Here is a 57,671-nt window from a genome sequence, read left to right on the forward strand (position 1 = left end):
AAGAATTTGTTCTCTCTGTCTCAGAAAAATTAGCTCCAGAAGGCGTTGCGCCGTTGCTCTGTGCGGGCATTACCACCTACTCACCCCTGAAAAACTGGAAAGTGGGTAAAGGGCACAAACTCGCCGTTGTAGGCCTCGGCGGGCTTGGCCATATGGCCGTTAAGTTTGGCATTGCCTTTGGCGCTGAAGTAACGGTGTTGAGTACCTCGGAATCTAAACGGAAAGACGCAAAGTTACTGGGCGCAAACCATTTTGTAGTGACAAAAGATGTGGAACAGATGAAAAATATCAAATCTTCTTTTGATTTTATACTCGATACCGTATCTGCAAAGCACGATATCAATCAATATTTATCCTTACTCAAAATTAACGGCGTGCATATTTGTGTAGGCATTCCACTGGAATCATTCGAAGTTTCGCCTTTTTCTCTTGTTGCGGGCAATAAGGCCTTGGCCGGATCCGGTGCAGGTGGGCTGGCACAGACCCAGGAAATGCTAGACTATTGTGCGGAACACAATATCGTGTCAGACGTGGAACTGATTGACATCAAGGATATTCACCATGCTTTCGAACGGATGGAAAAAGGAGATGTGCGCTACCGCTTTGTAATTGACATGGCCACAATAAAGAACTAAAAAAACTGCAGGTCCTTGTTTTTTCTCAAGGCTCTGCTTAATTTAACATGATGAAGCAAGAAAGAAAAACGCCCTACCGGATGGAAACCATTTCGGAACTGCACCACATTTTGGACCTTCCAAGACCCATGCATCCGTTAATCAGTGTGATCGATTTTAGTAAAATAAAATGTTATGATGACGATGCATTGGAAAGCGTGGCCTACAATTTCTATTGTATCGCACTCAAAAAAGGTTTTGTCGGCAAAATGAAATACGGCCAGAATGCTTACGATTTTGATGAAGGGGTAATGACGTTCTTCTCTCCAAACCAGGTCATCTCCACAGAGATTATTGCCGACCTTAAATTGTCTGGCTGGTGGCTGGTGGTCCATCCTGATTTTTTAAGGGGGTATACACTATCGCAAACGATTGGAAAATATGGTTTCTTTTCCTATGCGGCTAATGAGGCACTGCACCTCTCTGACGAAGAAGAGACATTGATAAATGGTCTGATGGAAAGTCTTAAGAAGGAATATAGCACCAGGATCGACCGTTTTAGCCAGGATGTAATGATTTCGCAGATCGACTTGCTCCTTCAGTATTGCAATAGATTTTATAACAGGCAGTTTATCACCCGTAAAAACATAAATAACGATTTGCTTAGCAAGATGGATGCAGTTTTAGCCAGATATTGGGAGGATGATAAGATGTTGTTGTTGGGGCAACCAACGGTTAAATACCTGGCCGATGAGCTCCATGTATCGGCTCACTATTTAAGCGATATGCTTCGGGAGCTTACCGGGCAAAGCGCCCAACAACATATCCATAATGAATTAATAGAACGGATAAAGATCTTATTAACGACTACCAACTTAAGCGTTAGTGAAATTGCCTACCAGTTGGGGTTCGAATATCCCCAATCGCTCAATAAACTATTTAAAAAGAAAACAGCGGTTTCGCCAACCGATTTTAGAAAATCATTTAATCCTAATTAATATGGAAATTAAAAATGCACGGATACTGTTAACTGGTGGAACAACTGGTATAGGTTATGAAACAGCTAAGTTATTGAGTGCGGAAGGTGCTAAGATTGTCATCTGCGGACGCAGTGAGGAAAGCGTAAATTCGGTAGTCACTGAGCTTGGCGTGTCTGGCATCAGGGCTGACGTAAGCCAGGAAGCAGACGTAGATCGGCTATTTGAGTTTGCTCTTGAAAACCTAGGGGGACTAGATGTGCTGATCAATAATGCAGGCCTGGGTTTTATGGGATCCCTGCTGGATACTACCAGCGAAGATTTTTTGAGAATCTGGGAAACGAATACCAAAAGTGCCTTTCTCTGTGGAAAACTGGCAGCTAAGCATTTTATTGGCCAGCAATCTGGTAATATCATCAACATTTCTTCCATGGGCGCTGTAAGGGGATTTGCCAATGGCTCGGCTTATGTGTCGAGCAAAGCCGCAATGTCCGGGCTCACCATGTGTTGGCAGGCAGAGCTCCGAAAGCATAATATCCGTGTAATGCAGATCAACCCAAGCGAAGTAATTACGCCGTTCGCAGAAAAGATAGGGCATCAATCTGTCGATACGGAGAAAAAGCTCAAAGGAATAGAGATTGCACAAGTCATCGTTTCTATGTTAGCTTTAAATAACATCGCTTTTATTCCTGAAGCCAACGTTTGGGCAACAAATCCCTAACACCAAACATTCTCATTCTATTTACTTTTTGATCTATTAACATGGAAATTTTATTAAAATACCATGGCCTTGATTGGCTTTCTATGCTCTTAAGTTTTGGGGCAATGTTGCTTTTGGGCAACAAGGTTAAATGGGGATTTGTCTTTTTTATATTGGCAAACATCACCATGATTGTTGTAAGCTACCTGATGATAGGAAGCATCGCACTTGTGGTGGGCAACGCGATTTTTCTAGTGACTAATATCCGTGGCTTTACAAAGTGGAATACCTCATTGAAAACAGAGAATAATTAGGCAGGTAGGATAATTGCCTTAAGAAGCTGAACTTGCTAAAAATGAAGTTATCATAGACCAACTCGGGTCAGTCCTTTAGAGGCGGCTGTGGGGTAAAGATATGCTGTGCATTCTTTATAAGTGGCCGTAACCACGAAGGTGGTTCGGTCGCATCACCTTGCTGTTCGCAATTGATATTGTCATGATTAAATTACGAGCTACCACAGTAAATACTTCGATTCATTTCCTAAACTCCTTTGTTTTTGGTAAGCAGCTCTATAAAGTTAACCAGGTTTTTGGATGCAATAAAAACGGAACTTGGAAAATGGATTCTACACTTCTTATACAGCAATGGAGATCAAGTAAATGCATATTCGGAGGCTGGCTCAGTGCGATTATATCTTCCGATACCAGGGTCTGCAAATCACCAATTTTAGAGGGGCACTAGGAGATTTCCTGTGTAGTTCAGTTAAATGCTTACCATATTCGTATGCGCTCATTTGGTGATAAGAAAAGTTTATTTTTTGGATCAATGGAAAAGGCCTTGTACCATGCATCAATATTCCTAACTACCCCATTTACGCGATACTCGGCAGGCGCATGATAGTCCCTAAGTGTCATACGGTACGCTTCTGGAGTGTAGATAGTACGGCTAACCTGTGCCAATGAAAGGAAAAAGCGCTGGTCGCCAGTATAGCCATCCATAACAGGAGAACTTCCGTGGTCCTTAATATAGAGCTGATAGGCATCATAGGCTACAGTTGCCCCAGTCAAATCGCCAATATTCTCTCCTAGTGTCTGCTTGCCATCAACGTAAAGACCATCTAATGGAGAAAAGGAGTTGTATTGATCAATTAGTCTGGCGGTATGTGCCTGGAAAGATATTCGAGTATTTGCCGTCCACCAGTCCCGCACCTTTCCATCACCATCAAACCTCGAGCCTTCGTCATCAAAGCAGTGACCAAGTTCATGCCCTATGATTGCGCCTATAGCTCCAAAGTTGACCGCAGCATCAGCATAAGGATCGAAAAATGGTGGTTGTAAGATGCCTGCTGGAAACTCAATTGAATTATAAAGTTTACTACTTGTTGCGTCTACTGTTTGCGGAACCTGATACCAGTCCTTACTGGTATAAACCCTTTCAAGCAATGAGCGTTCGTAGTCCCAATTTACCTGTGCAATTAAACGCTCGTTATGAATGGGATCATCTTTTTGAAAATCAATTGTTGAATAATCACGCCAATTATCAGGATATCCAATTCTTACAGTAACAGCATTAAGCTTAGCTATTGCCTCCCTTCTGCTACTTTCATCAAGCCAGTTTAGTGTTTCAAGTCTTAATTTAAATGCGCTGCGAACATATCCTACCAACTCTTGTATACGCTGTAGGTATTCATTGTTAAAATACCTTTCTACGTATAGCTTTCCTACAAGCTGGCCTACACGGTTATTGACATACAGAACTGCTTTTTGTTCCCTGGGAGTGTCCCTCGATATCCCGTTGAGTGTAGTCGAATAAAAATCAAATTGACTTTTCCGGAAACTAGCTGGCAATAGGGTTGAATGGTTGACTATCCAGTGAAATGCCAGATAAGATGCCCAGACTTCTACGGGAGTAGCAGCAAACAGAGCAGCTTTTGATTTAATGGCAAGGTCTGTTTGTAATACAACTTCACTCACATTCGCTACCTGTCTTTCTTCAAGGAATACTTTCCATGGAAAACCCGGGGCGTAGGAGCCTAGTGCTGTGGCTGGCATTTTATGAAAATTGATTTTGCTGTCGCGCATTTGTGCGGGGGTCCATTGTAATGAAGCGAGCTTTGTTTCTATCTCCATAATATCATTTGAACGTCGCTCTGCGTCGGTAATGCCAGCAAGATTTAATACATGCATGATGTATTCTTTATAGGCCTTACGGTGCCCAGGATATGGGCCATCTTCTTTTTGGTAGTAGACTGGTGCAGGCAGACCAATGCCACTTTCACTAAAAGTTACCAGGAATCTGCTCATATTGTTAATATCAGGTTCGGTATGAATAGTTACGATAGAAAATGATTTTGGATCGGCCATCCATTTCGCAATATTTGTATGGCTCTTGATGGAGAGTATGTGCTTTACTTCCTTCTCAATAGACCGAGTTCCAGAAATCTCGATTTGAGCGGTATCAACATAGCTTTTAAAAAGGTTGCTCACTTGCCGAAGTGGCTTAGAAGCATTCGGTTCATTCGCTTTTTTAGTAATCAAATCGGCTATACTCTCACTTACTCTTGTTTTAACCTCACTATAATTACTTAGCCCAGACAATCCTGAAGGAATGTTCATCGTGATCAACCAACCATCATTTACAAATCTGTAAAAGTCATCTCCAGGCAGTATATGACTACTTATGAACTTTGTTTCGACACCCCAATCGCCGAATTTAGCTTTCTTATTGACAGTTGTATTCGACTGTGCACTAACATAGCTGATGCCAAAGGCCAATAAATATGTAATCACTCCTAAAATAATTTTCTGGTGATAAATGCTATATTTCATTTTTACTTCGATAAGGTTACAAAGCTATAACTTAATAAAAAGGTATGATTGTAAAAATGCGAACTTTAGTCAGTAATTTGATCATGCAGAATGCCATCTTACTCATACAGCCAATAAAATATACTTCGCTGATGCGTAAGCTTATATATACCCTTCTGAGATCTGGCTTTGCTTTGAATCTTGGGACGCTCCGTAACTCGGTCTGTTCTTTGGAAGTGAATACAAATGGCCAATCTTTATTGTTTTTGTTAATAAGAAATCGCTAAGTTCAGAAAATTATATTTTATGTGAATTTTTCATTGAAACGTACACAAAGCTTCCAATCCTGTCCCTAATAGCAATTTTGTATTCGGGGTTGACCTTTTATTAAAGTTTTTTACTCTTAAAGTTCCAATCCCTTTTTCGTTATCGATGATCTCAAAATTCTCTTCCCTCAGGCCATTTAGTACTAAAATTGTTTCCTAAAGTCCGCATCTACCTCCAATTTCAACTCACCTATTTGTCCCTTGGCATTCTTGCCCTTTTTTGTTTTAATGCCTAAAGGTGCCATCTCCAATAAAGGGGACGAGGTACATAGTCCAGTATTACGGTTTCCCATATTTTAGATTGATATATGATTACTAATTTAGATACCTGACAATACTATATTAATCATCACAAAAATCAAATAAATCAATATTTAACTTAAATTGATATGAGCAAAGATTCTTACAAAAATATGATTGCGAACAAGAGAAAAGATATTGTTTCCCTAAGAGCAAAACTGGTCAAGATCAAAGATGATAAAAAACGAAGAATGGAAGCTTTATCTAAATATATAAAAAGTACAAGTTCTGCTTCAAGTAAAGAGTCATATCGAAAATTAAAAATATCTGGATCAGCAAGATATGACCGAGAAATTGAATCGTTAAAAATGAAAGTTGAAACTGCTAAAAGACAAATAGAACAAACAAAAAAAACATTAGCTAACTTGAAGTAGAAGGCTATCAATTTATAGACAATGGATTTTGGATAGAACTAATTTATAGGAAGATACCGGCTCGCAGATGTTTTGCAATTACTGAATAGTAGTTTAGGCTACAGGCAGTTAGCTATGTTTATTAGAATTCAAACTTTCTTGAATTTTTTAAAAAAAATCATTAGTCGCTTAATTAAAAAAAACTATAACATTTAAAAAATAAATTATGGCTAAGGTAAAAATCGAAGAAATTATCGACTATATAGACACAGATATTCGAAAAGCACTATCGGAAACAATTAAAAAGCATTTTCCAAATGAAGATTTTAATGACCGAGAGGTTTTTAGAACTTTCAAAAGAATGATTTCAAGAAAATGCTCCTCTTGGGAGAATGTTCCCGATGGATTTGTAGAGAAAGAATAACATTAAATAATAAGGTTAGAAAAAAAACATTTAAATATATATTGAAGCTTTATAGATTTATTATAAAAGAAGGCTTTATTAATTACAACACAAATGAGTAGACCAATAACAAAAAATCTTAGGACGTGGCCTAGAAATCTATCTACGCTTCAAAGCGAGAGCTTATCAACGTTGCAATATGGTGGCATGTCTTCTTTACAAAATGGGGGTATGTCGACATTGCAGTATGGTGGTTTGTCAACTTTAGTGTACGGTTGACTTTCTACTTTATAAGGGGGTGGCATGTCTACTTCTTCAACTGATGTATACAACACTAATATTCCACCTTGGCCTGTTTTCTTACGAGAACTTGAGAAGATGGTTATGCTTATCAAGCGAGTCTAATCCAAAAACATTTGCCAAAATTTCTTTGACCAGAAAAATTTTTTAATTAGAGCATTTAGATTTAGTGAAATTTACCAAGATGATTATAACAAATAGAGACGGTTCTTAGTGAACTGCCTCTGTTTGCATTTTATGAACTTAATAGAAACCTTACTGATTTTCCTTCTTCAATAATTCAGTTTTATCACGCTCACTTGCGAGTAGTCGCTCATATAAATCTTTATTTGCTTCTAAAGCTTCCATTAGTTTATCCAGAGGATTAAATGTGCAGCCATGGTAAGCATTGAATGAATGTGTTACTTCATCATTAAAAGTATTGAAATAGTTGACAATGCCCTCCTCACTAAAATTCTTTATTCCTTCAACAGTAACACCCAAGACAGTTGCAATTTTTTCCAGAGTCGAATCCTCTACCTCTTCGCTTTGCTCTATCTTAGAAATCGTCTGTTGACTTACGCCAAGTTCAACAGCAAGATAATCCTGCTTAATACCACGTATTTCCCTGATGCGGCTAATCTTTCTGCCGATGTGTATTTTGTTAGATTTTGTAGGCGTTTCCATAAAGCAAATATAATAAATTCCCTAGATAGTAATGAACCAATGAATTGTAGTAAGATACCAGTTTTGGTGGTAGCTTACGGCATTGCAGTGCTGCATTTTTGATCTCAGAAATCAAAAATATCACGATTATGGAACCCCAATTCTAGCAATCTGGTCAGTTTCAGGTATTTTTTTTTTACAATTTTTATTTTACTTCTTGATATATTTTAAGGAGTACTATTGTCTTAGGATGAAAAATATCGCTATCAATTCTTTTCCTGATCATAAATGCAATAGAACGGGGTTTAAGTCATTTTTTCCTTAGGGTTTTATAATTTTATCCGCGAGTGCAATCAATTCATTCTGTGCGCCTTGGTCTGCTTCGTTAGAAAGTAAAACAATTCCTGAATTCAAATCAGGGTAAAATACCATATAACTGCTAAATCCTAAACTGCCACCCGTATGAGAGATGTTTAGTTTACCTGTTGCTGTTTTTCTTACTTTCCAGTTCAATGCAATAGCACCATCGTCAACCCTTCCAAAAGTTGGCTGGTGACTTAACTTAGCAATAGCGTTTACTTCATTTAGCTGAAATGCCATATACTTTAACATATCTGAACTCGAAGAAGCTATACTTGCTGCAACTTGCAAATCCTCCCAATCAATAATAGGCATTAAACGCCCCTTACCATCGTAACCCTTCGCCATTTTTGCGGGCAGTTTTCCTTCTTTTAATAAAAATGTATTTTTCATTTTGAGCGGTTCAACGAAATATAGTTTAAGGAGGTTTTCATAGGAATTGTTATAAACGATTTCCATAATATAACCGAGTAACTGGGCAGCCGTATTACAGTGGCGAGTAATGGTTCCGGGCAATACCTTTAGCTTTACATGATGCAGATCTCGGTAAAAATCTTTTCTGCTATATTTTGTGTGAACTGAATCTAAAATATAGGGAATGGAGTCTGGATTTGCCTTTCCGAAGATATCTTTATCTGGCATCCAGTTGGGTAGTCCAGATGTGAGGTTAACCAAATGAAGTAAAGTGATAGGTTTTCCGTTGTAACTCAAATTAGGATAATCTTCTTTCAAGTACTTGCGTATATCATCATCAAGATTTACCTTTTTATCGAGAACAGCTTGTGCAAGCAAGGTTGCCCCAAATGTTTTTGTAATGGATGCAAGTTCGTAAACAGTATTGCCTGTTGGTAATTCTGATTTTTCCTTTGTACTGACCCATAATTATAGAGATATGGCTTTCCATCTTCAATTATTCCTATTGAGATGCCAACCCTAGAATTATTTTTCATAAATGCAGAAACTGATTGGTCTACCAGTGTATCTAATGAGATCTTTAATTTATTGTCGCTGGGTAATTTAAGTTGGTTTTTTTGCGCAAAGCAGAGCGATATGTGCATTAAAAAAATTAAAAATAGGAACGCCTTTTTCATATAATATTATTGGGTTTTAATAAGACGCTAAAAATTACGAATAGGTTGCACCGATCATGTCTCTTGAGATGGATTGAACATTGGCAATATCAATACAATTATAATTTTACTTAAATGTAGTGTATCATATATCAATCCTGTTTACTCTTATTATTCCTCTCCTCCATAGCTCTAATTAGATCACTGACTTGAATTTTCGGAAGGTTTAGTTTGATGTCATCAAATATTTTATTTGAAATAATCGATCCCGTCAGATTAAGCGTTTCGAGCTTCTCAATTTGAAGCAGGGTTTGACAAATATTTTTGATGTCAGACTTTGCATCTAATGGCAAGCTTACCTGCTTCAAGTTTGGTAGCCTCCTTAATTCGATTGGTAGTTCTGTAACAAAAACACCGTGCAGTGCTAATGTTTGTAGAGATTTAAAGTCACCTATAAATCCAGGCAAGGAATAATAGACGGCAGTTTGCGGCCTTTCATTATTTGGGGGGTATACGGTCCAGTTAGACTTGGCGATGACAATATGGTTCAGATTTAGTACTTCGGGATGATTTGTTACATAAGCTTTCGTAAAGTCATCCGTTGAAAATTCTCGATACATTATTTCATTAAATGACATACTTAGAAAGCTAAAAAATTGTGGTTACTAAAATAATTAATTTTGATTTCACTTATAAGTTTTTTTATCCGGTCACTTAAACTAACTCCAAATCCTGTAAATATATTACAGGAAATTTGAGGACGAAATTATACCTTTGAATGGTCTGAAAAACAGGGGAGCTTACACAACACTTACCCAGATAGCGGGGTTTCGTGTTCCTAAGATAGTAATGATGAAAAATCAGTACTAAATCATAAATTGCTTTCAATTAACCACGCTTTGTTAGAGCCTGTATAAACAGAAATTATATGTTATTTAAGTATAAGTCAGCCCTGCGTTACTTTATGCGTTACGATTTTAGAATACAGTACTCATATGCTCTTGAAAGAGGCTTATAGCCATAATAAAACAAAAAATGCTATGGTATTAATGAACGGATGGAATGCAACTATTGATAATGTAGTCAGTAAATTCCGAAGACTAAGTAGATGGCAATACTTTTTGAAAAAGGTATTCACATAAATTTATTATTTCAACATTATCACCTCCCAAAATTAATCTGATTATTGATACTATTTCAAAAATGAGCATAACAAAAATGAAAATTACTTTAATAGCATGTTTAACTTCGCTTGTCTTACTAAGCATTTTTTCATGTAATTGTAAACAGGTCAATTTGACTTTAGAAGAAAAAGCTTGGCTAAATCCATATAGAAAAGGTGATACGTTAGTTTTCGAAAGCAATCTAAAGAATATAGATACAATATTGGTTACTGAAAAAACGCATTTTTATACGAATGAAAATTGTAATTGGATAGAAATCGGAACAACTCAAGATGAAGGTATCAATATGACCTTAATACCAAAAACCTGTCACAATAAATTCTACTGTGAAGGAGAGATTTCAATTATAAAAAGTCCGAATTCTGAAACTGCACCATTTTTTAGAATATTTGGACTTGAACATTCAACAGCTTCAACTAGTGATAGTTTGATTGAATCAGAAATATCTCTCTCAACGAATGGTAAGAATTACAAGCATGCCTATGTAGTTGAAAGTGGGGTAAATGCAAATAACTATGGTAATAATTATCTGAAATCATTTCATTGGGATAAAAACGAGGGTTTAATTAGATACGAGGGTGCCGATGGTGAAGTATTCGAGTTAGTAAACTACTTAAAAACAGGCAATGAAGACAGACGTGATAATAGAAATCTGCATAGATAGCCAAGAAAGACTCTGCATTAAACCCTCAACAGCCCGATTGGTTCTAATTTACAGAACGGCTACAGAAGTACATTGGGATGCAAACGGACATTTCCTTTTTTCACCGAAGCCGAGAGAATGGACTTATCTTGATTGGTACATACACATAAATGAAGTAGTGAGTAATGAGTGCCATTATAAGCTCGTATTGAGCGATGAAACTATATGGACAAACATTCCTGAGAAACTAAAGAGGCAAATTATAGAAGTGAAATAAAGCTGTTACAAGAAAAACGGGAATGATCTCCGACCATTCCCGCTTAATCTAAATTAACGCTCTCAAGTATAAAGACGTTAACTATCAAGTAATATTGCCCTAGGGTCTCAAAAAGTCGCAAACTTCTTTTTAAGTAACGCCATATCTTCACTCACCTTAATATCCAAAACCTTCGCATAATGCTGTGTAGTCCTGATATTGGTATGCCCGAGCATCTTTGAAACACTTTCTATCGATACTCCGTTCAACAACGTAACCGTTGTAGCGAATGTGTGGCGTGCAATATGGGAGGTCAGCTTTTTCTCAATTCCGCAGAGTTCGGCAATTTCTTTAAGGTATTCATTCATCTTTTGGTTACTGGGAACTGGAAGAAGCAAGCCTTTATTGAGGCAAACTTTGTTGGTGGAATATCTATCGACAATTTCAACAGCTGTTGACAGTAGCGGAACCGATGACCTTGTTTTGGTTTTCTGCCTATTGGTAAAAATCCATCGGTCGCCATCAATTCCCTTTCTGATATTCTCCTGCTTCAGTTTGAAGACATCGACATAAGCCAAACCAGTAAAACAACAGAAAATAAAAACGTCTCTTACCTGCTTCAATCTATCCGATAAAAACTCTTTTCCCGCGATATGAGCCAATTCCTCTTTATTCAGATAAAAGCGGTCGACGTTCTTAGTTTTGCCTTTATAAGCGGTAAATGGGGATTTGTCTATCCATTCGTTCTCCATACAGATACGAAGGATCTTTCCAAGATTTTTAATGTTCTTTACCACATAATTGTTCGCACAGTTCTTATCAGACCTTAGGTAATGGTCAAATCCATTCAGAAATGCCTGGTCGATAGTTCTAATATCCATATCGGCTACACCATATTTTAAAGGGATAAAAACCTTAAGGTGTCTTTCCAGAACTTTATAACGGTTCAATGTGCCACGGACGTAATCTTTACCTACAAGCTGTTCCATCTTTAAATTATGGTCGGCAATGGCCTCCAATAGGGTATGGGAATTAGTAAGCGTACCTTGATAACTTGATTTGATGGCATCGGCAGTAATAGGCAACCCCATATCGAAAACACGTTGATGGGCATAATAAACCGCATTCTGCAAGTGGTCAAGATGGGTGTTCAACACCTTGATCTCTTCTTTTGAGCCGATGGCTCTGCCGCCCTTGGCGTTCCATCGTTTGGGGTCGCAATCCCGATTGGTGGCCATCTCCGCACGGTTTCCTTCTACGGTAATTCTCATGTAGATCGGCACATTTCCACTTACATAGTTCTTTTGCTTTTTCAAATAGAAAAGCAGGCTAAAATTGGTTTTCATAATCTCTCGATTTTAGTTAAACAAACATAGCTTTGCTTCTTAAAATACACAAGATGTTCAATTTATAACAACCTGTTCAATAGATGGTTATACGCCATTCGGTGAGTCAATTTAACCGTTTTGCCTTACTCACCGAATCACTCACCAAAGTTTTGTGAATTCGTGCGAAATTTGGCAATGCCCTAAAAGCAAAAACCCTGCTAATCGTGCGATTGCAGGGTTTTATACATTTTGATAGTCTTTGGTGTGATCCCGCTGGGATTCGAACCCAGGACCACTACATTAAAAGTGTAATGCTCTACCAGCTGAGCTACGGAATCATTATTGAGGTCGCAAAGATAGAAATATTTTATAAAAAACCACAAGCATTTAAACAAACTGTTACGCGCCTATCTAAAACCACTGATTCACAGCAAAATATTTTTCATTAAGACCTACTAAAGGTGCTTCCAACGAAATATTACTATTCAGATCGAGATGAAAAAACCAATTCAAACCGTTGAAAACTTTTGATAGCTAGCTTCATTAAAATTATAGATATTTGCCGGAATATTCCCTGAATAGGATTTAAACCAATAAAGCATCATTCAGAAATACAGCAGTGCATTGAGGATCAACAAGTGATCAATAACAGATTATAGAAAATAGCATGGATTTACGGCACTATTCCACCAGCAAAAAATATGGTGAAGTGAGGCTGGATACGATCAGGGTTTATCCCCTCCTATTTACAACAGATCTGATCTGGTTATATTGTTCGAACAGGGCGCTAACAAATTAAAATTTAAGTTTACATGGGTAACTTTTTATACGGAATCGATTTTGGAACCACCAATTCTGCACTTTCTATTTATGATGAGCAGAAAAAAGAGATCGTTGATACGATTTCCATTCCATCGTTAATTTATTTTACCGAGACAAAAAGTTTTGTAGACGGCGAAAGTCACATTGTTGGCGAAAAAGCAATTGATGCCTATCTAAGTGATGGCATGAAGGGTCGTTTCATTAAATCGATAAAGCAAATTCTATCCAGAACAACCTTTACCGAGACCAGAATCCATAATAAACGCTATACGGCATCAGATTTGGTGGCCTTAATTTTAAAGGATTTAAAAGCCAAAGCCGATGAAATTATTGGCGAAGAATGTGGGCGGGCGGTGATTGGGCGTCCGGTATTTTTTGATGACGACAACACCGCTAAAGATACCCTGGCGCAAACCAGGTTAAAAAAAGCCGCAGAAATGGCAGGTTTCACTGATGTGCGTTTCCAGTTCGAACCCATTGGTGCAGCGTTCGCTTATGAGAAGACCATCAAAAATAAAGAACGGGTATTAGTGGCCGATTTAGGAGGCGGTACCACAGACTTTACTTACCTGATTCTAGATCCGGAGAAGGTGGGCAGTACAGACCGGAAGAACGACATGATTGCTTCTGGCGGAATCTATATCGGAGGCGACAGTCTGGATTCGGCCATGATGTGGGATCGCGGAACCCCTTACTTTGGCAAAAACACCATGTATGAAGCCACACCCGGTAAGGTTTTAAATGTTCCAAAATCCCTCTTTGCAAATATTTGTACCTGGGATAAAATGAATTTCTTTAATGGCCTGAAAATCCAGAAGGAGATTGAAGATTATTACTATTACTCCGGCAACGACCCGAAGTTTAAGAACCTGATTACGCTGGTGGATAATAATTTAGGCTATTCGGTTTTCAGAGCAATAGAAAAAACAAAGATTGAACTCTCAGATCAGCCAGAGTCTGATTTTAGGTACCACAACATGGGCATCGAAATAGAAGAGAAAATCACCATCAATCAATACAATGATATCATCGAAAAGGATGTAAACAAAATTGAAACTTACCTAACGAGTTTCATGGAAACCAATCAAATAAAATCAGAAGAAATCGATTGCCTGTTTTTAACCGGCGGAACATCAATGGTGGCTGCGATACAAAATTTGTTTAAAAGCAAATTCCCACACATCCCATTAAATTCTGGCGATAACTTTAAAAGCGTAGCAAAAGGCTTGGCGTATAGTGGTTATCTTTTTGAGCGATAGTAAGTCGTTTTACGTTGGTCGCTTTCCTTTAATCGTTTAACGCTTTGGGGGCTTCAAGAATTGATCCCTTTTGGCGCTTTATTTGACTTTAGTATTCACACTTTGCTATCCGCTCCTTGCTATCTGATCTTTGCTCTTTGCTCCCGACTCTTTGTTCTTTAGTCTTTAATCTTTCCGCTCTCTGCAATTTGCTATCTGTTCTTTGTTCCTTGTTCTTTAGTCTCTCCGCTCCCTCTGCTCTTTGCTATCTGCTCTTTTGTCTTTGTTCTTTGTTCCTTATTCTTTATTCTTTCCGCTCTACCCATCCTAACCCTCTAACCCACCCTAACCCTCTACCCCTCCTCAAATCGACCCCCCTTCAATCAATCGCGATTCATCCACAATAGTTTGAGCAAAAGAACTGCCGGCAATGCAGCGCATCATGCGGTTAAGCGCCAGTTTTCCAAGCTTGAAACCACTTGTTTCCGCGTAGGTAATCTCCGGGTAAAAAAGCTTGGGAATCATGCCATCGCTAATACAGATGATGCCAACATCCTTTAGTACTTTTAAATTCTTCCGTTGAACAGCCTTCATCACACCAGCTAAAATTTCATCGCTCATGCAAAAAACAGCAAAATACTCCCCCTTAAAATCAGCAATGGCGGCTAATGCCACTTGCTCTGCTTCTTCAGAACTAATGGCATATACCGTTTTAAGCTGAACTTTCTGGTTTCCTGCTGCAAGCACTTCAGTAAACTTTTGAAAGCGCGCCTGTGTAATCGACATGTTTGGATCTCCAAATATTCCCAATACATTTTTAATTCCCTTTTTTAAAATTTCTGATGCCGCCAGGGAAGCTGCATGTGCATCGCCCACACAAATTTTATTACAAAGTTCGGAACTGGGCACCTTATCAAAAAAGATGACCGGAATACCGTATCCATCTAATTTGGTAAAAGGTGAAATATCTTTCGTTTCGGTGGTGATGGAAATGAAAACACCCGATACCCTTTTTAACCGGCAACTTTTTAGAATTTCCAGTTCTATCTGAGGGTCATTTGAAGAACGGTAGATAAAAACGGAATAACCCTGTTGCCTGGCATCCTCCTCAATAGAACTGATAAAAGAATGATAAAAGAAATTAGATAAACTCGGAACCACAATAGCAAACTCCTTATTGTTGTGGGTACGCAGGTTTACTGCATAAGGATTAGGATCGTATTCAATCAATGTTGCCAATTCATTTACCTTCTGCTTCGTTTCTGCAGAAATATCCGGATGATCTTTTAGCGCCCTGGAAACCGTTGAAATACTAACATTTAACTGTTCGGCAATTTTTTTAAGTGTTGGACTTAATCTCATATCTTTTACTTGGTTACCCAAATATAAGTTTTCCACAACAAACATTTGCGGAAATGTTACCGCAAACGTTTGCGGTCATAATTAGCGCATTTCCATCGTTTTAGTTAGAATTAAACCTATCTTCATACTAACAAAAAAAAACAAAGCAGCATCTTAAGCTCCCCCGCTTTTGTTGCTGCCTGTTACTAACCAAATATTATAATTAATGCTTCTGTAGCAATACGGCCGCAGCGTAAAACTTATATATGAAATTTCTATATCAGCTAACTGTTGTTTGTGTTTTTATCGTTGGGGTCGGCAAAACCAGCGCCCATGATAAAGTGATCAATTATTCTGAAAGGAATAGAAATACCACTATAGATCGCATCGGAAATTTAACACAAATCGGCATTAAAACAGATTACCTCCAAAGAAGGATTAAAACTGCTCCGCAACTGTTAAGAAGAATATGTCGCTTTCAGGTATCTCCCATCGGGAACGATCCCAATACTTATTGGCCGATCACACTGCATCGGTCTGTTACCGAACTTAAAATACCTTTTAACACCAAAAATCGAATTCAGTATTAACTCCCCGAAACAGGTAGAATAACCAGCTAAAACATTTAGACATGATTGTTGCACAACCAGAAAAAGCAGAGAAAATTTCTACTGCAATTAAACTAAACTTTGGTTCCATTATCGCCATGAATCTTGGCTTTTTTGGAATTCAGTATAGTTTCGGACTGCAGCAAACCAACATGACACCCATTTATACTTACCTCGGCGCAGTTCCGGATCAATTGCCTTTGCTCAACCTGGCCGGACCGATGACGGGCCTCATCATTCAGCCAATTATTGGTGCAATGAGCGATAAAACGACCAGTAAGTTTGGCAGAAGGCGACCATACTTTTTAATCGGTGCCATTATTTGCAGCATTTGTTTATTCGCCATGCCCTATAGCAGCTCACTTTGGATGGCCGCCAGTATCCTATGGATCTTGGATGCAGGAAACAACATCACCATGGAACCATACCGTGCATTCGTAAGCGATAAATTGCCAACACAACAGCACGCATTAGGTTTTCTAACTCAAAGTTTCTTTACAGGTTTAGGCATCACCCTCGCCAACCTTACCCCTGGCATCCTCATAGCTACAGGCTTAATCAGCATCCATTCCAGAAGTGGTAACAATATACCTTATACCACCTACGCAGCCTTCTTTATAGGTGGCGCCGTATCCATTGGCTCTATTATGTATAGTTGCTTTACCACGAAAGAAACACCTTTAACCGACGAGGAAATTAAAAAGATAAAAGCAACGCCAGGCGGCATCGGCAGCATCTTAAAAGACATTAGTGAAGCCTTTAAAACTATGCCACTTACCATGAAAAAGTTGGGTATCGTTTACCTTTTTAATTGGTACGCCATGTTTGTATACTGGCAGTTCATAACCCTTTGCCTTGCCAAAACGATTTATAACACCAGTGATGCCGCCTCCGAGGGCTTCGCATCTGCACAATTGCTCACCGGAACCGTAAATGGCGGCTACAATGTAGTTACTTTTTTAGTGGCTTTTCCACTCGCCTTTTTTGCCAGGAAAATTACGGCGCAAAAGGTTCACCTGGTGAGTTTAGTATTTGGCGGCATCTGCCTGATTTCTTTACCGATGATTCACCACGCTACACTGCTGTTCATTCCAATTATCGGCTTGGGCGTAGCCTGGGCCAGCATGATGGGAACGCCCTACGCCATGCTTGCAGGTAGTATCCCGAAAGAAAAAACCGGCATTTTTATGGGGATTCTGAACATGTTCATCGTAATGCCAATGCTGTTAGAAACCATCACCTTTAAATACGTATACAAATATTTACTGGGCCACAACCCTGAAAATGCGATCATATTTGCCGGCCTGCTCATTACCATTGCAGGCGGCTTTGTACTATTAATTAAAGGGAGGAAAACAGAAATTTAATTTTATGGTAAACAAAGAATCATATCAACAAGCGCTGAACCTTTTATCCGAAGCCTCTACACCATCTGGTTTTGTAGCCGCCGTACAGGAACAAGATAATTATAAACGCGTGTGGACCAGAGATGGCGTAATTACCAGTATCGCTGCGCTGCTAACTGGTGAAGAGGAATTGATTAAAACAGCCAGGGCCACCATTGATACCTTATTTAACAAACAGCATGCAAACGGTTTTATGCCCTCAAACGTATCGCCAAAAGATGGCACGGCCAGTTACGGCGGCACTTCCGGCAGGGCCGATAATCCTTCCTGGGCGGTAATTGGCTTAAGCACCTATACCATTTTAACTGAAGATTACAGCTTATGGGAAAAATATCAGCAACAGCTGGAAAAATGTTTCGCAGTAATGGAAACCTGGGAGTTTAATGGAAAACACCTGATTTATGTTCCTCAAAGCGGCGATTGGGCCGATGAATATATTCAACATGGCTATATTCTTTTTGACCAGCTCCTGCGTGTCTGGGCATTAAGATTAGCATTCAAACTTACAAAGAACACTGCTTACTTAACTAAAGCACAAAACATTACAGATACAATTACGAACAACTATTGGAAAACCGAAGAACAGAAAAATGCTTATGCACCGAATCTGGTTCATCAGTTAAAAGATACTTCCAGCGATTTCTGGCTGATGGGTTTTAACCCGGCAAGAATTTACCACTATTTCGACCTCCAGGCCAATGCCTTCAGCTTATTACTGGGCATTGGAAACCCGCAGCAGAATGAAGTTTTATTGAACTACCTCAAAAACATCTATGCAAAAAGGCAATCGCTAATTCCATCTTTCACACCAACCATAGAAGCAAATGATGCGGATATGAACGAGCTGAAAAACAACTATGCCTATTCATTTAGAAACCTGCCTAACTATTTTCACAACGGGGGTTTATGGCCGGTATGGAACGGCTGGATGGCGGCAGCTTTACATGCAACAGGCAATGCCACTATGGCCGCGCAATTAACAGCGAACATTCACGCAGCAAACAATCATAAAAACAGCTTTAACGAATGCCTACATGGACTAAACAATATGCCTTGTGGGGTAGAAAAATGTACCTGGAGCGCCGCTGGTGCCATCATCGCAGAGCAAGCCATGATTCATCCGGAATTTAAAAACTTATTTAACGCCTAGTGAGCGAGCAAAATGGAATTAACAAACAATACTTCACATAAAAAGGCGCTGGTAATCGGTGAATTACTGGCTGATATCATTTCTAAGGAAAATATTCCTTCACTGGCATCGCCATCATCATTTAAAATTAATCAAGGTGGAAGTGCGGCCAATTTTTGCTGCAACTTGAAATGGCTAGGCATAAAAGCCGATTTAGTGGCTACCGTGGGTGATGATAACCTGGGCGTTTTCTTGACCAATGAACTTAAAATGGCAGGAGTTTCAGATCAGTATTTGCTGCGTTCATCCAAGCATCAAACCACCATTGTGCTGGTGGGCAAAAATACAGAAACTCCAGACTTTATTGCGTATCGCAGTGCAGATGCTTACATCAGCCAAATAGAAGATCAACTGATCAAATCTGCAGATCTTTTGCATACCACTGCTTTTTCCCTGAGTTTAGCACCTGCACAAAAAAATATTCTTGCTGCTTTTTCAAAGGCGAACGATTTGAATAAACAAGTTTCCATCGACTGGAATTTTGCACCCGCTATCTGGGGAGATGATAATGGTAAGGCTGTTTTTGAACAAATCTGTCAGTTTAATCCCCTGTTAAAAATTAGTTTGGATGATCTGGAACGTTTCACCGGAAAACCTTTTAGCATTCAGGAATCAATAGAATGGCTAAACCAATTATCCATAAAGCTCATCTGCCTTACCTGTGGCAAAGATGGCGTATGGTACAAAATAAAAGAGCAGCAATGGCAACACCAACCCGCGCTTCCGGTAGCCGCTGTAACAGGTGTAACGGGAGCAGGAGATGCATTTTGGTCTGGCTTTATTGCAGGTTACCTTCAGGATCAACCCATCGAAAGCTGCATTAATTATGCCCTCGAAATTGCGCGTCAGAAAATAGAAAAACCACAACCATTATACAAATAACTAACACTAACTTAATTCAATATGAATCCCATTAAACCAGCACCACCTTAATAAATAAGCGCTCTATTTAACAATAAATTTTTTCTAACCAATTAATTAAAACAACTATGAACCTTACTTTACTTAGCAATTGGTCTGTTTTCCATAATAAACAGAAATTGCATTTTCTAGGGAAACTCGCGGCCATTATTTTTCTGATGATCTCGCTCAGTAGCACCGTCTTTGCCCAAACCGTGGTAAAAGGAATAATTTACGATAACGACAAACTTCCTTTAGTTGGTGCTACCATTCAGGTAGCTGGCGCCAATGTAAAAGCACAAACAGATGCCGAAGGAAAATACCAGATCGCTGTACCTTCCGCAACTTCCAAATTAATTGTGAGTTTCGTGGGCTTTGAATCACAAACGGTGAGCGTAAACAATCAAACTTTGGTCAACGTTACCCTTGCTTCCCTTAATAATCTGGAGGCCGTTGTGGTGGTAGGTTATGCTTCTGTAAAAAAAAGTGACCTAACAGGTGCCGCAACTACTGTTTCCGCAAAAGATTTTAATAAAGGTCCGCTAAATGCGCCTGACCAATTGATTCAGGGTAAAGTTGCCGGTGTGCAAATGATCAACAATAGCGGGCAGCCAGGTGGTGCCTCTACGGTAAGAATCAGGGGTAATTCGGCCATTACCGGATCAGGACAACCTTTATATGTGGTGGATGGGGTGGCTTTAGATGGCCGATCAGCAAGACCATCTACCAGTGCCGGGATTGGTATTGCACCAGATGGCAACCCACTAAACTTCATCAATCCGGCAGATATAGAATCCATGGAAATTTTGAAAGATGCATCAGCGACAGCCATTTATGGTTCCAGAGCAGCTTATGGGGTGGTTTTAATCACTACAAAACGTGGAAAATCCGGCGATGCTAAAATAGACGTTAGTGCCTCTGCAGGTGTTGGAACCATTTCTAGAAGAGTAGATGTTTTATCTGGAGATGAATACAGAGCCGCACTTCAGAAATACGGTTTAACTGCTGGTAATTTCGGCACCAGTGTTAATGCATTGGATGAAGTGCTGCGCACCGCTTACAATCAAAATTATTCAGTTGGTATTAGCGGCGGTACAAATGGCAACACTTTCCGGGCATCTTTAGGTTACCAGAATCAACAGGGAATTATTAAAGGCTCCGATTTCAAAAAATATAGTGCAGGTTTCAACGGAAACTTCAAATTCCTGGAAAGTAAAAAACTGGGTTTAGATGTAAACATGATCAGCAATCAATACTTAGAAAACATTGCTCCGATCACTACTGATGCTGGTTTTACAGGAAGTTTAATTAGCCAGGCTTTGGCATGGAACCCAACACAATCTTTCTATAACCCAGATGGAAGCCTGTTTATTGATTATGGTTCTACCACCATCAACCCACTGGCGGCATTGGCCGCAAACAGCGATAAAGCAAAAGTATCAACCATTTTAGGGAGCGTTTCGCCTTACTATAAAATTACACCATGGTTAGAATACAGAATGTTAGCCAGTGTAAATTATAGTACAGGGATTAGAAGAGCATCAACCAGAAGCACATTGAACCTTCAGGGAATTCAACCTTCCGGAGACTTTTTAGGCGGTTATGCCAGTTATTCCAATACCGAATTGATTACGCAGCAATTCACCAATACCTTAAACTTTAACAAGGAAATTGTTTCGAAACTGAATTTAAATGCCGTTATCGGTTATGAATATTCAAGTTTTGTAAATAAAGGAGCCGTAAATACGGCCACTGGTTTTGGAAATATTGCGGTAGATTATACCGATGCATTTGAGGCAACCTTACCAGCCAACCGTACACTGGTAACCAATAATGATCCCACAACCGAATTACAATCTTACTTCGGAAGGGCAATTTTTAATTATGATAACAAATATATCCTGACCGCTACTTTCAGAGCAGATGGTTCCACCAAATTTGGAACAAACAATAAGTATGGTTATTTCCCATCTTTTGCCGCCGCATGGGACATTAAAAAAGAAAGTTTCCTGAGTGATGTACAATGGATCAACCTACTAAAAATAAGAGCAGGATATGGTAAAACAGGTAACCAGGATTTCCCTTCCGGATCTTCTCAACAACGTTTCGTCATCAGGGGTGTAGATGGTTTGGTAGGCATCAACAATGCAAATCCGGATTTGAAATGGCAGGAAGATAAGCAAACCAACGTGGGAATCGATTTTGGTTTCTTAGGAAGCAGACTTACAGGATCGATCGATTATTTCAATAAGGTGACTACAGATTTGTTATTTCCTCAAAATGCCTTTTCACCAGCTGCACCAAATGGTGTAATTACCTGGTATAATTTAGATGGCGAAGTACAGAACAAAGGTTTAGAGTTAAGTTTAAATGGTAGCATCATAGAAAAAGACAACCTATCATGGTCTTTAGGCGGTAACGTTACCTTCATCAAAAACAATGTAAGCAACCTGACGGGATTAATCAGAACAGGATCTTTAAGTGGTCAGGGATTAAGTGGTGTGAATTTAGAAGTGATCCAGAACGGTCTTCCTCTATTTGCAATGGTAACCAGACAGTATAACGGTTTAGATGCCAATGGATTTTCAACCTACACTGATGATGGTTTTACGAGGTATTATCTTGGAAACCCTAACCCAAAAGTAATTCTTGGTCTTACCACAAACCTGAGGTACAAAAAATTCTCTTTCACCGCGAATCTAAACGGTTCTTTCGGACAGAGTATTTACAACAACACCGCCAATTCAGTGCTTGCGATTTCCAATTTAGGAACCAGAAACATATCTTCAGCACTGGTTAATTCCGGTATTCAGGAATCATTGGCCAATCCAATTGCAGCATCATCAAGATACATAGAAAAAGGAGATTACGTAAAGCTGGCCAACGCCACCATCAACTATAACTTAGGCAATATTGGCAAGGCGATTAAATCATTAAATATCTTTGTAAATGGTCAGAATCTTTTTGTAATCACCAACTATACCGGCTTCGATCCGGAGGTAAATGTGAACAAAAGCATTAATGGTGTACCATCAGCAGGTATCGATTATACTGCCTATCCAACGGCAAGAACATTCAACTTTGGTGTTAATTTCTCTCTTTAATCTTTCAACGATAATCACATGAAAAATAAATATATCTTCAGCTTCGTAGCCGCCACTTTAGCGCTATCAGGCTGTACCAAACTAGATGAAAACTTAAATGGTCAGGTAGGTTCAGGTTCATTAGGTGCTAATGATGTTCCGGGCCTAATCACCGCAAGTTATACCGCTATGCGTGGTCCTTACCAGGCACCCTGGAACTGGTCTGCTTTGCAGGAAGTAACCTCTGATGAAGCCATTGTACCTACACGTGCCGGAGATTGGGACGATAACGGTGCCTGGCGGGCGTTACACCTACATAAATGGGCTTCAGATGATGCCAGGATTTCGGATGTTTTCAGAGACCTGAACAGTATCAGCTACGTAAGTACAAATGTGTTGGGCTTCAATCCTACCCCTGCACAGGCAGCTACTGCTCGTTTTTTACGTGCATTTTCCCAGTTTTCTATATTAGATGGTTGGGGTCAGGTGCCATACCGGGAGCCGGGAGAAGGCGTTACCAAGCCATCGAAAGTAAGAAACGCAAGTGAGCAGATTACCTATTTAATTTCAGAGCTTACAGCCATCATCCCTACCCTACCGGATGGCCCGGCACACCAGGCCAATAAAAATGCTGCAAGAACACTGTTAATGAAAATTTACCTCAACAAAGGTGCCTTTTTAAACCGTACAGCACCAACGTTTGATCCGGCAGATATGGCAAGGGTAATCTCCCTGGCTGATGAAATTGCAACGGGCGGCTACACCCTAACCACCAATTATTTCGATAATTTCGCATCAACGAATGATGTTTTATCAAGAGAAAACATCTTTACCTCCCAAAACCTGGGTGGCGTTGCAGGAAGTGATTTAGACGGACAGTGGAAATGTACGTTGCACTATAATCAGAATCCGAATGGCTATAACGGTTTTGCAACTCTATCAGATTTCTATAACAAGTTCGAAGCAACAGATAAACGCAGAGGAGGCGCCTATACCGGTCAAACTAATGTTTCTGGTATCCGGGTTGGCTTTTTAGTGGGTCCGCAATTTGATCAGACCGGTGCAGCTCTGAAAGACAGAAAAGGAAATGCATTAGCCTTTACCCCGGAAGTAAGCATCATCGAAAGAGATCCCAATCACTTAGAGGTAGCCGGAATCAGGGTGATTAAATACCCTATCGATTATCCAAATTCGGGAACAAGAAGACCAGATAACGACTGGGTTTACTACCGTTATGCTGATGTTTTATTAATGAAAGCAGAAGCGTTGCTTAGAACTTCGCAAGCTGGCGCAGCATTAACGATCGTTAATTCGATCAGAACGGCTAGAGGTGCGTCAGCCTTCGCAAGTTTGAATTTAGATAATCTTTTAGACGAACGCGGACGTGAGTTATACTGGGAAAGTTTCAGAAGACAAGATTTAATCCGCTTCGGTAAATTCCTTGCTGCATGGCAGGAAAAACCAGCCAGTGAATCTAAATACATGTTGTTCCCCATTCCTGATAACCAGCTTGGCAATCCAAACCTGGTTCAGAATCCAGGTTTTTAACAGCATAAAAATATGTATTTAAAGGCTGAATCCTCAATTGCTGATTAACAACCAGTATTTGGGGTTCAGCCTTTGATGTATTAAAATAACCAGTATTAGTTTTAACCTGATGATCAAAATAATTCACACACTCCTGCTGCTGCTGTTTGTACAATGCTACGTCGCAGCACAAGATCCCTGGAAACTTAAAGTCGAACATATCGACCCGGGAAATTATTATGGTGTAACTGTAGCTAATGGCATAATCGGCATAGTATCATCTCCCGAACCTTTTAAAGTTAAAAATGTAATATTAGCAGGTGCTTACGATACCTACGGCCGCGGGCGGGTAAGCAATTTCTTAAATGGCTTTAACCTGCTGAACATGTATATGGAAGTTGATGGCCAACGACTTGGTGCAGGCAATACCCAAAACATGCAACAACAACTGGATATGCAACAGGCCGCCTTTACCACGCAACTGCAATACGGAAAGAAAGCGAACATCAAATATACTTATTATGCATTGAGGCATTTGCCCTTTACCGTTTTAATGGATGTAACCATTACCGCCAACGAAGATTTTAAACTTACTGCGGCCAGCGTGATGGAAACCCCTGATGCCCTTCGAGATGTAGAGAATTATTATAATGAAATAGACAGGCCGCATGTAACGCTAAGTTTGCTTACCTCCACAGCTAAAAGCCCTACCGGAAAATTACAACTTTGTGCCTCAAACAGTTTTATGTTTACCGAGCCACATGGTAGTGAGCCAAAAATTATCCACGAAATGTGGGATAACAACAGCCATTTAATGAAATTTAGCAAAACGTTAAAGGCTGGCGAAACCTATACCTATTCCATTATTGGTAACACCATTAGTTCGGCACAACATGCTGATCCATTAAATGAAGCAGAGCGAATGAGTATCTTCGCCAAGCTGGAAGGCAGAGACCGCTTAATTAAATTCCATAATAAAGCATGGGATGATCTATGGAAATCGGACATTATTATTGATGGGGATGCACAGGCTCAACAAGATATCCATAGCATGCTGTATCACCTTACGTCATTTTCACGGGCCGGTACATCCTATTCACTTTCGCCAATGGGTTTATCGGGTTTGGGTTACAATGGTCATGTATTTTGGGATACGGATATCTGGATGTTTCCGGCGTTACTGGTGCTCCACCCGGATATAGCAAAATCATTGATAGAATATCGTTTTGAAAGATTACAAGCTGCTAAACGAAATGCATTCTCTCACGGTTACAGAGGAGCCATGTTCCCTTGGGAAAGTGCCGATACTGGCGTAGAAGAAACGCCTGTTTGGGCTTTAAGTGGGCCTTTTGAACACCATATTTCTGCTGACGTTGCCCTTGCTGCCTGGAACTATTATAGCGTAACACAGGATAAAACCTGGCTAAAGGAAAAAGGCTGGCCAATACTTTCAGAAACTGCAGATTTTTGGGCAAGCCGCGTGGAGCGTAATGGAACGAATCAATTCGACATCAAAAACGTGGTTGCAGCAGATGAATGGGCAGAAAATGTAAATAACAATGCGTTTACCAACGCCGCAGCAAAACTCAACCTCAAAAATGCCAATGCCGCAGCTCTAATCTTAGGTTTACCTGAAAACAAAGATTGGACACTTGTAGAGAAAAATATTCCGATTTTGAAGTTTCCTGACGGCGTAACTAAAGAACATGAAACGTATAAGGGCGAAGGGATTAAACAAGCCGATGTAAACCTGCTGGCTTATCCGCTAAAAACCATTACGGATAAAAATCAGATCGAAAAGGATCTGGCTTATTATGAAACCAGGATCCCTGATGAAGGTACGCCAGCCATGACGCATGCCATTTTCGCATTACTTTACGCCAGAACAGGAAATGCAGATCAGGCCTATAAATACTTTAAGGAATCGTATCAGCCAAATCTAAACCCACCATTTAGGGTAATTGCAGAAACAAAGGGGGGCACCAATCCATACTTCGCCACCGGTGCTGGTGGCGTGTTGCAAAGTGTATTAATGGGCTTCGGCGGATTAGACATTACCAATAAAGGTATTGTTCAGGTGCCAAGTGTGTTACCCAACCACTGGAAATCAGTTAAAATCACAGGTGTTGGAATGGAAGGAAAAACTTTTACCGTGACGCAGAAAAAATAGAAATATCATCAGAATTATTATTCAATCAGGTGGAATAATAATTCTGATTTTAACTGGTTTCTATTTTTTTATAAGCTTCAGCAACACGCCATTAGTCCATCCGAAACCATCCTGAAGCGGATATTCTCCCCCGCCACCACCTTTACTGTTGGTTTCCACTACATTGTATTTTTCCATCAACTTTCCCGTTTCCTTAAAAACGGAAATATTGAGGTTTACCCACCTGTTTGATATGGTATCTGCCAGTTGATGGTAACCATATTCACGTAAACCAGCAATACTCACCCATTGCAAAGGTGCCCATGCATTTGGCGCATCCCACTGTTGTTTCGTTGTTGTTAAAGTAGTAATCAATCCGCCAGATTTTAAGAAATCTTTCTCCAAACGCTGCGACACAAGTTTAGCCTGAGCTGAAGTTGCCAGTTTAAAATAAAGAGGAAACGAAGCTGCCAGTGTGATTTGACTAGAGAAATTTCTGGTTTTCCAATTGTAATCAGTAAAAAAGTTCTGTTTAGCATTCCAGAAATACTTAGCAATAGCCGCTTTGCGTTTACTCGCCTTCGCAGAAAATAAAGCCGCTTTTTTTAAATCGCCAGCTTGTTTGTTTGCTTCAGCAATAGTGCTTTCAAGATTATACATCAAGGTATTTAAATCAACAGGCAAAAGATTAGTGGTAATAATCTGACTAAAACTTTTACCATCTGCAAACCATCGGCTACTAAAATCCCAACCTGATTCTGCTGCCGAACGCACATTTCGAAGGAAAACGGCTGGATTTTGTTTCGTTAACTTCGCCGCTTCGTAATCTTCCCGATAGGATTCTTCCCTTGGCTGATCGCCAGCATCGTAATATCGGTTTAAAACGGTTCCATCCGCTAGTTTTACCACATGGTTGATCGCCTTTCCTGGGGCAAGTTGTGCTGAACCTTTCATCCAGAAATTATATTCCTTTTCCAACACCTCTTTATATTCACTCAGTTTTACATCCGGATTATCCTTTGTAAGCAATTGCACCATCGCCGCAAAAAACGGGGGTTGAGAACGGGTAAGATAATAGCTTCGGTTTCCATTCGGAATAAAACCATAAGTGTTGATCAGGTAAGCAAAATTATCTACCATATCTTTCATCACTTTTGTTTTGCCAGCCTCTTTCAAACCCAGCATGGTAAAATAAGAATCCCAATAATATACTTCTCTAAATCGCCCACCCGGAACGATGTACGGGTTTGGCAGTGGAAGTAAAGAGGTTTGGATGGCAGAAACAGTATCAGGATTTCGCTGAAGAACAGTCCACAAAGTATCTAGATGTTTTTCTATTCCAGCTTTGATGTCTGATTCATAGAAAGCGGTATGACTTTCTGGTAAACTGAAATACGCATCGACAAAAGCCTTCAAATTAAATCCTTTGTCGCCTTTTTCTTTCAGGTAGGCCTTCATAATTTCCGCAGGTCTACTTTTGGGAATAGCATCGGCAAAAGATTTACCATCTGCATAGATCTTCGCCAGCTGAACTTCTTCAAATAAACCCGGGTAAATTACTCTCGGCGATTTTTGATTTTGAGCAAATAGTCCACCGGAAACAAATAAGAGCAGGTATAGCAGAATATTTTTCATATTTTAATATTGATTAGAAATTCGAACTTACAGACAACAAGTTAATATTTAGAGCTAAGTTATCTATGTTTATCCTTAAAAGCTGTAATTTAGGTAGAAATAAAAAAGGTGAATTAACGTTATTATTTTATAAATCAAGATTACACTTCTTTATAGTAGTATTTTATCATCAAACCTGGCTCATCATTCCGTTTTAAGAACTAATTAGTTAGTAAAATAGGATTAGCTGTAATATCCAGCTACTGTAAGTTTATATTTCACCATAGCGCTCTTTAAGAATACACATTATTTAGTAAACAGCGCTTAACAAATTGGAAAGGCAATAATCACAATTCAGTAAATTTATTTAGATTTCCTATAAATTAGTGAATATACCCCATCTATTTTAACCATCTCATGGAATGTTATGCAAAATCCGCACAAGTTTTTATAATTTAGCCAATGAAAAATTGATGCTGCTGGTAGTAGATAGTAGTAAGCAAAGCCTTACGCGTCAGGCGCACAGCAAATGATGTTGTGAGGTTAGGAAAACCTGCTGTCGAGAAGGGATAGAATCTACGCGATTTGCGTTCCTTTAACAGCAGCATCAATTTTTATGTTAGCCCAAATTGCTAAACTGGGATACTGAAATACCCTTGTAACGCTTAAAGGCATCGCTGAAGTTCGAAGTTCGTTGAAAACCCAGCATTATTGCGATTTCGTCAACAGTATAATCACTGTTCAAAAGCAATTCTTCCGCTTCTCTCATAACCCGTCCCTTAATCAACACAAATAAACTTTTACCCAATACCTTGTCTAAAAATGAATTTAATTTTTTGGGACTCATGCCCATTCCCTCAGCATAAAACTCGATTGATTTTTCCCGCTTATAAAAATTTTCTAAAATTGCCCTGAACCGTAACGTTTGCTGTAATTCATCTAAAGTTAACGCGGCAAGGTATCCATCAAAGCCGGCAGTAAAACCCAAAAACAATGACAGATACTGCGCCAAAAACTTTATATCATTTCTTGCTTCGATATCTTTTTTCAATTGCTCGATTAAACCAAATGCTTTTTTAAGTCCATTCCCATCCAGATCTCTGAAAGAAAGATTTAAAAAAAGGTTTTTTGCCATGGGATCCAGATGCTGAAGTAGAAATTCAGAATAAAGTGCACTGCTGAAATTTAACCAATAACCACTTATAATTTCGCCCTCCAGTCTCACTAAACCTTCTTCCGGAATAAAAAATATCCTTCCATTTGTTAAATTATAATCACCAGAATTCATACAAAGACAACCCTTCGCCTCTTTAATTATAAGGACTCTCATGGGATACGTTGCGGTTAAGGCACTTTCTTTCTTAAAAGTTCCTTTGATCACTTCCAGTTTTATCATCTTTGTAAACGGGCTATTTATGATTAGATTAATCTTTTACCATTTGGTTACAACTTATTGGTTTAGGCTTTGGTTTTAAAAAAAACCAAACAAACGAATGCAGCTTTAGTTTTAACTTCCTCTTCTTAACCTGAGCAATTCATCCACTCAAATCATCAATTTAAATAGTCCATAATAGGGGGTAAACTTACAGAACTCAAATAGATTAGCAACAAATAGTTTTAAAAATGTAATACTATAACGACTAATCAATACACGAAACAACATATAAGTAAGTGCTTTTGTTAAATTTTGGAAGATAAAATTTAATGAGATGACCTTTATATCAAGAAGATATGGCTTCGCCATTTGAAAATATGAATGATTTAACAAGTAAAATTAGTTAAATCTTATTTTGAAGGAAAACGGAAGTAAAAGAATTACATTCATTAACATTTTTGCGAACTACAAGCAAAAAATACAAAACTACTTATACCCGAGCAGCGCATGTATCTGGAACGATAGCTAATCTTAAGCAAGAATAAATTAAGGAGCTCCTGTTTCTTGCTAACTACATATACAGTCTTCTGTGTATTCTGTGATTCCGTGGCGAAAATTAATAAATGCTTAATTTAAGGGATAGGTTGCTTCCGCGAACTGATTGTACGCTTTTTACCCAGTTTAGACATGCTCACAATATTTTTAGCTACAACTCCTCTTTTAGTTATGACTATATCGAATTCAACTGCACTACCAATATATAATCCTTTAGCCTTGCAATCTATAATATCAAAATAGATGCTACGCACCACCATCTCCTGCGAAATCAGGCCGAAGCCTCTTTCTTTGTTATAAGCTGTAATTACACCATTCATAAATTAGCGTTTAGGAATTTTATTATTTACATCTACATTAGAATCAATTAAAGGTTTGCAATAGTAGACGTATTCTTAGGAATAGTAGATATGCAAAAATTCAAAGTTGATTAGATTAATCGAAGTAAACCCCCAAGTCAGCAAATAGTTTTGTATCACAACACATAGATTACTAACGATTTGATAAACAAACTATAAAAACACATGTTAATAACTAAGGATATATGATCAAAAACGTTTCAGCTATGAAAAGATTAAACAAAAAAAGTTCCATTCAGCAACTTGATGATGTTAAACAAGGCGATTTAATTAAAGATGATACTGGAAAAGCAGGAGAGGTTGAAAATATTGAGGTATTAACCCGAAAAGTAGAAACGCAATACTATTACAAGTTGAAAGACGATGGTACCATTCTCATTATAAAATAACTTGTCTATTTGCAAAATGCCTTATTGTATAGAAAAATTATAGTCGCTGAGATTAAATAATGATATTTGCTGCAAAATTAAAAGCATGCAAGATATAAAAAACATCATTTTCGATTATGGAAATGTAATTTTCGAAATAGATTTTAGAATCGCACAAGCATCATTTCAAAAGCTCGGCATTACAGATATAGAAAATTTTTTCGCACATAAAGGCCATAATCAATTGTTTGATGATTTTGAAACTGGCACCATTTCTCCGGCAGAATTTCGTGCAGGAATTAGAACAGCGGCGGATAAACCTGAACTTACAGATGCAGAAATTGATGCTGCATGGAACAGTTTGTTGATCGGCACTATTCAGGAAAATCATGATACTTTACTAAAAGTAAAAGAAAAATACCGAACGTTTTTGTTAAGTAATAACAATGAAATTCACTATGACTGGATTATCGACTACCTAAAAACAACTTTTAAATTAAACAATTACGATGACTATTTTGAGAAAGCTTATTTTTCTCAGCATATGAAATTACGTAAACCTAACACCAATATTTTTGAACAGGTTTTGAAAGACAATCACCTTGATCCTGCGGAGACTTTATTTATTGATGATAGTCCACAACACATAGAAGGTGCTAAAAAAGTTGGACTGAATACTTTATTGATGACAGAAAAGCCAGCGCAACTGGAATCTTTCTTAAAAGCTAATGGAATTATATAGATGAGCGAGAAGAAGTTCAAATCTCTTAAAGAGTTTTATCCGTTTTACTTATCAAAACATACAAATACCACTTCAAGGGGATTACATTTTATTGGAACAGGCTTGGTTGCACTGACGCTTTTTACCGGATTTTTATTCCATCAATCGCGTTTCTTCCTTGTTTTGCCTTTATTTGTTTTTGGCTTTCCTTGGATTGGTCACTTCTTTTTCGAGAAGAATAAATCTACTTTTTTTCAATATCCGGTTTATACACTAGCCAGCGATTTCCTTATGTTTTATGATTTGCTTAATGGAAAGCAGTCTTTTGTAGTGAAGAATGATTAAGAAATTTTCAGTTGGCAGTTTTCAGTACAATAACTACCCAAAACTGAAAACGACCAACTGTTAACTGCAAACTGTTAACTGTAAATTGAACACTGTCAACTGAAAACTGTCAACTGAAAACTGTTAACTGAAAACTGAATTACAGTTTTCTTCTTTTTAACTCTCTCTCAATTAAACCCAACTCCCTTCCGGTTTGTCCGGCTACTGATGTATTTTCTTGTGCTCTTCTAAACAAATATGGCATTACAGCTTTGATTGGGCCATAAGGAACATATTTTGCTACATTGTAATTGGCATCTGCCAGGTTAAAGCTGAGATTGTCGCTCATCCCAAGCAACTGAGCAAAATAAACATGCGGATGATTATGCGCTACTTTTTTCTCATCTAAAAGATAAGTTAACAGGCGACTGCTATCTTCATTGTGTGTGCCACAAACAATCGCAATTTCCTCAATATAATCTACACAATAACGAAGCGATTCATTATAATCCCGATCAGAAGATGCTTTATCAGGCTGTATTGGTGATGGATAACCCATTTCGGCAGCGCGCTTACGCTCCTTTTCCATGTAGGCGCCACGCACCACTTTTACGCCCAAAATAAATCCCGCAGCTTTGGCAATTAGGTGGTCGGCCTTCATATCTGCTAATTTATCATGGCGATACATTTGGTAGGTATTGTACACGATGATTCGTTCCTGATTGAATTTTCGCATCATATCTAAAGCCAGTTCATCAATTGTATTCTGAATCCAGGTTTCTTCGGCATCAATCATGATTGGAACGCCCTTTTCAAAAGCAGTTCTGCAAATCATCTCACAGCGCAATTTTACTTTATCAAATTCGGCTTGTTCAGAGGGCGATAAGGTTTTCTTTGCATCCAGCTTCTCCAGTAAAGCAAAACGCCCAATCCCGGTAATTTTGAAAACAGTGATCGGAATGTTTTTATCACCATCGGCACGAAGGATCGTTAAAATGATTTCCCGACAAGTAGCGTCGAAAACAGCTTCCTCCTCCTCGCCTTCAACAGAGTAATCTAAAATAGTACCAACACCGCCTTTGGCCAACTGAGCAATCGCATGATCACATTCTGCAATGGTTTCGCCACCACAAAATTGCTGGAAAATAGTTACTTTAATCGCACCTTGAATAGGTAAACCGATGTTTAGAAAGAAATTAGTGATCGAAGGACCAACTTTTGTCAAAAAGTTACTGCCAATCATTTTAAAAAGCCAGAACGCTTTTTTTAATTCACCGTTTGTCTTTTGGCGGAAAGCTACTTCCGTATTGTCGAAATTCGGCTGTTTACTCGGGGATAAATCCATTTTTAGCTATGTAATAAGTCAGTTGGATGCAAAATTATAAAAAGCATCCGTTGTTAAAACTAAAAAGCTGTAAATAATCGTATTTTTGTACCTAAATGATACAATTCAAATTAGAGGGCGAATTTATTCCATTAATTCAGTTGCTCAAAGCAACAGGCTTAGTTGGCACTGGTGGCGATGCTCAGGCTGCCGTAATGGACGGATTAGTGAAATGCAACGGCGAAGTCGAATTTCGCAAGCGCTATAAAGTAAGAGTTGGAGACATTATCACATTTGGACAAGATAAAATCGAAATAATTTAATGGAAACTTTAACTAGCGCAGGCCATTCGGTTTATTTCGAAAGCAATTTTGAGGCTTTAAAAACACTGGTAGAAAGTGGCAAATACAGCAAAGTTTTTATCCTGGCTGATGAAAATACCAGTGAAATCTGTTTACCTGTATTTCAATCCTTGATGGATGATTTTGCTGATTTTGATTTGATTGAAACATCTGCAGGCGAAGAGAATAAAAACATTGATTTTTGTATAGGCATCTGGAAAACGCTTCTGGATTTTGAGGCCGATCGTAAAAGCTTGATGATCAATCTTGGTGGTGGCGTCATCACCGATATGGGTGGTTTTATTGCTTCCACATACAAACGCGGAATTGATTTCATCAATGTTCCAACTACCCTGCTTTCTCAGGTTGATGCTTCAGTTGGTGGAAAGACCGGAATTGATATCGACAACGTTAAGAACATGGTGGGTACCTTTACGCTTCCACAAATGGTTTTTATTGAAACCACGTTCTTAAAAACATTGCCCCAACGTGAACTTTTATCCGGCTTTGCCGAAATGATTAAACATGGCTTAATCTACGATAAAGCTTACTATGAAAAGTTAAAGGCAACCCATTATTTAACGCCTTCTGCGGATGATATTTACCGTTCCGTAGAAATCAAAAATGAAGTGGTAACCATTGATCCGCATGAAAAAAGCCTTCGGAAGATCTTAAATTTCGGGCATACTATTGGACATGCGATAGAAGGTTATTCTTTAGCAAATGATGAAAACCCGCTTACGCACGGAGAGGCAATCGCTATTGGTTTTATTTGCGAGGCTGCTTTATCGATCAAAAATAGCGGGCTAACCAAAGAAGAACTTAAAGATATTAGTGAATATTTATTATCGTTATATCCAAAATATGAAATCAGAAAAGAAAGCTTTGATTCACTTTTGGAATTAATGAAAAGCGATAAAAAGAATGAAGATGGCAACATTTTATTTTCTTTACTCGAAACTACAGGTAAATGCACGTTTAACTGCCGTGTAAGTACTTCAGATATTTTAAGCAGTTTAGATTATTATAACAGTTTATAAAAATGACTTTTACTGGAAGTGATATTTCTGTAGGCGGATTGTTTGGTTTTGTAATCGTTTTAACCTTAGTTGAAATGTATTTTAGCTATGCACACGACAGAAAACTCTACACCAAACGCGATACCTGGACGAATATCTATTTAATGGTTACCGCAATTGTAATTAATCTTGGAATGAAAACGGCAACATTCTTTTTACTGGAATATTGCTACCAATTCAGGTTGTTTCAGATTTCTAATGTCTGGATCTATTGGTTAGTTTTAATCCTTGCCCAGGATTTTCTTTACTGGTTTTTACATACCGTGGGTCATTATGTGCGCTTTTTCTGGGCCATGCACGTTACGCATCATTCATCAGAGCACTTCAATTTAACAACGGGATTCCGTTCAACTGTTTTCGAGCCACTCTACCGTGTTTTCTTTTACCTGCCATTGGCTTTTATGGGTTTCACCGCAATGGATATCCTTTTTGCTTACCTGGTAACCCAGATTTACGGAAACCTAGTTCATACGCAATACAAGATTAACTTCCCTAAATGGTACGAATATGTATTTGTAACGCCTTCGCACCACCGTGTGCATCATGCCAATAATGTACGTTACCTGGATAAAAACATGGGCATGGTATTAATCCTATGGGATAGGTGGTTTGGAACATTTCAAGCTGAACTACCAGAAGATAAAATCAAATATGGCTTAACCACACAACCAAAAGATACCGGTCCTGTAAATATTATTTTCCATGAATTTATTGCTTTAAAGGCTGATATTAAAAAGGCACCAACCTTTGTGGATAAGGTAAAATACTTTATCAATCCTCCAGGCTGGAGCCATGATGGAAGCACAAAGATTGCTAAAATTATGCAGCAGGAACTACGTGAGGCCGAAGGGATGGCTAAATTAAACAACGCCACTAAATAAATAAAAGAACGTTTTTCGTTTAGCTCCTATCTACCTTAAAGGATAGGAACTTCTCTTTTATTTTTTAGCCTGCCGAAGCAAACTGCAATGAATCTCAAAACTAGCCTAATTGCTATTTCTGCAACATCCATTTCACATGCGTGGCTTTCAATCTGCGACTAACCAGATCTTAACTCAATCTTCGCGAAAATAAAAATCTATTCTTTACCAGCCTGCTAAAGCAGACTGAAATGACTCTCAAAACCTAGCCTACATGCTATTCTGCAACATCCATTTCACAGGCGTCGATTTCAATCGGCGACTAACTAAATCTTCAATTCAATCTTCGCGAAAACAAAAATCTATTCTTTACCAGCCAGCTAAAGCAGACTGCAATGAATCTAAAACCCATAGCCTACACGCAACTTCTGCAACATCCATTTCACAGGCGTCGCTTTCAAGCGGCGGCTAACCAGATCTTCTCAAAACCCATAGCCTACATGCTATTTCTGCACATCCATTTCACAGGCGTCGATTCAATCGGCGACTAACAGATCTTCTCAAAACCTAGCCTACATGCTATTTCTGCTACATCTATTTCACAGGCGTCGATTTCAATCGGCGGCTAACCAGATCTTCTCAAAACCTAGCCTAATTGCTATTTCTGTAACATCCATTTCACAGGCGTCGATTTCAATCGGCGGCTAACCAGATCTTCTCAAAACCCATAGCCTACATGCTATTTCTGCAACATCCATTTCACAGGCGTCGATTTCAATCGGCAACTAACCAGATCTTCTCAAAACCTAGCCTACATGCTATTTCTGCAACATCCATTTCACAGGCATCGATTTCAATCGGCGGCTAACCAGATCTTCTCAAAACCTAGCCTAATTGCTATTTCTGCAACATCCATTTCACAGGCGTCGATTTCAATCGGCGACTAACCAGATCTTCTCAAAACCCATAGCCTACATGCTATTTCTGCAACATCCATTTCACAGGCGTCGATTTCAATCGGCGACTAACCAGATCTTCTCAAAACCTAGCCTACATGCTATTTCTGCAACATCTATTTCACAGGCGTCGATTTCAATCGGCGGCTAACCAGATCTTCTCAAAACCTATAGCCTAATGCTATTTCTGCAACATCCATTTCACAGGCGTCGATTTTAATCGACGGCTAACCAGATCTTCTCAAAACCTAGCCTACATGCTATTTCTGCAACACCCATTTCACAGGCGTCGATTTCAATCGGCGGCTAACCAGATCTTCTCAAAACCTAGCCTACATGCTATTTCTGCAACACCCATTTCACAGGCGTCGATTTCAATCGGCGACTACCTATTCAAACGATCAATTCAAACGATCAATTCAAACCTTTCATACCAACCTCTTAAACGGTTCAAATCAAACAAAATTAAATTTTATTAAAAATATTTTCATTTTCCTATTGACAAATTAAATTTTGTTATTACATTTGGCTCATTCAAAAGCAAAAATGAAATTATTCAACACATATTACTTTGGTTACTTTTACTATTTTAGTAAGAGCCGGGGCTAATATGCAAAAAGATATATAACAATATTAAAATGTATAAAAAAGTCCCGGCAAGCAGCCGGGACTTTTTTATTTTACGCAAAAATGGAAACGACAAAACGAGTAGCAATTCAAGGTATTAAAGCATCTTTTCATGAAGAAGCAGCCTACAAATTCTTTGGTAAAAACATCGAGACTGTAGAATGTAATTCATTTAAAGAAACCTGCGATAAGCTGGAAAAAAACGATGCCGACTTCGTGGTAATGGCAATCGAAAATTCTATCGCCGGGAGTTTATTGCCAAATTATACACTGATCCGCGATTATGGATTCTCAGTTGTAGGCGAAGTTTACCTGCCTATCCAATTGCACTTAATGGCGTTGCCAGGTGTGAAATTTGACGATATTAAAATCGTAACCTCCCACCCTATTGCCATTCGCCAATGCATTGATTTCTTTTATGATTATCCACACATCAAAATAGTAGAAAGCAACGATACTGCCGCTTGCGCTAAACGGATTCAGGAAGAAAAATTAACCGATACCATGGCTATCGCAAACACCTTAGCCGCAGAGCTTTACGGATTAAACATTTTAGAACGCAGAGTAGAATCAAATAAGAAGAATTATACACGGTTTCTCATCCTTAAAAAAGACAAAACAGACGAAGGGAAAAAAATAAACAAAGCATCGATCTGTTTTCAGGTTGGGCACAAGGCTGGTTCACTGGCAACAGTATTAAATATCTTCGCAGAACAAGAGGTAAGCTTAACAAAAATACAATCTATGCCGGTATTGGGAAAACGAAACGAATACTACTTTTATGTCGATCTGGAATGGCCAAGCACAGAGAAGTATGATAAAGCCACAAGGAAAGCATTAAAATATACATCGAACTTTAATATCCTTGGCGAATATCAAAAGAACGATAAAGTGTAAATAAGCCGGAAGTCCTAAGTCAGGAGTCCGATGAAAAATAAAAAAAAACGTAAATAATTTAATCAAAATATATCTTCGGACTTCAGACTCCGGACTTTAATCAAAACCATATCATGAAACTTAATTTAAACATTCAACCGCTAAACACCTGGTTAAACATTAACAACGAACCGTTAATTATCTCTGGGCCATGCAGTGCAGAAACTGAAGAGCAATTGTTAACTACTGCACATTTATTAGCAGCAACTGGTAAAGTATCCGTTTTAAGAGCTGGTATCTGGAAACCACGTACCCGTCCGGGAGAATTTGAAGGGATTGGTAGTATTGGTTTAGAATGGTTAAAACGTGCAAAAGCAGAAACTGGTTTACCAACAGCTGTTGAAGTTGCCAATGCAAAACATGTGGAAGAGGCTTTAGCTGCAGGTGTGGATATCCTTTGGATTGGTGCACGCTCAACTGTAAATCCTTTCACGGTTCAAGAAATTGCTGATGCGTTAAAAGGACATGATGTTCCGGTATTAATTAAAAACCCGGTAAATCCTGATTTACAATTATGGATTGGTGCAATTGAGCGTATCAATGGCGCAGGAATCACTAAAATCGGTGCCATTCACCGTGGCTTTTCATCATTCGAGAAAAGTTCTTTCCGTAACGAACCAATGTGGGAACTGGCTATCCAATTAAAAACTTTGTGCCCTGAATTACCAATCATCAACGATCCAAGTCACATTTGCGGTAACCGTGAGTTAATTCCTTACATCTCTCAAAAAGCATTAGATTTAGATATGCAAGGTTTAATGATCGAATCTCACGTAGATCCATCAGTTGCCTGGACAGATGCTAAGCAACAAGTTACACCGGCAGCCTTATCAGAGTTGGTTGATCGTTTAACGGTTCGTGAACCTGAAGCACCAAATGAAGCTTTCGCTGATCAATTGGCTGATTTGCGTAAATCAATTGATAAAATCGATGATACTCTATTGCAAAAATTAGGTGAGCGTATGGCTATCGTTGAAAAAATTGGCCAGTTTAAACGCGATAACCAGGTCACTATTCTACAGGTTAATCGTTGGGATTCGATCATTAAAAAAGGTCATGCATTTGCAAAAGCATTAAAGTTAGACCTAAACTTTACAGAGAAATTCTTAGAATTGGTACATGGTGAGTCTATCCGCAAGCAAACTGAAATTATGAATGCAGGCAAAGCTGAAAAAGGAATTGCTGCAGAACAACATACTGAAGTTAAAGCGTAAAAAGGTAGAGGGTTGAAAGGTTTAAGGTAAAAGGTAAAACCAAAATCCTAAAAAAGAAATCCGCTACAAATAACATGGTTAATGTGGTGTCAGGTGTTTCCATCTGACACTTACATTTTAGAATAAAACAGAATAAAATGTCTAAAAATGCCTTAGTTTCTTTTAAAGGAACCAAGAATATAAATACGGAAATACAGTTAACCGGTTCAAAAAGCGAATGCAACAGAGCGCTAATTATCAGCGCTTTAAGCAAAAAACTGGTTAAAGTAGAAAATTTATCCAATGCTGCCGATACCGTTACACTGGATGGCATCTTAAATACTTTGAAAGAAGACACTGAAATTCCATCGCAAGACTCTCAACTCGTTGATGTTGGTCCGGCGGGAACTGCTATGCGATTTCTTTCTGCATACCTTTCCGCAAAAAATGGTAATTTCTTGCTAACTGGAACGGAGAGAATGAAACAACGCCCGATAGGAATTTTAGCAGAAGCTTTAAAAACCTTAGGTGCTGATATTTCTTATGCAGAATCTGATGGATTTCCACCACTGAATATTACTGGCCCCTTCAATCAAAAAACGGCCGTAGTTAATATTAAGGGTGACATCAGCAGTCAGTATATTTCAGCATTACTGATGATTGCCCCTACATTACCTCAAGGGTTAACTTTAGAAATTGAAGGCGAACTAACCTCTAAACCATATGTTGATATGACTTTAGATATGTTGGCCGAGGTTGGAATCCAACATTCGTGGACTGGAAATTATATTTCAATAGAACCACAACCTTTCACAGCAGGTACATTGGTTGTTGAACCAGACTGGAGTGCAGCATCCTATTGGTACAGCATCGCAGCGCTGGCAGATGAAGCTGAAATTAGTTTACCGGCATTGAAGGAAAAAAGTCTTCAAGGCGATAGCCAGATCCAAAAAATCATGAAGATTTTTGGCATTGCCACAAGCAATACAGAATCAGGTATTTCGATCAGTAACTTAGGTTTATCGCTGGATACCAATCAGGTTTTAGATTTAAAAACATGTCCTGATTTGGCACAAACTATCATTGTTATTGCTGCTGCCTTAGGCAAAAACATGTCTTTTACAGGCCTGGAAACTTTAAAAATTAAGGAAACCGATCGCATTGCTGCTTTACAAAACGAATTGTCTAAAATTGGTGTAACATTGACAGAAGATCATTTGGTTTATACCTTAAATACGGATGAACTTCATTTCCCTGAAAAAATTACGATCCACACTTACGAAGACCACCGCATGGCGATGGCTTTTGCGCCGCTTGCCCTGTTAATTAATGAAGTGGAGATTGAAGATATGCAGGTAGTAGAAAAATCTTATCCTTATTATTGGGAAGATTTGAAAAAAGCTGGATTCTCCGTAGAGGAACAGGGATAGAAGAGCAAAGATTAAAGACCACAAAACTTAATACTTACAACTTAAAACTTTTAACTTAAATGGCAGGTAACTCATTCGGACAACTATTTCGCATCACCACCTTTGGCGAATCTCATGGTGTAGCCATCGGCGTAATTATTGATGGCTGTCCGGCACAATTGGATATTGACATGGATTTTATTCAGTCAGAACTGGATAAACGTAAGCCTGGACAGTCGAAGATTACCACTCAAAGGAAAGAAAGCGACACTGTTCAAATTTTATCTGGTGTGTTCGAGGGCAAAAGTACTGGAACCCCTATTGCATTATTGATTCCTAATGAAGACCAACGGTCGAAAGATTACGGTCATAATGTTGATGTATACCGTCCTAGTCATGCAGATTATGTTTATGATGCTAAATATGGAATTCGCGACCATCGTGGTGGCGGTCGTTCATCTGCCCGTGAAACGGCTGCCCGTGTAGCAGCTGGTGCCATTGCCAAATTGTTTTTGAAGCAACAGGGAATTGAAATTTTCGCTCACGTTACTTCAGTCGGAACTATTGAAGCACCTAATCTCGAAAGTAATGATTTATCCGCTTTATTGAATATCCGAGAAGAAAACATTGTTCGTTGTGCTGATCCTGCAACTGCACATGAAATGATTGAATTTATAGATGGAATAAGAAAAGATGGCGACACCGTTGGTGGTAAAATTGGTTGCGTAATTAAAGGTTGTCCGGCTGGTTTAGGCGAACCTGTTTTTGACAAATTACATGCCGATTTAGGCAAGGCCATGTTAAGTATTAATGCGGTTCATGGTTTTGAATATGGTTCTGGCTTTGCCGGAAGTGAATTAAGGGGATCGCAGCACAATGACATTCCTCAGCCAAAAACTGCTGCTTCGAAAGTATTTAAAACCACCACTAATTATGCAGGTGGCATTTTAGGAGGCATTTCAAATGGAATGGACATCACTTTCAAAGTAGCATTTAAACCAGTTGCTACGATTATGCACAACCAGCAAACTATAAATGCATCGGGTGAGGCATCTGAAATTAAGGGCAAAGGCAGACATGATCCTTGTGTAGTGCCAAGAGCAGTGGTGATTGTAGAGGCAATGGCTGCCCTGGTTTTAGCCGATCAATTTTTAAGAAATAAAGTGGGTGTGATTTAAAATCACGCTTTACGGGCCATCCTTGTTTTAATCCTATTAGATCAAATTATAGCTATGAAAATCCTTCCCATCCTATTCCTCTTCTTCAGCCTGAATGGATTTGCACAGTCTTATACGGAGCAAATAGCCAAACATCGCGAAAGCTATAAGCAAGACTTTGTAAAAGATGATTATGCGCCGTTAAAGGAAAGCGATTTACAGCATTTGCATTTTTATGATGCAGACAGTGCCTATAAGGTTGTAGCAGAGGCAGAAATACTTAAAAATGAAAAGATTTTTAAAATGCCTACCTACGATGGTACCAGTAAAGAATTTTATCGCTTTGCTAAAATCAGTTTCGTTTTGAATGGAGTAACTGTAAAAATGACGCTCTATAAAAGCATTGCATTGGCGAGTAATCCTGCTTATAAAGACTTGCTCTTTCTCCCCTTCACAGATGAAACCAACAATAAAGAAACTTACGGTGGTGGCCGTTATATTGATTTAAGTTCGAAGGAAATTAAAGACCAAAAGATTGAATTAGACTTTAATAAAGCATACAATCCTTATTGTGCTTATAGCGACGGTTATCGTTGTCCGGTTCCACCAGAAGAAAATGACTTACAACTTGAAGTAAAAGCCGGAGAAAAATTATACACAGGCGAGAAAAAGCACCGCAAATAAAGAAATCCCTGATCAGATAAGCAATTCTGTAAATATTCTGACGTTTCTACATGGAATTTGGATTATATTTAAAAACTATATCACATCCTGTGCTATTTTAATATAAATAGATCTATCCAAATGCAATACAAGTGCCTAATTATTGATGATAATGAGATTGAAAGAGATGCTTTAGAAATGCATCTTAAAAAAATTTCACAACTTGAAATAATAGCAATTTGCAAAAATGGAATTGAAGCCGCCGATTTTTTATCAAGAAACAACATTGATATTGTATTTTCAGATATCGACATGCCCGAACTTTCTGGAATTGCACTGTTAAAAAGCATCAAAAAGCATCCTCTTTTCGTATTTATTACTGCATACAGCGAATATGCGGCAGAAAGTTATGAAGTTGATGCCATTGATTTTGTAGTTAAACCCGCAACTTTCCCAAGAATTTTAAAGGCGGCAAACAAAGCTATAGAATACCTCGAACTCAAGAACAAAGTAAGTGGTACGGCTGAAGCTGTTCAGGAGGTATCTGATAACCATAGCGATCATTTTTTCTTCAAAGAAACCAAAGGAATTTCGAAACTTAAATACAATGACGTAATCTACATAGAAAGCTTAGGAGATTTCTCCAAAATTTTTACAGAGAACGACATGCATATTATTTTGGTGAGTTTAAAAAACCTGGAAAAACAGCTCCCAAAAAACTTGTTCGCCAGAGTGCATAAGCAATACATGATTAACATCAACCACATCGTAACGCTCACAACTCATGAAGTACATATGAACCACAATTTTATTGTTCCCATCAGTGCATCCAACCGCCAGGAATTATTGGAAAGTGCCATTGATAAGAAAATCCTATCCAGATTTATCAAAAATTAAGTATCCTGCCGAAATTAAGTTTAGCTTATATTTTAAAAAGCCTTACTTTGGTAAAGTAATGGTAAATATGGTTCCGGTAGGGGTATTTTTATCTGCGCTGATTTTTCCGTCCATCAGGCTAATAAAAGTTCTGCAAAGCATAAGCCCAAGTCCTGTCCCTTTCTCGCGCTCTGTACCTGGCGTACTGATCCCAGTACCATGGTAATCTAACTTATTGAAATGCGCTAACTGATTATCACTTAAACCCATTCCATTATCGGTTATGGTAACCAGGAGTTCATTTTTCATAATTTTATCAGAAAGGAGAATTAATCCATCGCGAGGCGTAAATTTAGTTGCATTGCTAATTAAGTTGCGGATAACGAGCGAAAGCATATTCGCATCAGCTTTACAAACTGTATTTTCAGCAATATTATTTTCAATCGAGATGCCCTTTGCTTCGGCATGGTGATAGACTGAATTTATCACCTCGTTTACCAGTGGATGTAAATTTAATGTCTCCAGTTGAGGATTGAAGCCTTGCATCTGACTAGCCGCCCAGTTTAAAAGATTTTCCATCATTGAAGATGTATAAGTCAAATTATTCTTCAATGTAGCTGCATACCTTGTCAACTTTTCCTGATCGATATTGCCACCTTCGAGCAATTGAATAAATGAGATTAAAGCGTTAACGGGTGTCCTCATATCATGACTAACCACGCTAAAAATTTTATCTTTTACTTTGTTTAGTTGTTCTAGTTCTCCTTTCTGAAGATTAATTACCCGGTTTAAACGGGTTGTTTTTCGTTGATTAAAATAAATAACACTGGCAATAAAAAATACGGTTGCGATGCCGATGATCAGGTAAATTCTAATTCGCAAGTCAATTCTAATTTGTTGCTCCTGTTTAGATATTTGCTTATCACGAAGAGAGGTTTCATACTTAGCAAAAAGTTTAGCCCTTTCAAATTTACTGGATTGCATCTGCTGCTGTATTTCCAACCCCAGCTGCTTTTTCAGAAAGGTAAGCCGCTGAAGACTTTTTTCTTTATCACTTAAAGCCAATTCCTGCTTTTTTAAATACAGCTGTTGCTGCTGTTGTTTTGCTAAAAGAACTTGTTTTTGAAGTTCTACATCCGTTATTTTTTGCTTGTAGAGATAGTCTTTTTCTTTTAAGCCAAAATCAAGCTGCATTTGCCGGCGGGTAATCTCTTTTTCTTTTTCCTGGTTAAAGATCTGGTCCTTTGCCAGCACGTATTGCTTATAAAAATTAAGTGAATTATCATAATCTTTAAGTGCCTGGTATGATTCGCTTAATCCGTATGAAGCATTTTTTTTAGCTTCCTGCAGATTAGCTTCATCCGCAATTCTGTAACTATCTTTAAAAAGGGGAATAGCATTTTCATGATCGCCATGCTTCTGATAAAATGTCCCCAATGCATAAAGACAACCTACATAGCTTAACTTATCATCAAGATCCTTACTGATCTGGATGGCTTTTTGATAGGCTGCCAAAGCCAAATCTCTTTGCCCCATCTCACTATAAACATCTCCCAAACATTTTCTTACCGATGAGGTGATACTCTCATCATTCAAAAATTCGGCTATTTTTAACGCCTTCTGAAAATGTTGCATAGCCTGATTTAACCGATCACCAGGAGCTACGTTCATCTTTCTTAATTCCAGGAGATCGGCGTCGAAATATGCTGATCCGATCAATTCTTCTACCACAGCAACGCCACGTGACTTTGGGTCTTCTCCAGCGAATACTTTAAGTGCCAATTGCAGATAAATCAACGACTGACTCTGGTTTCCTAAATCCTGGTAAATACTGGAAAGGTTGGTGTAACAGCTGGCCATGCTGGAAGCATCTCCTAGCTGCTCGTAAATCGCTATTGCTTTTTGATTAACTTCCATGCATTTGGCATAATCTGGAATGGAAGAATATAAGGCACCTAAATTCAGGTATGTTCCGGCAATCATTTTCAAATTTTTGACAATATTGAAATCGGCAATGGCCAGGTAATAATTTTCTTCAGCCTTGAGAAATGCGGTTTTGCCATGGAAATAAGTAGCCCGCCGGTAATAAACAAAAGCAGAAAAGTTTTTTAGCTTTAGTTTCTCTGCCAGCGTAATAACCTGATTGGAATACTCCTCAAATTTGTCAAGGTTTTTAAGTTTCAGGTATTCTCTGTAAACTTTTTCAAGTATCACGACTTTTGCAGAATCATTTTGTAAATGTGCCTGATTGACTAATAACAGGCTATCCAGCTTCTTAAATTTAATGTTGGTTTGCGCATGGCTATTCTGACAAAAAAACAGCGACAAGAAAATTGCCAACAAGACTGGCTTTGCTTTGATTCTTGTAACAAAGCGCATCATAAAAGGTAACATGTTTTCCAAAACTCAGAAAGTATAGAAAATAACAAAGTTTACTACAGGCCGAAAATTAGCCTGAATACTTTTAAGCGCAACGAACAAGTACATACAAAATGGGATAATAGTAGATAACTTTTACTAAGATATTGTTTTACTATCAATTGAGTGAATAAATTTTACCCATACTAATCCCGCTTACTACGTAAAATTTATAGGAGCATTAAAAGATATTTAGAAAATAGACGGGAATTGTGTTGGATTAGTCTCATTCATCATCCCATAAATAGTTTCAATGATATCATCAACAGATGGTTTGCTAAAATAGTCGCCATCAGAACCAAATGGCGGACGATGCGGCTTGGCAGAAAGGGTTTTGGGCTTTCCATCTAAAGTAAAATAACCATTTTGATCTTCTAAAACTTTCTGAAGGATATAAGCTGAAGCTCCTCCCGGAACATCTTCATCCACCACCAACAACTTATTGGTTTTAGCAAGAGAACTTGCACAAACCTTATTAATATCAAAAGGTAATAAAGTCTGAGGATCTACAATTTCTACCGAAATGCCAAAATTTGCCAGCTCTTCTGCAGCTTCCTGCACTAATCTAAGGGTAGATCCATATGAAACAACGGTAATATCTGACCCTTCTTCCAGCACTTCTGCTTTGCCTAAAGGAACGGTAAATTCACCCACATTATCAGGGAGTTTTTCTTTTAAACGATAACCGTTCAAGCATTCAATTACCACAGCTGGTTCATCAGCCCTGAATAATGTATTGTACATTCCGGCAGCCTGTGTCATGTTTCGGGGCACACACAAATGCATTCCACGTAATGAGCCCAATAACATGCTGATGGGCGAACCTGAATGCCAAACACCCTCTAAACGATGTCCACGCGTTCTTACAATAACAGGTGCTTTTTGAATGCCCTTCGTTCTATAAGAAAGTGATGCCAGGTCATCGCTCAGCACATTAAGTGCAAAAATGAGATAATCAAGATATTGTATCTCAGCAATTGGTTTTAATCCCCTCATGGCCAAACCAATTCCCTGCCCCATAATTGTCATCTCTCTGATGCCGGTATCAGTTACCCGAAGTTCACCAAATCTGGCTTGCAAACCTGCAAAACCCTGATTTACATCCCCAATATTCCCTAAATCTTCTCCAAAAGCAACCAGACGAGGATCACGGGCAAAGTTTTCGTTAAAACAAGCATTAAGCACCTCTCTCCCATCAACCATTTTAGAAAGATCATCATACTTGGCATCAACTACCGCAATTTTATCCGGACTTTCTATCCCATTGGTATGGAGTTTAGAATTGTATCGATCGAAGCTCAATTCTTCCTGATCTTTATACCAGGTTAGCAAATCAGTTCGCTCTGTAGTATTTGATTTTGCCGAAAGGCGAATGGCTTTCCGGGCAGCGCTAAACACATCTCTGCGTTGCGCATCTGCGGTAGCAGAAAGTTGTGCTGCTATCTTAGACAGTTCTGGTTGATGTTTAGCTAAGGCACTAATTAAATCGATAACTTTTTTTTGCTCTGGCTTAATGCTGTCTAAAAATTCATTCCAGGCCTCTTTTTGTGCATTCCGCACAAATATTTTCGCTTTTTTCTCTGTATCTGTAATTTCTTCTTCGGTAGCGATGGCAGAATCAAGCATCCACTCCCTCATTTTCAGTAAACAATCATATTCACTTTCCCAGGTTAGGCGATCTTTTGATTTATACCTTTCGTGAGAACCAGAGGTAGAATGACCCTGCGGCTGTGTAAGTTCGGTTACGTGAATAAAAACCGGAACATGTTCCTCCCGGCAAATATGAATGGCTTTTTCATAAACTTCGCAAAGGGCTGGATAATCCCAGCCTTTCACTTTATAAATCTCATATCCATCCTGATTTTTATCCCGTTGAAAACCTTTCAACACTTCAGAGATGTCTTCTTTAGTCGTTTGATATTTTGCTGGCACGGAAATGCCGTATGCATCATCCCAGATAGAAATTGCCATTGGAATCTGCAATACACCAGCTGCATTAATGGCCTCAAAAAAAACGCCTTCAGAAGTAGAAGCATTGCCAATAGTACCAAATGCTACTTCATTCCCGTTAACAGAAAAATGCTTTAAATAATCGAGTTCTTTATTATTTCTAAACAGTTTAGAAGCATAAGCAAGGCCAACCAGGCGCGCCATTTGTCCACCTGTTGGCGAAATATCTGATGAGCAGTTTTTAATCTGCGTTAAATCATTCCAACTTCCATCTTCATTTATTGATTTTGTTGCGAAATGACAGTTCATCTGTCTGCCCCCAGAAAAAGGATCTGCACCATTCGTGGGATTGGCATACAATTGTGCAAAGAATTCTTTAATTGTGGAGATGCCCGTAGCGAAAGCAAAAGTTTGATCGCGGTAGTAGCCAGATCTCCAATCACCTTTCTTAAATGCCTTAGCCATAGCCACCTGAGGAACCTCTTTACCATCGCCAAAAATGCCAAATTTAGCCTTTCCTGTTAACACTTCTCTACGGCCTAAAACGCTAGCTTGTCTGCTTTCATAGGCGATTTTATAATCATTCATTACGATTGTTTTGAAATCGTTGAACGTTAATTCAGAATTATCAATAGAATTGGTTATAAATTTTTCATTCTGCATCATAATCAAATATTGGTAGTGGCAAATATATGCAAAATTAAAAGTTTGCCTTTATCTTCAATTGTAAAATTATATATCGACAAATAAAATATAATTGGAATAGTTTTTGTTTTAAAATGAAATTGTTAAATTTGTTTTAAGAATTTCAGAAAAAATAATTTCGTACATAACATGAAAAAGATCTTAGTATTATTCGCCTTCGTTTTAGGTTTCGGCCTGGTTGCCAATGCACAATCTAAACCTGCAGATTTTAAATTTGAGTCAGAAACTCATGATTTCGGTAAAATTCCGATGGGTAAGCCAGTAACGTTCGATTTTAAATATACAAACGTTGGTGAAGAGCCTTTAATTATTACAAAAGCAGAAGCAAGTTGTGGTTGTACAGTTCCGAAATATACTTCTACACCACTAAAAAAAGGTGAAACTGGCGTTATTTCAGTAACTTTTAACGCTGCTGCTGGTCCGTCTGCATTTTCTAAAGCAGTAACTTTAACTTCAAACGCAAAAACTCCGGTTAAAGTTCTTTATATTAAAGGAGAAACTGTTGCTGCAACATCAAAATAAATCTTAATAAATAATATTTTTAAAGTCCCGATAATCATCGGGACTTTTTTATTTTTGTACCATGCCAAAGATTTCACAAAAGGGGGTGCAGATGCCTGCATCACCAATCAGAAAGTTAACTCCTTATGCTGATCAAGCTAAAAAAGATGGTAAAAAAGTTTATCATTTAAATATCGGTCAGCCAGATATTGAAACTCCTGAAGGAATGTTAAATGCCATTAAAAACATCGACTTCAATGTTTGGGCCTACACTCCATCAGAAGGGACATTAGCCTACCGCCTTAAACTTGCAGAATATTACAACAAACTGGGTTATAACATTACGCCTGAAGATATTCTGGTAACGGTTGGTGGTTCAGAAGCTATTACCATTGCAATGCAAACCTGTGTAAATGAGGGTGATGAAATTATTATTCCTGAACCTTTTTATGCCAATTACAATGGTTTCGCCTGCATGAGTAACGTAGTGGTAAAGCCCATTTTATCGGTCATCGAAAATGGATTTGCCCTACCTCCTATTGCTGAATTTGAAAAGCTGATTACGGATAAAACGAAAGCCATCATCATTTGTAATCCTAATAATCCAACAGGTTACCTGTATTCCAGGGAGGAGCTCGAAGCATTAAAAACGCTTTGCAAAAAATACGATTTGTTTTTATTCTCAGACGAAGCTTATCGCGAATTCTGTTACGATGGTCGTGAATTTATTTCGCCGATGCACTTAGATGGACTGGAAGAAAATGTGGTGATTATGGATACCGTTTCTAAGCGTTATAGTGCCTGCGGTGCGAGGCTAGGTTGTTTAATTACTAAAAATAAGGAAGTAATTGCTTCAGGACTGAAATTTGCTCAGGCGAGATTAAGTCCTGGAATGGTAGAACAAATTGCTGGTGCTGCTGCTGTTGATACGCCAGACAGCTATTTTGAGAAGGTAAATATCGAATATACTTTACGTCGGGATACTTTAGTTGGCCGTTTAAATGATATTGAAGGTGTTTTTTGCCCGAATCCTGGAGGTGCTTTTTATGTAGTGGCTAAATTTCCTATCGATGATGCAGATCGTTTCTGTCAGTGGATTTTAGAAGACTTTGCTCATGAAAACCGAACGGTAATGATGGCTCCCGCTACTGGATTTTATTCTACTAAAGGTTCTGGTAAACAAGAAGTTCGTATGGCTTACGTACTAAATACTGTTGATTTAAATGCTGCGATGGATTGTTTAGAAATCGCCTTGAGCGAATACCCAGGGAGAACCGTTTAAGTCAGTTTTCAGTTAACAGTTTTTAATTAACAGTTTTAAGTTAATAGTTTTCAGTTGGCAATTGACAGTGCATTTAAAAATTCTGACTTTGAAGAAGCCGGTTTTAGCGGGCAATTTTTATTAAGACGTTAAATATTTGTTTACAGCTGTTATTTGGCATTTTTTTTGTACTTTTGTTGTTCAGTTTTTGACTTGATCCTTGATCCTTGATCCTTGATACTCAAAATTCAAAACTCAAAAACTAAACACCGGGGCCGTTCTTGGATTTGACAGGGTGGCGAAGGTTATGTTAGCATGCAGTGCGTTGTTCGGAGAGCACTTAAAGTGAACGATCACATTTTAGTTGGCGAAAACACTTACGCCTTAGCTGCCTAGTTTAGAACTAAACAGCTTTTGTCCCTCTAACTGTTGCATTGTTGGGTTAGAAACCGGGGCATCGAAACAACAAAGCTGGCTTCAAGGAGATACGACTTGAAGTGAGATAAAGTATCTAAGGTTATAAACAAGGTCGGTTTTCAGCCCGTTTATAGCTCGAAAATTAATTGAAAAATAAGCATGTAGAAGGTATAATTTATCTCACAACTGGACAAGGGTTCGACTCCCTTCGGCTCCACAACAAAAACCCCTATATCACTGATTTACAAGTAGTTAAATCTTTGAGATAGGGGTTATTTTATTATTAGCTTATTTCCCATAGCACAATCAACTAAATAGGAGTTCGACTCCTCTCTAACATATGATCATCCTTTCGACAAAAACCACAACCATTTGATTATCAAATAAATAATCCTCATTTAATGGATCCTTATCTTTATTGAGCTCCTTCAGAATCATATATGTGAATATTTTTGCAATTAAGTTCAATACAGCTTCGGTTTTCATTTTTTCAGAATCACTGGCCGCCTTGCTTATTTAAAGGTCAATATCAATAGTTGCCTTTCAGCGAAATCTCCATGCGACGACGAATACGCCAATTAGACAGATACCATAATGCGTAATAATATCACAATAATCGGATTATTTCCGATTATCAACTCATACAGGTACATCAAATTATGTTAAAAAATTTGCTTTAAATCGGAAATATTCCGATTTTATTAGAATAATTTAACAACATGGACTTTAAATATTTAGTCAGACAGTACAATAATGCCCCTCTTACCAGACAGGTCATTCTGGATATGCTCAAAGATTATAAAAGGCCGAATGACAAGATCAGTGAACTGATAAAGAGCGGTGAGCTGACCCCATTAAAGAAAGGGCTTTATATTCCTGGCATAAAAACAGATTTGACCGGTCCCGAAACTTTCCTGATCGCAAATCATTTATGGGGGCCGAGTTATGTATCGCTTGAATCAGCTATGTCGTACTGGGGCTTAATTCCTGAGCGGGTCTATGAAATTAAGTCGATTACGATGAAACTCTCCAAAAAATTCAAAACTCCAAAAGGCAGGTTTAACTACTGGTTTATGCCATCACCATATTACAGCTTTGGGATTAGGAGTATAGAATTGTCTCCAGGACAGGTTGCCCTTGTAGCACTACCTGAAAAAGCACTATGTGATAAAATAATTGCCACGACCGGACTTGTATTAAGAAGTCCAGTTCAAACACGTAGTTTTTTACTGGACGATCTGCGGATAGATCCGGAATGGCTTCGCAAGCTAAATCTTAGGGAGCTGCGCTCCTGGATTGAGGATGCACCAAAAAAGGAAAGTTTAAAAATGCTCGTTAAAACACTTGAGAACTTATGATTAAAGAATGGATTGGGGAATATGCCCCTAAAAATACAGAAGATGTACTTTCAGCCTTGAGAGAAATTATGCAGGAAGTTGCATTGGCCGGCCTTTCAAGAACCAATTTCTTTGAAAAAGCAGCCTTTTATGGTGAAACAGCATTGCGTATATTTTATGGGTTGGATCGATTCTCTGAAGACCTGGATTTTTAACTATTCGAAGCAGATCCTGATTTTTCTCTTGAACCTTACTTCGACGCTATTGTGGCCGAATTTGAATCCATAGGTATGAAAGTAAGCATCCGGGAAAAGGAGAAAAAAGAAAAAACAAATATCGATTCAGCTTTCCTTAAATCTGAAACCGAATGGAAAGAATTGATACTGGAAGATATTGTAAAGCAGGCCGGCATAAAATCTACAAACAGATCCATGAAAATAAAGATAGAAGTGGACCGCCAGCCACCACTGGGATTTACAACAGAAATGAAACTGCTCACACGTCCTTTTTCCTTTTATGTAAAATGTTTCGACAAGCCCAGTCTTTTTGCCGGGAAAATGCATGCACTGCTATTCCGCAAGTGGAAAAACCGGGTCAAAGGAAGGGATTGGTATGACTTGGAATGGTACATAAAAAAAGGAATACCATTAAACTTACAGCATTTTAAGTTAAGGGCAAAAGATACCGGTGACTGGAGCAAAGAAGAACTAAGCCTGGATGATGTCATAGGCTTACTCCGCGAGAAAATTAAGGCTGTTTCATTTGACAATATAAAGGAAGATGTTGTACCATTCATAAAAGATGATGCCGTGCTTGAAATTTGGGGAGAAAAGTACTTTAATGATCTGGTGGATAAATTAAAATTTCAATAGATAAGGAAGGACCTCTCCGATCATCATCACCACATTTTCGCACAATGGCAATCATTTCACCTAAAAAGAAATGCAATCAAAAGATAACGTTTTCAAAATACTCATGGCGGTGGTATAAAGGGGCTATACAGTGCATTTGTACTTGCCAGGATAGAAGAAAAGACGGCTAAAAAAAATGCATATTTTTTTTTTGAAAATCACTCTCTGTTGCCTTATCCGACACCCAGTTTTGTAACTTGCCAATGGCTTTGATAAGCTTAATCGGCTGGCATTTTTCAGGTTAGGGATCCCAAAAATAAAAAATCACATTTTAGAACATTTTGAGCCGTACGATGTTCACCATGCAAACTAATCTAACCATGAAAAAGGAATACCCTTTCTTTATTAAAGCTCCGCTAATTTTGCTGGGACTTGTCATCTTCGTATTTATACTAAGTATTCTTCGCGACGTCATGGTTCCGCTTGCATTTGCCGCATTGATTGCAATATTGCTTAACCCTCTTTGTGTAAGACTTGAACAGAAAATGAATAAGATAGTGGCCATCATCATTTCCATGCTCATTGCCATACTTGCTCTTGCAGGCCTCGCCTACTTCTTAAGTTCCCAGATTGCACATTTCTTTGATAATGTGGATGCAATGAAACAAAAATTTGCGGAAATGTTAGTCAATATTCAAAAATGGTTGGAGCAGACTTTTGGAATCGCTGTTCAAAAACAGGTACAAATGGTTAAAGAGGCAGCAAATGGCAGTAAGGCTGTAATTGGAGAAACACTTAGCGGAGCGCTCGGCGTACTCAGTGTAATCTTTTTGATTCCAGTATATACCTTCCTGATCATGCTTTACAAAACACTTATCCTTAACTTTCTATATGAAGTATTTTCAGAGGAAAATCAGCAAAAAGTTGGAGAAATACTAACCGAGACAAAAGCAGCTATTCAAAGCTATATTGTGGGCTTATTGATTGAAACGGGTATCGTTGCGGTGATGAATTCATGTGCATTATTAATACTCGGCGTTCAGAATGCGATTCTGATTGGGGTCATCGGTGCCATATTAAACCTTTTACCTTATATTGGAGGGATTATCGCTATTGCACTACCAGTCTTGATGGCAACACTTACGACCGATGGCTTTACCACACAATTACTTATTATTGCATCCTATGCACTGATTCAGTTTATTGACAACAATATCTTGGTTCCCAGGATTGTCTCCTCGAAGGTGCAGATCAATGCGTTGATCTCCATTGTTGTTGTATTGCTTGGTGCCGCCCTGTGGGGTGTACCGGGTATGTTTCTGTCGATCCCCTTCATTGCCGTACTGAAAATTATTTTTGATAGGATCGAGGGATTAAAGCCATGGGGAAAACTTCTTGGTGACAACATTCCTACTGAACACATGGGACAGCTCAAAAGGTTACGCCGGAGAAATCCAAAGCCATCAGCCAGTGTTGTGAAATGAAGACCTGGAAAATGCTAATCAATGTTACATTTTAGTTCAATCAGGCATTTTGCGTCAAGCAGTAGAGAAGAAGACGTTCCGCTTTAGGCCTTTTGACCTGCGAATTTTCCAAGCCTATCATATAAATTCCAAAAGTTGCCAACAAAGGAATATGTTATTTTATTCTAAAAACTGGCTTGCGGTCTCCTATAAAAGCCTTATTAAGAAATTGCCCTACAACAATTTTTCAAAGGCGATGCTTGATTCCACTATCTTACCTATCCATCTCGATTCGCTCCAGCAACGCGTTGGAATTTCGAAGTTATATTCCTGATGCCGACACGTCACCCGGAATATAACTTCGAGCAAATGAAGGCTAAACCAATCAGAATTTATAAAAGATGCTCGCCTGGATGTTATTATTTTTAAATTCACCCAATGCTGCATTAGGATTTTCCATCACTTTTTCCATTCCGTAAATGTATCTGGCACCAATACCCAATCCGATCTTAGACTGAAAACCTAATCCTCCTGCTAAACCAAAATCTATTTTCTTTGCAAAATCAGCATTTTCAAAGCCAGATACATTTTCTTTCATTTTTAGGCTCACCTGTGGCCCCGCCTCGACAAATAGCCCGATAGCTGTTCTGTATTTTAAAAGGACCGGCACATTGATATAGGAAAGTTTGATTTCTGCAGCATCTAACGGACCAGACAGAACTTTAGCGCCTTGTTGAGAATACAAAAACTCCTGCTGAATAAGGAACTGATCAGTTACTTTAAAGGCCACAGTTACACCAGCATGGAAGCCAGCAAGAGGATCTACCCTAAAATTTGCACCTTCAAAATTACTGTAATTCCCTCCCGCTTTAACCCCAAATTCGAGCTTTTCTGATAACTTTTTCATCAATCCCTGACTGAAACTTTTGGTGGATAGTAGCACACACACTGTTGATAGTAATAATAGCTTTTTCATAACTTATTTTTATGGAACATTTTATAAAGGCTTTACACCTTTATTTATTTAAGCCAAATGTGCAGGTTAAAGCAAAATCAGAAAAGAATAAAATTGGTGAAACGGACAAAATGAACCGGCAAGGGGAATGAAAGCATGGTAAAAAAAGGATAGGAAAAAAGAAGAAACCCACTAACAAGGGCAAGCAACCTTTTTGTGAACAAGAAGGCAAACAAAAGATGTTGAAGTAGCGAGGTATCCTCAGCAAGCTGGTAACTTACTTATTCATTTGAGAGCCATTTCAAAAAAATGGGTGCTTTGACCTTACTTACATATATCCGTTCTTCGAAAGGCATTTTCAGATTAACTGAAAGTTTTCGGGTAAAAAAACTCGACACATCTGTTATTGCCTTTCTACTGACCAGAAACTGGCGATTCGCCCGAAAAAAGGAGTTGCCAGATACCCTTTCCATCTCGTCTAAGCTGCCATTAGGATAATAAGTTTTACCTGAAAAAGTTAATAGATGCAATACCTCGTTAGCCAGATAAAACAGTGCAATTTCATCGACGTTAACCGGGATAATCTTGTCCTGATGGTAAACGAGAATGGAAGAGGCACGCTGAAGTACTGAGTTGGACATTAATCTGACGAGGGCGGCCATTTGTGGAGTTTGTTCAGCAGAGAAAAGCTGTTTCAGCCGATGATATTTTTGAAGTGCGGAACTAAGGGTAGTTTTAGAAAAGGGTTTTAAAACATAATCAATGCCGTTTGCCTTGAACGCATCCAGTGCATATTCGTCATATGCCGTGCAAAATATAACCGGCACGGATAGTTTACATGCAATAAAAATTTCAAAGCTGAGGCCATCTCCCAGCTGAATATCGCTAAAAATCAAGTCCGGTAGCAGGCCTTTGGAAAAGTACTCAATGCCTTCCGTAACTGAAGCAATCTTATCAATTTCCAGTGGCTGGGGCAATAACATCCTGAAATTTTTCTCAAGATCATCTGCCACTATGGGTTCATCCTCAATGATTACGATTTTCATTTCCTTAAAAGTTTAATACTCACTGAAAAGATGTTTTCATCACTTTTGATCACAACCTCATCACCAGAGTAGAGCCGGTAGCGCTCAGCCAGGTTAGCAAGACCAGAATGAGTTGAGGAAACATTCACCCGTTTTCTTTGCAGGTTATTGCTTATAACCAGCCATTCCCCAACTCGTCTAATGTTCACAATAAGCGGGCTGACAAGGGTAAAGTTATTGTGCTTTAGCGCATTCTCCATCAAAGGTTGCAATGAAAAAGATGGAAGCGAAAATAACTCCTGCTCCTGCTCACTAATCTCAATGTTATATTGAAGTGCATGACCAAAACGCATCCTTTGCATTTCCAGATAATCGTTCAAAAAAGTCAATTCCTGTTTCAATGTAGAAAGGTTCGCGCCCTGTTCGGATATTGCGGTCCTTAAGAAACTTGCCATATGTACAATATAATCATCTGCCATTAAAGTATCTTTATTATAAAGTGCTTTTAGGGTATTGAGGGCGTTAAAGAGAAAGTGAGGTTGAATCTGCTGCTTTAACAGCATATTTTTGGCTTCCGCATTTGATGCCCTCAGTTTCTCAACCTCCAGATCTGCTTCCAGTTTATATTCATAAAATAATACCGAATCATGCATAATAGTTACCATGGTGTTCATTAAAATTCCAGAACCAATGAAAGCCAGCAGAAGGTTCATTGTCCACAGCGGGGATTGAAAAAGTGCCAGATATGCACATATTGGCCAAAGTAACATATAAATGGCAATACTTAGCGGATAAGTAACCAGCGTTCTGTAAAGCGTAAACTTCTTAGACTTCACAGAAAAGCGTTTACTTAACAGCACCATTAATGCCACATCTACATGGCCAATCAGTGCAACGCCCAAAAACGAAAGCAGTGTATAAGAGTATAGCGACTTTTGCGGGCCATTGTGCAGATAAATTACATAGAAAATCAGCCCGACAATTGCCGCCAGCAACCAGCTTAACCGATTGAGCCGCTTTACATTCAATTTTAAAAGCATATTAACAAACCTAACAATCCACGTCAATGATCACAATGAAATTATAGCGAAGCGGACAAAAACGCAAGTGAAACGGACAAATCTTCCTTAAAATTAAAGTACCAAACAAATGTAGCAGTTTAAGCCAAAGCGATTTAACAAAAATTAATAAATCATTTGGATGCCTTAAAAGCATTGTTCAGCCGCCTTTACGTCCGCTCCACCATCTTTTATCTTTACGTGTTTTCCACGATGATATACTTTCGCTTATTATCAAAAAAAATTAAAGACTATGTACAACGTAATTATTGCAAGCCTTAATACCTTATTAGGGTTAAGCTTGATCTGTATTTCTTCCTACAAAGTAGGCCCGGAAGAAGCTGTCATGCAAATCAGTGAAATAAGAAGTGCAAAAGGAAATATCATTATCCAGGTATACAGGGATGAAACCGGCTATGAGCATCAGCAGCCCTATAAGCAATTTACCTTCAGCAAGACAAATA

47 protein-coding genes, 1 tRNA gene, 1 other RNA gene and 2 pseudogenes (2 of these 51 cut by a window edge) are annotated in these 57,671 nt (G+C 38.6%); 35 read left to right on the forward strand and 16 right to left on the reverse strand.

All coding sequences use genetic code 11. The annotated features are described in order from the left end of the window. The 4 genes in view from SOM16_RS06270 to SOM16_RS06285 are tightly spaced (at most 47 nt apart) and all read left to right on the forward strand, a layout consistent with a single transcriptional unit that may run on beyond the window. Nucleotides 1–635, forward strand: the 3' portion of a protein-coding gene (locus tag SOM16_RS06270; RefSeq protein WP_320463220.1) for an NAD(P)-dependent alcohol dehydrogenase. 409 nt of this gene lie to the left of the window's left edge; only the last 635 of its 1,044 coding nucleotides appear in the window; the start codon falls outside the window, past its left edge; it ends in the stop codon at nucleotides 633–635. A 47-nt stretch (nucleotides 636–682) separates the two neighbouring features. Then, on the forward strand, nucleotides 683–1,612 hold the full coding sequence (locus tag SOM16_RS06275) for a helix-turn-helix transcriptional regulator (RefSeq protein ID WP_320463135.1): 930 nt from the start codon (nucleotides 683–685) through the stop codon (nucleotides 1,610–1,612). Between the two features lies 1 nt (nucleotide 1,613). Further along, nucleotides 1,614–2,312, forward strand: a complete 699-nt coding sequence (locus SOM16_RS06280; protein WP_320463136.1) for an SDR family oxidoreductase — start codon at nucleotides 1,614–1,616, stop codon at nucleotides 2,310–2,312. A gap of 41 nt (nucleotides 2,313–2,353) precedes the next feature. Beyond that, complete coding sequence (locus tag SOM16_RS06285; protein ID WP_320463137.1) at nucleotides 2,354–2,605, forward strand: hypothetical protein; 252 nt, start codon at nucleotides 2,354–2,356, stop codon at nucleotides 2,603–2,605. A 456-nt stretch (nucleotides 2,606–3,061) separates the two neighbouring features. On the opposite strand, the gene SOM16_RS06290 is transcribed toward SOM16_RS06285, so the two are convergent. After that, nucleotides 3,062–5,119 (reverse strand): M13 family metallopeptidase, encoded by a 2,058-nt coding sequence (locus tag SOM16_RS06290; protein WP_320463138.1) that lies wholly within the window; start codon nucleotides 5,117–5,119, stop codon nucleotides 3,062–3,064. A gap of 694 nt (nucleotides 5,120–5,813) precedes the next feature. Here SOM16_RS06290 and SOM16_RS06295 point away from each other — a divergent pair. Together SOM16_RS06295 and SOM16_RS06300 are read left to right on the forward strand one after the other, a co-directional pair. After that, nucleotides 5,814–6,098 carry a hypothetical protein gene (locus SOM16_RS06295; protein WP_320463139.1) on the forward strand — a complete coding sequence of 95 codons (285 nt, stop codon included), beginning with the start codon at nucleotides 5,814–5,816 and terminating at the stop codon, nucleotides 6,096–6,098. Nucleotides 6,099–6,303: 205 nt separating this feature from the next. Next, the gene (locus tag SOM16_RS06300; protein ID WP_320463140.1) at nucleotides 6,304–6,501 is read left to right on the forward strand and encodes a hypothetical protein; all 198 of its coding nucleotides are present in this window, start codon (nucleotides 6,304–6,306) and stop codon (nucleotides 6,499–6,501) included. Between the two features lie 534 nt (nucleotides 6,502–7,035). On the opposite strand, the gene SOM16_RS06305 is transcribed toward SOM16_RS06300, so the two are convergent. The 3 genes and pseudogenes from SOM16_RS06305 to SOM16_RS06315 form a co-directional block, all read right to left on the reverse strand. Beyond that, a complete protein-coding gene (locus tag SOM16_RS06305) occupies nucleotides 7,036–7,446 on the reverse strand; it encodes a helix-turn-helix transcriptional regulator (protein ID WP_320463141.1) in 411 nt (136 codons plus the stop codon). Nucleotides 7,447–7,746: 300 nt separating this feature from the next. After that, nucleotides 7,747–8,643, reverse strand: a pseudogene (locus SOM16_RS06310) (serine hydrolase domain-containing protein); the annotation flags it as partial. A 364-nt stretch (nucleotides 8,644–9,007) separates the two neighbouring features. Continuing rightward, nucleotides 9,008–9,493, reverse strand: a complete 486-nt coding sequence (locus SOM16_RS06315; protein WP_320463142.1) for a hypothetical protein — start codon at nucleotides 9,491–9,493, stop codon at nucleotides 9,008–9,010. A 580-nt stretch (nucleotides 9,494–10,073) separates the two neighbouring features. On the opposite strand from SOM16_RS06315, the gene SOM16_RS06320 reads away from it, so the two are divergent. Both SOM16_RS06320 and SOM16_RS23210 read left to right on the forward strand, forming a co-directional pair. Then, nucleotides 10,074–10,703 carry a hypothetical protein gene (locus SOM16_RS06320; RefSeq protein ID WP_320463143.1) on the forward strand — a complete coding sequence of 210 codons (630 nt, stop codon included), beginning with the start codon at nucleotides 10,074–10,076 and terminating at the stop codon, nucleotides 10,701–10,703. Then, nucleotides 10,666–10,959, forward strand: a complete 294-nt coding sequence (locus SOM16_RS23210) for a hypothetical protein (RefSeq protein WP_414692250.1) — start codon at nucleotides 10,666–10,668, stop codon at nucleotides 10,957–10,959. The genes SOM16_RS06320 and SOM16_RS23210 overlap by 38 nt, the downstream gene beginning before the upstream one ends. Nucleotides 10,960–11,066: 107 nt before the next feature. Here SOM16_RS23210 and SOM16_RS06325 read toward each other — a convergent pair whose 3' ends face one another. Next, the gene (locus SOM16_RS06325) at nucleotides 11,067–12,284 is read right to left on the reverse strand and encodes a site-specific integrase (protein WP_320463144.1); all 1,218 of its coding nucleotides are present in this window, start codon (nucleotides 12,282–12,284) and stop codon (nucleotides 11,067–11,069) included. 247 nt (nucleotides 12,285–12,531) lie between these two features. Then, nucleotides 12,532–12,604, reverse strand: a tRNA-Lys gene (locus tag SOM16_RS06330). A gap of 474 nt (nucleotides 12,605–13,078) precedes the next feature. Here SOM16_RS06330 and SOM16_RS06335 point away from each other — a divergent pair. Beyond that, the gene (locus SOM16_RS06335; RefSeq protein WP_320463145.1) at nucleotides 13,079–14,347 is read left to right on the forward strand and encodes an Hsp70 family protein; all 1,269 of its coding nucleotides are present in this window, start codon (nucleotides 13,079–13,081) and stop codon (nucleotides 14,345–14,347) included. 342 nt (nucleotides 14,348–14,689) lie between these two features. Here the strand turns inward: SOM16_RS06335 and SOM16_RS06340 are convergent, their stop codons facing one another. Then, a complete protein-coding gene (locus tag SOM16_RS06340; RefSeq protein WP_320463146.1) occupies nucleotides 14,690–15,688 on the reverse strand; it encodes a LacI family DNA-binding transcriptional regulator in 999 nt (332 codons plus the stop codon). A gap of 245 nt (nucleotides 15,689–15,933) precedes the next feature. Here SOM16_RS06340 and SOM16_RS06345 point away from each other — a divergent pair, with 245 nt between their 5' ends. The 7 genes from SOM16_RS06345 to SOM16_RS06375 all read left to right on the forward strand — a co-directional run bounded on the left by SOM16_RS06345 (nucleotide 15,934) and on the right by SOM16_RS06375 (nucleotide 26,550). After that, nucleotides 15,934–16,257: a hypothetical protein gene (locus SOM16_RS06345; RefSeq protein ID WP_320463147.1), complete on the forward strand. Its 324-nt coding sequence runs from the start codon at nucleotides 15,934–15,936 to the stop codon at nucleotides 16,255–16,257. A 41-nt stretch (nucleotides 16,258–16,298) separates the two neighbouring features. Then, the gene (locus tag SOM16_RS06350) at nucleotides 16,299–17,642 is read left to right on the forward strand and encodes an MFS transporter (RefSeq protein ID WP_320463148.1); all 1,344 of its coding nucleotides are present in this window, start codon (nucleotides 16,299–16,301) and stop codon (nucleotides 17,640–17,642) included. 4 nt (nucleotides 17,643–17,646) lie between these two features. Continuing rightward, nucleotides 17,647–18,831 (forward strand): glycoside hydrolase 100 family protein, encoded by a 1,185-nt coding sequence (locus tag SOM16_RS06355; protein WP_320463149.1) that lies wholly within the window; start codon nucleotides 17,647–17,649, stop codon nucleotides 18,829–18,831. A 12-nt stretch (nucleotides 18,832–18,843) separates the two neighbouring features. Beyond that, nucleotides 18,844–19,752, forward strand: coding sequence for a carbohydrate kinase family protein (locus SOM16_RS06360; protein WP_320463150.1), 909 nt, complete (start codon nucleotides 18,844–18,846; stop codon nucleotides 19,750–19,752). 107 nt (nucleotides 19,753–19,859) lie between these two features. Continuing rightward, nucleotides 19,860–22,874 (forward strand): SusC/RagA family TonB-linked outer membrane protein, encoded by a 3,015-nt coding sequence (locus SOM16_RS06365; protein ID WP_320463151.1) that lies wholly within the window; start codon nucleotides 19,860–19,862, stop codon nucleotides 22,872–22,874. Between the two features lie 18 nt (nucleotides 22,875–22,892). Continuing rightward, complete coding sequence (locus SOM16_RS06370) at nucleotides 22,893–24,401, forward strand: RagB/SusD family nutrient uptake outer membrane protein (RefSeq protein ID WP_320463152.1); 1,509 nt, start codon at nucleotides 22,893–22,895, stop codon at nucleotides 24,399–24,401. A 109-nt stretch (nucleotides 24,402–24,510) separates the two neighbouring features. Further along, the gene (locus tag SOM16_RS06375; protein WP_320463153.1) at nucleotides 24,511–26,550 is read left to right on the forward strand and encodes a glycoside hydrolase family 65 protein; all 2,040 of its coding nucleotides are present in this window, start codon (nucleotides 24,511–24,513) and stop codon (nucleotides 26,548–26,550) included. Between the two features lie 60 nt (nucleotides 26,551–26,610). Here the strand turns inward: SOM16_RS06375 and treF are convergent, their stop codons facing one another. The 3 genes from treF to SOM16_RS06390 form a co-directional block, all read right to left on the reverse strand. Further along, entirely contained in the window at nucleotides 26,611–28,164 is a 1,554-nt protein-coding gene (treF, locus tag SOM16_RS06380; RefSeq protein ID WP_320463154.1) for an alpha,alpha-trehalase TreF, read from the reverse strand. Nucleotides 28,165–28,762: 598 nt separating this feature from the next. Next, a complete protein-coding gene (locus tag SOM16_RS06385) occupies nucleotides 28,763–29,473 on the reverse strand; it encodes an AraC family transcriptional regulator (protein ID WP_320463155.1) in 711 nt (236 codons plus the stop codon). 677 nt (nucleotides 29,474–30,150) lie between these two features. After that, complete coding sequence (locus tag SOM16_RS06390; protein WP_320463156.1) at nucleotides 30,151–30,393, reverse strand: cold shock domain-containing protein; 243 nt, start codon at nucleotides 30,391–30,393, stop codon at nucleotides 30,151–30,153. A gap of 245 nt (nucleotides 30,394–30,638) precedes the next feature. Here SOM16_RS06390 and SOM16_RS06395 point away from each other — a divergent pair, with 245 nt between their 5' ends. From SOM16_RS06395 to SOM16_RS06405, 3 genes are all read left to right on the forward strand, one after another. Then, nucleotides 30,639–30,821: a hypothetical protein gene (locus SOM16_RS06395; RefSeq protein ID WP_320463157.1), complete on the forward strand. Its 183-nt coding sequence runs from the start codon at nucleotides 30,639–30,641 to the stop codon at nucleotides 30,819–30,821. 85 nt (nucleotides 30,822–30,906) lie between these two features. Beyond that, nucleotides 30,907–31,542 (forward strand): HAD family phosphatase, encoded by a 636-nt coding sequence (locus SOM16_RS06400; protein ID WP_320463158.1) that lies wholly within the window; start codon nucleotides 30,907–30,909, stop codon nucleotides 31,540–31,542. Beyond that, the gene (locus SOM16_RS06405) at nucleotides 31,543–31,866 is read left to right on the forward strand and encodes a DUF962 domain-containing protein (protein ID WP_320463159.1); all 324 of its coding nucleotides are present in this window, start codon (nucleotides 31,543–31,545) and stop codon (nucleotides 31,864–31,866) included. A 139-nt stretch (nucleotides 31,867–32,005) separates the two neighbouring features. Here SOM16_RS06405 and SOM16_RS06410 read toward each other — a convergent pair whose 3' ends face one another. After that, entirely contained in the window at nucleotides 32,006–33,190 is a 1,185-nt protein-coding gene (locus SOM16_RS06410) for a proline dehydrogenase family protein (RefSeq protein ID WP_320463160.1), read from the reverse strand. 95 nt (nucleotides 33,191–33,285) lie between these two features. On the opposite strand from SOM16_RS06410, the gene SOM16_RS06415 reads away from it, so the two are divergent. From SOM16_RS06415 to SOM16_RS06455, 9 genes are all read left to right on the forward strand, one after another. Next, nucleotides 33,286–33,492 carry an RNA-binding S4 domain-containing protein gene (locus tag SOM16_RS06415; RefSeq protein WP_154279971.1) on the forward strand — a complete coding sequence of 69 codons (207 nt, stop codon included), beginning with the start codon at nucleotides 33,286–33,288 and terminating at the stop codon, nucleotides 33,490–33,492. After that, the gene (gene aroB, locus SOM16_RS06420) at nucleotides 33,492–34,550 is read left to right on the forward strand and encodes a 3-dehydroquinate synthase (protein ID WP_320463161.1); all 1,059 of its coding nucleotides are present in this window, start codon (nucleotides 33,492–33,494) and stop codon (nucleotides 34,548–34,550) included. Before SOM16_RS06415 ends, aroB begins: the two co-directional genes overlap by 1 nt. Before the next feature lie 2 nt (nucleotides 34,551–34,552). Then, nucleotides 34,553–35,470 (forward strand): sterol desaturase family protein, encoded by a 918-nt coding sequence (locus SOM16_RS06425; RefSeq protein WP_320463162.1) that lies wholly within the window; start codon nucleotides 34,553–34,555, stop codon nucleotides 35,468–35,470. A gap of 1,625 nt (nucleotides 35,471–37,095) precedes the next feature. Further along, a complete protein-coding gene (locus tag SOM16_RS06430; protein ID WP_320463163.1) occupies nucleotides 37,096–37,929 on the forward strand; it encodes a prephenate dehydratase in 834 nt (277 codons plus the stop codon). A gap of 113 nt (nucleotides 37,930–38,042) precedes the next feature. Next, nucleotides 38,043–39,182 (forward strand): chorismate mutase, encoded by a 1,140-nt coding sequence (locus tag SOM16_RS06435; protein WP_320463164.1) that lies wholly within the window; start codon nucleotides 38,043–38,045, stop codon nucleotides 39,180–39,182. 137 nt (nucleotides 39,183–39,319) lie between these two features. Beyond that, nucleotides 39,320–40,591, forward strand: coding sequence for a 3-phosphoshikimate 1-carboxyvinyltransferase (gene aroA / locus SOM16_RS06440; protein ID WP_320463165.1), 1,272 nt, complete (start codon nucleotides 39,320–39,322; stop codon nucleotides 40,589–40,591). A gap of 59 nt (nucleotides 40,592–40,650) precedes the next feature. Beyond that, entirely contained in the window at nucleotides 40,651–41,748 is a 1,098-nt protein-coding gene (gene aroC / locus SOM16_RS06445) for a chorismate synthase (RefSeq protein WP_320463166.1), read from the forward strand. Nucleotides 41,749–41,802: 54 nt separating this feature from the next. Continuing rightward, the gene (locus tag SOM16_RS06450; RefSeq protein ID WP_320463167.1) at nucleotides 41,803–42,411 is read left to right on the forward strand and encodes a DUF1684 domain-containing protein; all 609 of its coding nucleotides are present in this window, start codon (nucleotides 41,803–41,805) and stop codon (nucleotides 42,409–42,411) included. A gap of 120 nt (nucleotides 42,412–42,531) precedes the next feature. Next, nucleotides 42,532–43,287: a LytTR family DNA-binding domain-containing protein gene (locus SOM16_RS06455; RefSeq protein ID WP_320463168.1), complete on the forward strand. Its 756-nt coding sequence runs from the start codon at nucleotides 42,532–42,534 to the stop codon at nucleotides 43,285–43,287. A 42-nt stretch (nucleotides 43,288–43,329) separates the two neighbouring features. Here the strand turns inward: SOM16_RS06455 and SOM16_RS06460 are convergent, their stop codons facing one another. Beyond that, nucleotides 43,330–45,648 (reverse strand): tetratricopeptide repeat-containing sensor histidine kinase, encoded by a 2,319-nt coding sequence (locus SOM16_RS06460; protein WP_320463169.1) that lies wholly within the window; start codon nucleotides 45,646–45,648, stop codon nucleotides 43,330–43,332. Nucleotides 45,649–45,876: 228 nt separating this feature from the next. After that, on the reverse strand, nucleotides 45,877–48,300 hold the full coding sequence (locus SOM16_RS06465; protein ID WP_320463170.1) for an alpha-ketoacid dehydrogenase subunit alpha/beta: 2,424 nt from the start codon (nucleotides 48,298–48,300) through the stop codon (nucleotides 45,877–45,879). Nucleotides 48,301–48,468: 168 nt separating this feature from the next. Here SOM16_RS06465 and SOM16_RS06470 point away from each other — a divergent pair, with 168 nt between their 5' ends. The 6 genes and pseudogenes from SOM16_RS06470 to SOM16_RS06495 all read left to right on the forward strand — a co-directional run bounded on the left by SOM16_RS06470 (nucleotide 48,469) and on the right by SOM16_RS06495 (nucleotide 54,190). Then, complete coding sequence (locus tag SOM16_RS06470; protein ID WP_154279952.1) at nucleotides 48,469–48,861, forward strand: DUF1573 domain-containing protein; 393 nt, start codon at nucleotides 48,469–48,471, stop codon at nucleotides 48,859–48,861. Between the two features lie 61 nt (nucleotides 48,862–48,922). Further along, nucleotides 48,923–50,122, forward strand: a complete 1,200-nt coding sequence (locus SOM16_RS06475; protein ID WP_320463171.1) for a pyridoxal phosphate-dependent aminotransferase — start codon at nucleotides 48,923–48,925, stop codon at nucleotides 50,120–50,122. A gap of 250 nt (nucleotides 50,123–50,372) precedes the next feature. Further along, nucleotides 50,373–50,738: a transfer-messenger RNA gene (gene ssrA / locus SOM16_RS06480) on the forward strand. Between the two features lie 499 nt (nucleotides 50,739–51,237). Further along, complete coding sequence (locus SOM16_RS06485; protein ID WP_320463172.1) at nucleotides 51,238–51,876, forward strand: hypothetical protein; 639 nt, start codon at nucleotides 51,238–51,240, stop codon at nucleotides 51,874–51,876. Between the two features lie 68 nt (nucleotides 51,877–51,944). Next, nucleotides 51,945–52,727: pseudogene (locus tag SOM16_RS06490) on the forward strand (nucleotidyl transferase AbiEii/AbiGii toxin family protein). 359 nt (nucleotides 52,728–53,086) lie between these two features. Then, nucleotides 53,087–54,190, forward strand: a complete 1,104-nt coding sequence (locus SOM16_RS06495) for an AI-2E family transporter (protein ID WP_320463173.1) — start codon at nucleotides 53,087–53,089, stop codon at nucleotides 54,188–54,190. A 364-nt stretch (nucleotides 54,191–54,554) separates the two neighbouring features. Here the strand turns inward: SOM16_RS06495 and SOM16_RS06500 are convergent, their stop codons facing one another. The 3 genes from SOM16_RS06500 to SOM16_RS06510 form a co-directional block, all read right to left on the reverse strand. Next, the gene (locus SOM16_RS06500) at nucleotides 54,555–55,145 is read right to left on the reverse strand and encodes a porin family protein (protein WP_320463174.1); all 591 of its coding nucleotides are present in this window, start codon (nucleotides 55,143–55,145) and stop codon (nucleotides 54,555–54,557) included. Between the two features lie 260 nt (nucleotides 55,146–55,405). Then, the gene (locus tag SOM16_RS06505) at nucleotides 55,406–56,170 is read right to left on the reverse strand and encodes a LytTR family DNA-binding domain-containing protein (protein WP_320463175.1); all 765 of its coding nucleotides are present in this window, start codon (nucleotides 56,168–56,170) and stop codon (nucleotides 55,406–55,408) included. Next, on the reverse strand, nucleotides 56,167–57,189 hold the full coding sequence (locus SOM16_RS06510) for a sensor histidine kinase (RefSeq protein WP_320463176.1): 1,023 nt from the start codon (nucleotides 57,187–57,189) through the stop codon (nucleotides 56,167–56,169). Before SOM16_RS06510 ends, SOM16_RS06505 begins: the two co-directional genes overlap by 4 nt. A 271-nt stretch (nucleotides 57,190–57,460) precedes the next feature. Here SOM16_RS06510 and SOM16_RS06515 point away from each other — a divergent pair, with 271 nt between their 5' ends. Then, nucleotides 57,461–57,671, forward strand: partial view of a DUF2141 domain-containing protein gene (locus SOM16_RS06515; protein ID WP_320463177.1) — the 5' end (the start) only. 236 nt of this gene lie beyond the right edge of the window; only the first 211 of its 447 coding nucleotides appear in the window; its start codon is at nucleotides 57,461–57,463; its stop codon lies off the right edge, out of view.

The sequence above is a fragment of the Pedobacter sp. CFBP9032 genome (assembly GCF_034045265.1).
GTDB lineage: Bacteria > Bacteroidota > Bacteroidia > Sphingobacteriales > Sphingobacteriaceae > Pedobacter.

Coding starts and splice junctions, on each gene's coding strand:
- SOM16_RS06275 (WP_320463135.1), top strand. CDS start 683: ATGATGAAGCAAGAAAGAAAAACGCCCTACCGGATGGAAACCATTTCG.
- SOM16_RS06280 (WP_320463136.1), top strand. CDS start 1,614: ATGGAAATTAAAAATGCACGGATACTGTTAACTGGTGGAACAACTGGT.
- SOM16_RS06285 (WP_320463137.1), top strand. CDS start 2,354: ATGGAAATTTTATTAAAATACCATGGCCTTGATTGGCTTTCTATGCTC.
- SOM16_RS06290 (WP_320463138.1), bottom strand. CDS start 5,119: ATGAAATATAGCATTTATCACCAGAAAATTATTTTAGGAGTGATTACA.
- SOM16_RS06295 (WP_320463139.1), top strand. CDS start 5,814: ATGAGCAAAGATTCTTACAAAAATATGATTGCGAACAAGAGAAAAGAT.
- SOM16_RS06300 (WP_320463140.1), top strand. CDS start 6,304: ATGGCTAAGGTAAAAATCGAAGAAATTATCGACTATATAGACACAGAT.
- SOM16_RS06305 (WP_320463141.1), bottom strand. CDS start 7,446: ATGGAAACGCCTACAAAATCTAACAAAATACACATCGGCAGAAAGATT.
- SOM16_RS06315 (WP_320463142.1), bottom strand. CDS start 9,493: ATGTCATTTAATGAAATAATGTATCGAGAATTTTCAACGGATGACTTT.
- SOM16_RS06320 (WP_320463143.1), top strand. CDS start 10,074: ATGAAAATTACTTTAATAGCATGTTTAACTTCGCTTGTCTTACTAAGC.
- SOM16_RS23210 (WP_414692250.1), top strand. CDS start 10,666: ATGAAGACAGACGTGATAATAGAAATCTGCATAGATAGCCAAGAAAGA.
- SOM16_RS06325 (WP_320463144.1), bottom strand. CDS start 12,284: ATGAAAACCAATTTTAGCCTGCTTTTCTATTTGAAAAAGCAAAAGAAC.
- SOM16_RS06335 (WP_320463145.1), top strand. CDS start 13,079: ATGGGTAACTTTTTATACGGAATCGATTTTGGAACCACCAATTCTGCA.
- SOM16_RS06340 (WP_320463146.1), bottom strand. CDS start 15,688: ATGAGATTAAGTCCAACACTTAAAAAAATTGCCGAACAGTTAAATGTT.
- SOM16_RS06345 (WP_320463147.1), top strand. CDS start 15,934: ATGAAATTTCTATATCAGCTAACTGTTGTTTGTGTTTTTATCGTTGGG.
- SOM16_RS06350 (WP_320463148.1), top strand. CDS start 16,299: ATGATTGTTGCACAACCAGAAAAAGCAGAGAAAATTTCTACTGCAATT.
- SOM16_RS06355 (WP_320463149.1), top strand. CDS start 17,647: ATGGTAAACAAAGAATCATATCAACAAGCGCTGAACCTTTTATCCGAA.
- SOM16_RS06360 (WP_320463150.1), top strand. CDS start 18,844: ATGGAATTAACAAACAATACTTCACATAAAAAGGCGCTGGTAATCGGT.
- SOM16_RS06365 (WP_320463151.1), top strand. CDS start 19,860: ATGAACCTTACTTTACTTAGCAATTGGTCTGTTTTCCATAATAAACAG.
- SOM16_RS06370 (WP_320463152.1), top strand. CDS start 22,893: ATGAAAAATAAATATATCTTCAGCTTCGTAGCCGCCACTTTAGCGCTA.
- SOM16_RS06375 (WP_320463153.1), top strand. CDS start 24,511: ATGATCAAAATAATTCACACACTCCTGCTGCTGCTGTTTGTACAATGC.
- treF (WP_320463154.1), bottom strand. CDS start 28,164: ATGAAAAATATTCTGCTATACCTGCTCTTATTTGTTTCCGGTGGACTA.
- SOM16_RS06385 (WP_320463155.1), bottom strand. CDS start 29,473: ATGAGAGTCCTTATAATTAAAGAGGCGAAGGGTTGTCTTTGTATGAAT.
- SOM16_RS06390 (WP_320463156.1), bottom strand. CDS start 30,393: ATGAATGGTGTAATTACAGCTTATAACAAAGAAAGAGGCTTCGGCCTG.
- SOM16_RS06395 (WP_320463157.1), top strand. CDS start 30,639: ATGAAAAGATTAAACAAAAAAAGTTCCATTCAGCAACTTGATGATGTT.
- SOM16_RS06400 (WP_320463158.1), top strand. CDS start 30,907: ATGCAAGATATAAAAAACATCATTTTCGATTATGGAAATGTAATTTTC.
- SOM16_RS06405 (WP_320463159.1), top strand. CDS start 31,543: ATGAGCGAGAAGAAGTTCAAATCTCTTAAAGAGTTTTATCCGTTTTAC.
- SOM16_RS06410 (WP_320463160.1), bottom strand. CDS start 33,190: ATGGATTTATCCCCGAGTAAACAGCCGAATTTCGACAATACGGAAGTA.
- SOM16_RS06415 (WP_154279971.1), top strand. CDS start 33,286: ATGATACAATTCAAATTAGAGGGCGAATTTATTCCATTAATTCAGTTG.
- aroB (WP_320463161.1), top strand. CDS start 33,492: ATGGAAACTTTAACTAGCGCAGGCCATTCGGTTTATTTCGAAAGCAAT.
- SOM16_RS06425 (WP_320463162.1), top strand. CDS start 34,553: ATGACTTTTACTGGAAGTGATATTTCTGTAGGCGGATTGTTTGGTTTT.
- SOM16_RS06430 (WP_320463163.1), top strand. CDS start 37,096: ATGGAAACGACAAAACGAGTAGCAATTCAAGGTATTAAAGCATCTTTT.
- SOM16_RS06435 (WP_320463164.1), top strand. CDS start 38,043: ATGAAACTTAATTTAAACATTCAACCGCTAAACACCTGGTTAAACATT.
- aroA (WP_320463165.1), top strand. CDS start 39,320: ATGTCTAAAAATGCCTTAGTTTCTTTTAAAGGAACCAAGAATATAAAT.
- aroC (WP_320463166.1), top strand. CDS start 40,651: ATGGCAGGTAACTCATTCGGACAACTATTTCGCATCACCACCTTTGGC.
- SOM16_RS06450 (WP_320463167.1), top strand. CDS start 41,803: ATGAAAATCCTTCCCATCCTATTCCTCTTCTTCAGCCTGAATGGATTT.
- SOM16_RS06455 (WP_320463168.1), top strand. CDS start 42,532: ATGCAATACAAGTGCCTAATTATTGATGATAATGAGATTGAAAGAGAT.
- SOM16_RS06460 (WP_320463169.1), bottom strand. CDS start 45,648: ATGATGCGCTTTGTTACAAGAATCAAAGCAAAGCCAGTCTTGTTGGCA.
- SOM16_RS06465 (WP_320463170.1), bottom strand. CDS start 48,300: ATGATGCAGAATGAAAAATTTATAACCAATTCTATTGATAATTCTGAA.
- SOM16_RS06470 (WP_154279952.1), top strand. CDS start 48,469: ATGAAAAAGATCTTAGTATTATTCGCCTTCGTTTTAGGTTTCGGCCTG.
- SOM16_RS06475 (WP_320463171.1), top strand. CDS start 48,923: ATGCCAAAGATTTCACAAAAGGGGGTGCAGATGCCTGCATCACCAATC.
- SOM16_RS06485 (WP_320463172.1), top strand. CDS start 51,238: ATGGACTTTAAATATTTAGTCAGACAGTACAATAATGCCCCTCTTACC.
- SOM16_RS06495 (WP_320463173.1), top strand. CDS start 53,087: ATGAAAAAGGAATACCCTTTCTTTATTAAAGCTCCGCTAATTTTGCTG.
- SOM16_RS06500 (WP_320463174.1), bottom strand. CDS start 55,145: ATGAAAAAGCTATTATTACTATCAACAGTGTGTGTGCTACTATCCACC.
- SOM16_RS06505 (WP_320463175.1), bottom strand. CDS start 56,170: ATGAAAATCGTAATCATTGAGGATGAACCCATAGTGGCAGATGATCTT.
- SOM16_RS06510 (WP_320463176.1), bottom strand. CDS start 57,189: ATGCTTTTAAAATTGAATGTAAAGCGGCTCAATCGGTTAAGCTGGTTG.